Source organism: Streptomyces sp. NPDC001508, assembly GCF_040298665.1.
In the GTDB taxonomy this organism is placed as follows: Bacteria; Actinomycetota; Actinomycetes; order Streptomycetales; family Streptomycetaceae; genus Streptomyces.
The window spans coordinates 1-53380 of record NZ_JBEPAP010000023.1; the positions used below are offsets into that span (position 1 = coordinate 1).

Consider the following 53380-nt stretch of genomic DNA (forward strand, 5'->3'; position numbering starts at 1 on the left):
CCAGTAGCTTCCCGTCCCTACGAACAGCACCGCCCCGGCCGGAGACGTGGAACCCGGCGCCCACCCGACGCGACAGCCGGGCCATACACCTGCCCGTGATCAGCCCGGACGACCGAAACGGCCCGCCAGAGAAACCGACGGACCGTCACGAAAGATCGAGGCTAGCGACGATTGCCGCTCGGCAAGGAGAGTTAGCCGTTCCTCCGCCTGCTGCTCCGTGATCGCGCCCCGCCGTACTGCCCCCGTGGCGATAGCTGCTGCGTACTCCGGTGTCTGGAGCAGACCCGGAACGATCCCTAGTTCAAAGAGTCTGATCTCTGCGGCTCGTACCTCTTGCCGCACGTACTCCGGGAACCCCTCTAGCAACGCCGTGTTCTGTAGGGCGTGCACCATGCGTTGGAACATGTCGCCCGTTCCGAACGCTCTGTCAGCACTCGTCGCGAAGCGCTGAGTTGGAGGGCGACGACCAGTTTCGACGGCAGAAATGTGCGTCCCGGTGCATCCCATGCGCGTCCCTAGCTCGTCCTGCGTCCACCCGCGTTCGTCGCGAAGCTGCCGTAGACGCTGGCCGAAGCGTGCTGAGGGGGACTCCTCGGGGTCGAGTTCCTTTCGGTTCACCATGCAGAGTTCCTAACTCTCCGAGCAAATGCCGCAAGTTGATGACACCGCGCCAGTAGGTCACGCTAGGCCACCCGAGTAGCGGAAGCACTACGGAGAGGAGCGGCGGTGTCTGCGCAGAACGTTCCCACAAACGAGCCCGTCCGCGTTCCCAAACCCGGCGCGCTCATGGTGGACACCAGCCGGGGTGACCAGGTTGGAGAGTTCCGCGGGGTCGCCGGCCCGTACTGGTCACTGCGCCCCATCGGTGGCGGGACCGAGTGGGAAGCGGAGCCCGAGCAAGTGCGTCCCGTGGACCCCATAGAGCGTCTGAGTGCGGAGACCGCCCGAGCGAACGCACGAAGCCGGGGTGAGCTGCTGTGACCACTGCGACCCGTCGCACGTTCCGGTTCGTCGACTGGACGTTACGACCCGATCAGGACGACGACGCCCCGCCGCTGACGTACTCGTTCCGGTGCCTCACGCTCACCGAGGACGACACCGAATGCGCCGCGAAATCACCCCCAAGCGAGGACCCGACCGAGCCGCAGACGTGGGCGTTCGACCACATGCGCGGGCATCCCGAGCACACCAGCTATGCCGAAGTGATCGAATGCCCGTGGGTCATGTGGCGGGGGTGTCCGTCATGAACAGCAGACCGGAGCCGGCGGGCTACTGGGCAGAGGTACGCGCGGAAGGGCCGGTGTATGGCACGGGAGAGACCGTGCAGTACGTCTTAGGCACCTTCCAGAGCATTTCGCCTGTGCTGGTGCTCCGGTGGCTCCGTGGCGAGGCACGGCGCGTCGCTGACCGGCTCGACCCCGACCCCGCCGACTACCCGGCGTTCGACCGTTGGCCCTGGGCTATCGAATTGGACTCGGTACCCGTCCCCGACTGCCTCACGGAACTGCGGGTGTGGGCCGACGATCCCGACGAGGAACGCGCGGCACGCGAGCACATCAAGGGCGGGCATCCACTGTTCATCAAGGTTCCGGATGCGGACTGTACGTACACCCTGTCCGTCTGGCCGGTCCGGCTGCCCGCCCACGAGCCCGACCAGGTGTCGCCCGAGCCGATAGCCCACCGAATCGGCGGGCTGTCGCACCCGCTCTATGCCCTCGCTGCGGACCCGTGCACGTAGCGCGCTGATACTCCCGCCCTCGCCACATAGGACCCGGACCAGGACAGCACGGGGCCGTGACTCGCTCTGTGGCAGGGGGCGGGGCTCAACCCCGGTCGGCTGTCGTGCGTGACGGTCTGGCAGCCGACCGGCCGCACCAGTACACACCCATGGAGAACTGAGCAATGGGCAAGGCGAAGAACACTGTTGCCGCCGCTGCGGCAGCCATCAGGCGGGACACGGGCAAGACCCCGGAACCCCGCCCCGACCAGACACAGGGGGCGTTGGCGGACCGGCACGTTCGCCACCACACCCCGGACAGCCTGTATGGCGACAACAGTGAGCCCGAAGACCAGGCGTAACCCCACCGTCCGGCCCATCACCGGACAGCCCATCCGACACAACGGAAGGACGCCCCATCGTGACCACGCTCATTGAACCGCCCACCCGCAAGCCTGTTGCCGGGATCAACTCGCTTGAGCTGGAGATCACCGGTAAGTGTCAGCTCACGTGCACGCACTGTCTGTCCGAGTCCAGCCCGCAAGCGAGCCACGGCATGATGACGCCCGCGGACTGGCACGCGGTCATCACGGCTGCTGCCGCACTCGGCATCCGCACGATTCAGTTGATCGGCGGTGAGCCGACCGTTCACCCGCACTGGCGGGAGTTCACGGAACTCGGGCTCTCGCTCGGGCTGCACGTGGAGATTTACAGCAACCTGTTCCACGTCGCCCCCGACTGGTGGGACGTGTTCACCCGCGAGGGCGTGACGCTCGGGACGAGCTACTACAGCGACGACCCCGCCGAACACGACAAGATCACCGGGCGTGAAGGCAGCTACGTCCGCACCCGATGCCACATCCGCGAAGCCGTCAATCGCGGGGTCACGATCCGCGCCGGAATCGTGGACATTCTGCCGGGGCAGCGCGTTGCCGAAGCGCGCACCGAGCTGGAATCCATGGGCGTGCAGCACATCAACACGGACCGGGTGCGCGCCGTGGGCCGTGCCGCTCTGCCTGGTGCGAAACCGACGCTGGATGAGATGTGCGGGCGGTGCACCCGCGGACGTGCTGCCATCCTCCCGAACGGGGACCTAGCCGGCTGCGTGCTCTCGCGCGACTTCCCGGCGGGCAACGTCCGGGAAACCTCGCTCGCCGATCTGCTCGGCGGTACGGCGTGGGCGGAACTCTCGGCAAGCGTCCCCACGCCTCGCGCCGCGTGTACGCCGGATGACTCGGGCGACTGTGACCCCGCGAACACCGAAGCCTGTGACCCCGCGTACTGACCTGAAAGGCTCGGCAACATGGATTGGGAGAGCAAGGCAAGCACCCTCGCGGACCAGGTGACCGACCCGGATTCACGGTGGCTCACCCCCGTGGCACGCGTCGCCCGTCACGAGCTGGTCCCGCGCTGGTGGGACGTGGACGACTCGGGCCGGTGGGTGCTGCACGACGGACCGAGCGCCCCGGAAGCGTGGGCGGAAGCCGCGTACGCGGACCGGTCCCTGACTACCAGGGTCGGCACGCTGCACGCCGATGATGCCGAGCCCGGCGACCAGCCCGAGGGACTGCCCACGTCGTCCGCCACCATGCCGAGTCTGGTGGTGCGCATGCTGCGACACGGGCGACTCGGGGACGGGCTGTCCCTGCTGGACTTGGGCACCGGAGCCGGCGGGCTCACCGCGTACGCCTGTCACCGACTCGGGGACGAGCACGTGACGAGTCTGGACGTGGACCCGTACCTAGTCAGTGCAGCGCGGGACCGGCTCGCGGGCATGGGCTACCACCCGAAGATGGTCGCAGCGGACGCCACCGAGGAAGTGCCGGGCTCGTATGACCGCATCGTGTGCACGGTCGCCCTCGCCCCCGGTCCGGGACTCCGCGCGGTGCTCGCCGCACTGGAACCCGGCGGACGCATCGCAACAACGCTCGCGCGCACGTCCCTGATCATCACCGGATGGAAAGACCGGAACGGGGACGTGGTGGGGCAGGTGGAACGGGACATGGCGGGTTTCATGGTCACCCGGTCTGGCGACGACTACCCGCCCGCCCTCGCCGAACTGTTCGCCCTCGCCCGTGAGGCAGACGGGGACGAGACGAGCACGGGCCGCTATCCCGTGGTGGACGTGGCGAACGCATGGGAACTCAGATCCATGCTGGAAGTCACCACACCGGGCGTGGAACTCGGCTACGAAACCAGCGGGCGGACACGCACGGCCTACCTGGTGCACCCGGACGGATCATGGGCACGCGCGTCCGCCGAGTGGACCGACCCGCCGGAAGTACACCAGAGCGGCCCACAACAGCTCTGGACCGCCCTGGAGCGCATCCGAAACCGGCTCAACGCGGAAGGCTCGTTGCCGTTGCTCGGTGCGCGCGTCCGCATCACTCCTGATGGGGTGTGCCATCTGTCCCGCGGGCGATGGCGCGCATCCATGGGGGCGCGATAGCTCCGGCACTGCGGACGCTGCCCTGACAGTCCGCGTGCCGGTCCCTGGCACCCGATCCGACACCGCTACCCCCGAAGCGGTGAGGGTGCCACCCCGGCCCCGTCCGTGTGCTGCCCCCGTGGCGCATGGGCGGGGCTTCCCTGTCCCGATTCAAGGAAGCCCCATGCGTCAGTGCACCGCCACGGCCGAGGTTCCGCCCGTGGACCTACTCTTTGCGATCCTCGCCGGACAAGGGCGAGTCAGTGACCGCGAACTAGTCGGCACGTCCGGGCTCGTCCGCTGCGAACTTGCCCTCTGGCACGGAGGTGAGCACGCCGACCATGTATGGGACTGGCGAGACCAGCCGACACACGGACTGTGGGCACGCTGGACGCCAGACGGAACGATGCGCTTTGAGTCCCTGCGCTGGTGCGAAACCAACCGGCTGCCCGATGACGACGCGTGCACCCTCTACCAAGCCCACGCCCGCGAACACTCGTGGGACGTGCGCGACCCCGAAACGGAAGCACTGCGCCGATGCATCCTCGCGAACTACTCGGGGTGGCTCGCACGGCTCACCAGGAAGCCGGACTAGTCGTCCTGGTGCTCGTCCTCGCCCCGCTCGGTGGGACCGGCAACGAACGTTCCCTTACCCCACTCAGTGACGACGAGCCCGCGTTCCCGGAGCACGCGCACCGCTCGGCGGGCTGTCTCCCGAGCTACGCCGTGCCGCTCGCATAGCTCGGCTTCGGACGGAATGCGCGCACCGGGAGCGAACTTGCCCGCCCGGATATCCCCGGTCAACGCGTCCAGCACCCGCATATACGGGGCTCGGGGAGTGTGCGGGTCCGGGGAGCGCTCAGGCATGGGGAGAGCGTAGACAACGGGTCAATCATGGGCGACTTAGACGGGCAGATCTGTTAGACAGGTAGACGAGTTAGACGTGTTGGCTTAGCGTGATCCACCGAACACAACAAAACGCCCCGACAGACCGATTAGGCCCGGTCCATCGGGGCTTGCCGAGACAGCTTGCTAAGGAGCTGCACGACCATGCGCGATGTTATCGCCCGCGCCCTTATCTGGGTGCTCTCCGTCCTCGTCCCCCACCGGCCCGGACGTCACAGCGCGGAATTCCTCGCCGCGCAGACTCCCGAGCCCGAGCCCGCCCCCGTGTCGCCCTGGTCCCGTCCGTGGACCGGTCCGTCGTCGCGGGAAGTCCGGGCCATCTTCAAGGACGAGCGCACACGGGAACTGCCCGCCCTACAGCGTGAACGGTTGTGGGCTGCCGAGTTCGCCGCACTCGGCGTGGACTACGACTATCCGACCATGCCGCTCGGCAGTCTCGTGACGCGAGAGCGGGTGGCAGCGTGACCGCCGAGGAAGGGTTCCCGACCGTCCTCGCCGGACGCGTGGCGCTGTGCATCAAGTGCCACACCCTCACGAACGTGCCCGTAGCAGTCCGCTGGATTCAGAGCAACAGCGGCCCCGGTACGACCCTCTACGCGTGCCCGGACCACGCGGCAGAACTCGGAGCCGGACCGACTCCGGATGACGTGATCCGCACGAGGGGCACACGTGGCGCGGACGAGACGTGATAGTCAAGCGGTGGTCTTGTGAACAATCGGGGAGGGGAAGCAGTGAAGCGAAAGACATGGATCATCACGGGGGCGGCAGTGCTCGCGTTCGGCGGGGTGCTCTCGCTGTTCGAGGATGAGCCGGACAAGGCAACAGCCGAGAGTCCGAAGCCGAGCGCTACAGCGGCAGCCAAGCCCGCGGACAAGGCGAGCCCGGAACCGTCCAAGCCGTCCGGCATCCCGTCGCCCGATGCTGCACAGACCGAAGCCCTAATAAGCGCTCTGCGGGCTGTGGACCCTGGTCTAGTGGCCAAGGAAGACTGGGCCGTTGATCGGGCGCGGAACGTCTGCCTAGATATTCAGGGCGGCAAGGAAGCGGCGACCGTCCAGAGCAACGCCAAGAGCCGGTATGAGGGGGGCACCGTGCCAAGCCTCACGGACGACCAAGCCGCAGAGATCGTGACCGCCGTGAAGTCGTCGTTCTGCGACTGACCACAGACAGCAAAACGCCCCGTTCGGCCAACTGCCGGGCGGGGCTCTGTCGTTGGTGCTGACGTGCGCGTATGCTCAGAACCGGTAGTTAGACGTGTTGGGGCCGGTCATCACCACCCACTCCCCGCCGTTCTCCCGCACCCGCCGCCGTACCCGCGCGCCCAGTCGCTCCAGCCGGCCGACCTCGTCCTCGCGTCCGCCCGCGCCCGCGTGCACGTCGATGTGGAGCCGGTTCTTGCCGGACTTCGGTTCCGGGACCCGCTGGAACAGCAGCCGCCGCCCCAGCCCGGTACCGCTGTCCTTGTCGTACGGATCGTCGGGGTGCCGTACGGCGATCAGGTCCCGGAAGGCGGGGCGGCCGTGGTGCTCGACGGTGGCCGCGCCGGGCAGCGCGCCGAGCCCCAGCAGCCGTTCGATGAAGGCGCTGTTGTCCTCGACCTCGTAGTGCAGCGCGGCGGCCCAGAAGTCGGCCTGCGCATGCGGGTCGGCGGCGTCGATGACCAGCTTCCAGTGGAGCGGGACGGGGCCGGGTGCGGATGTCTGCGTCATACCGGCCACTTATAGCCGACGGCACTGACAGCCCCACCGGACGGCAGCGGGTCCCCGGCTCAACGGCGCCTTCTGCGCGGCTGGCCGCTCACTGCGGACGGCGCTCACGCTCGTCGTCATGGGCTGCGACGCGGTCCTCGCCCCGCCCCTCCCCCCGAAACTGGTCGCCCGCCACGGCAACGCCCGCGTGATCGTCGGCGGCTTCCTGCCTGCCGTGCTCACCTACGGGCTGTTCCTGCCCAGTTCGGGTCGGCGATCGGGATCGCGGTGGTGACCGCGGGCTACGGTCTGGCGGCCTCCGGGTCCGGCTCCGCTCCCGAGGTGAGGCTCTGTGCCTTCCGGGCGGTGCTCGCCGTGCCGGTCGTCATGGTCCTGCTGGAGACGGCGCTCTCGCCGGCGAGCGCGCGGGCGGTGCGGGCCGCGCGGCGGGCGGCGCGCAGGGCGTCCCAGGTCAGCAGCGACAGCGCCAGCCACACCAGCGCGAACCCGGCCCAGCGCTCGGGCGGCATGGCCTCGCCGAAGTAGAGGACGCCCAGCAGGAACTGGAAGACGGGCGCCAGGTACTGCAACAGCCCCAGCGTCGACAGGGGCACCCGTATCGCCGCGGCGCCGAAGCAGACGAGGGGGAGCGCGGTGACCACCCCGGTGGCGGCGAGCAGGGCCGCGTGCCCGGCGCCGCCACCGGTGAAGGTGGAGCCGCCGTGCGCGGTCAGCCACAGCAGATAGCCGAGCGCGGGCAGGAACTGGACCGCGGTCTCGGCGGCCAGTGACTCGATGCCGCCGAGGTTGACCTTCTTCTTCACCAGCCCGTACGTGGCGAAGGAGAAGGCGAGGCTCAGGGAGATCCACGGCGGGCGGCCGTAACCGACGGTCAGCACCACCACCGCGGCGAAGCCGATCCCGACCGCCACCCACTGCACGGGCCGCAGCCGCTCCTTCAGGATCAGCACGCCCATCGCGATGGTGACCAGGGGATTGATGAAGTATCCGAGGGATGCCTCGACCACGTGTCCGGCGTTCACGGCCCAGATGTAGACACCCCAGTTGACCGTGATCACCGTCGCCGCGACCGCGATCAGCCCCAGCCGGCGCGGCTGGCGCAGCAGTTCCCCGGCCCAGGCCCAGCGCCGTACGACGAGCAGCGGCACGGCGACGAGGGCCAGGGACCACACCATCCGGTGGGCGAGGATCTCCATCGCTCCGGCGGGCTTCAGCAGGGGCCAGAACAGCGGTACGAGCCCCCACATGCCGTACGCCGCGAAGCCGTTCAGCAGACCTGTCCGCTGCTCACCCCTCGACTCGCTGGCCACGGGCCCCTCCCTCTCACATCCGCGCGCGTGTTCGCCTCGACGAAGGTAGCGCCGAGCGCCCCCGCCTGTCATACCCGTGTTGGCATACGGTCATGACAGGGCAGGGGCGCGGACCGGGGCTCGCGCGGACGTCGAGTACGTGCTGCTCAACTCCCCCGAGTACCGCAGGGTGGTCGCTCGGGCCGGCTTCTTCGTGAACAACGTCAACTGGCCCGGCACGCAGGTCAAACGGCCCGGCAGCATGCACATCCACACCCACCAGGGCACCCCGCTCAAGTACATGGGCGGTGCTCGCGGTGCGGCCGGTCAGCCCTTGAGCGCGGCGGCGACGGCCTCCGCGAGCGGGGTGATCGGCCGCCCGGCCAGGCGGGACAGATCGCCGGTGGAGACGACCAGCTCGCCCTTGGCGATCGACGCGTCGACGCCGACCAGGATCGCGGCCATCGCCTCGGGCACTCCGGCGCCGGTCAGGATGCCCAGCAGGGTCTCGCCCGGCACGGAGTTGTAGGCGATCTCCTTGCCGGTCTGCCTGCTCAGCTCGGCCGCGTACTCCTCCAGGCTCCACGCCTCGTCGCCGCCCAGCTCGTACGTCTTGTTCTCGTGCCCCTCGCCGGTGAGCACGGCGACGGCGGCGGCCGCGTAGTCGGCGCGCGAGGCCGAGGAGATCCGGCCCTCGCCCGCCGCCGCGACGACGGCGTCGTGCGCCAGCACCGGGGCGAGGTTCTCCGTGTAGTTCTCGTGGTACCAGCCGTTGCGCAGCAGCGTGTAGGGCAGGCCGGAGGCGAGCAGTACCTGCTCGGTGGCCCGGTGGTCGTCGGCGAGGGCGGCCGTCAGGCTGCCGGGGGCGCTGGTGTAGGCGAGCAGGGCGACGCCGGCCGCCTTGGCGGCGTCGATGACGACGGTGTGCTGTCGGACCCGGCCCTTGTCGAACTCGTTGCCGGAGATCAGCAGCACCCTGTCGCCGGCGGCGAAGAGATGGCCGAAGGTCTCGGGCCTGTTGTAGTCGGCCACGGCGATCCGTACGCCGCGGGCCGCGAAGTCGGCGGCCTTCGCCTCGTCGCGCACGACGGCGGTGATCTGCTCGGCCGGGACCTCCTCCAGCAACTGGTTGACGACGTGGCGGCCGAGGTGTCCGGTGGCTCCGGTGACGACGATGCTCATGGTGGAGAACTCCTAGTGGGGGTGCGTCTGTCGCTAACCCTAGGAGTTGCGCTAACTCTGGGATAGTACCCACTTTGAAGTAAGGTACGGGCATGGGAGTTAGTGCTGTGGAGAAGGTGGCCCGGGACGCCGGCGAGGCGATGTGCCCCTACCGTCTCGTCCTCGAACACGTCACCAGCCGCTGGGGCGTCCTCGTCCTGATCGAGCTGCTGGACAGTCCCCACCGGTTCAGCGAGCTGCGCCGGGCGGTCGGGCGCTTCGGCCGGGACGTCAGCGAGAAGATGCTCGCCCAGACCCTCCAGGTCCTGGAACGCGACGGGTTTGTGCACCGGGACGCCAAGCCGGTGATCCCGCCCCGGGTCGACTACTCGCTCACCGCGCTCGGCCGTGAGGTGGCGCAGCAGGTCCGGGCGCTGGCGCTGTGGACCGAGACACGGATGGGCGAGGTGCGGGAGGCCCGGGAGCGGTACGACGAGACCAAGCGGGCCGCGCAGCAAGCCGCCACGACGGCCGACCGGCGGGCCTGACACCCCCGCCCGAAATCCACGACCGGGCCGCATCAGCTGTCTGAAAGGCACGGCCCGGCCGAGCCCGCCACTCGGACGCCGGACGTGCCACATGCTGGGCGGCCCGGCCGCGTCACTGGCTCGGACACCAGCCGCGTCAGCCGCTTGGCAGACCCGGACCCGGACATGCCAACTGCTCCGTTGGCCCCTGCCGAGCCCGCCACTCTTACGGGCCGGCCGCGTCGGCTGCTCGGCCACCGGCCGTCGGCCGCGTCAGATGCCTGGCAGGCATGGCCCGGACGGTGTCAGACGCTCGGGCGGGCCGGCCGCGCCGACCGCTCGGACGTCGGCCGCTGGCAGACGTCGCCCGGATGGGACAGCCGCTCGGGGCCGGACGCGTCAGCCGCTTGAGAGGCCGGACGTCGGTCGGGGTGGCGGTTCAGGGGTGTGATGTGGGCGAGGGCCCGGATGGTGTGTCCGGGCCCTCGCCCTGCCGTGTGGTCGGTCGTCGGCGCCGCCGGATCGGTCTGCCCGCGACGGCCCGCCGATGACGGTCAGCCGATGACGGTCCATGTGTCGTTGCCGGCCAGCAGGGCCGCAAGGTCCCCCTTGCCGCGCTGCTCGACGGCCGCGTCGAGCTGCTCGGCCATCCGCGTCTCGTACACCGGGCGCTCGACGCTGCGCAGGACGCCGATGGGCGTCTGGTGCAGGGTGTCCGGGTCGGCCAGCCGGGACAGGGCGAAAGCCGTGGCCGGCGAGGCCGCGTGGGCGTCGTGGACGAGGATGCGGTCCTCGTTGTCGGGCGTCACGGTGACGATCTCCAGATCGCCGGTAAGCGGGTCGCGCACCACGCCCCGGCCGCCGTCCGGGCCGAACCGGACCGGCTGCCCGTGCTCCAGGCGGATCACCGCCTCCTGGACGCCGTGCTGGTCCTTGAGGGCGTCGAAGGCACCGTCGTTGAAGATGTTGCAGTTCTGGTAGATCTCCACCAGCGCGGTGCCCGGGTGGGCCGCGGCCTCCCGCAGCACGCCGGTGAGGTGCTTGCGGTCGGAGTCGATGGTCCGGGCCACGAACGACGCCTCCGCGCCGAGCGCCAGCGAGACGGGGTTGAACGGCGCGTCCAGGGAGCCCATCGGCGTCGACTTGGTGATCTTGCCGACCTCCGATGTCGGCGAGTACTGGCCCTTGGTCAATCCGTAGATCCGGTTGTTGAAGAGGAGGATCTTCAGGTTGACGTTGCGGCGCAGTGCGTGGATGAGGTGGTTGCCGCCGATCGACAGCGCGTCCCCGTCGCCCGTGACGACCCAGACGGACAGATCACGCCGGGTGGCGGCCAGACCGGTCGCGATCGCGGGAGCCCGGCCGTGGATGGAGTGCATCCCGTAGGTGTTCATGTAGTACGGGAAACGGGAGGAGCATCCGATGCCCGACACGAACACCACGTTCTCCCGGGCCAGACCCAGCTCCGGCATGAAGCCCTGCACGGCCGCCAGGATCGCGTAGTCACCGCATCCCGGGCACCAGCGCACCTCCTGGTCCGACTTGAAGTCCTTCATCGACTGCCGGGCCCCGGCCTTCGGCACGAGCGAGAGCGCCTCGATCGTGTCCGTGCCGCTCGTGGACGTCTCAGCCATCGATGGCCTCCTTCAGCGCCGCGGCGAGCTGTTCCGCCTTGAACGGCATTCCGCTGACCTGGTTGTAGGAGCGGGCGTCGACCAGATACTTCGCCCGGATCAGCAGGGCGAGCTGACCCAGGTTCATCTCCGGGACCACCACCTTGTCGTAACGTCTCAGCACCTCGCCGAGATTCCCCGGGAACGGGTTGAGATGGCGCAGATGGGCCTGTGCCACCGGCACCCCCTTGACCCGCAGCCGGCGCACCGCCGCGGTGATGGGCCCGTAGGTGGAACCCCAGCCCAGGACGAGGAGGCGCGCGTCGTCCGGATCGTCGACCTCGATGTCGGGCACCTCGATGCCGTCGATCTTCGCCTGCCGGGTGCGGACCATGTAGTCGTGGTTGGCCGGGTCGTAGGAGATGTTCCCCGTGCCGTCCTGCTTCTCGATGCCTCCGATGCGGTGCTCCAGACCCGGTGTGCCGGGAATGGCCCACGGGCGGGCGAGCGTCTCGGGGTCGCGCTTGTAGGGCCAGAACACCTCGGTGCCGTCGTCCAGGGTGTGGTTGGGGCCCTGTGCGAACCGCACGCGCAGATCGGGCAGCTCCTCCAGCGAGGGGATCCGCCACGGCTCGGAGCCGTTGGCCAGATAGCCGTCGGACAGCAGCAGCACCGGCGTGCGGTACGTCAGCGCGATCCGGGCCGCCTCCAGGGCCGCGTCGAAGCAGTCGGCAGGCGTGCGCGGCGCGACGATCGGCACCGGGGCCTCGCCGTTGCGGCCGAACATCGCCTGCAACAGGTCGGCCTGCTCGGTCTTGGTCGGCAGACCGGTCGACGGCCCGCCCCGCTGGATGTCGATCACCAGCAGCGGCAGCTCCAGCGAGACGGCCAGCCCGATGGTCTCCGACTTCAGCGCCACACCGGGGCCGCTCGTCGTCGTCACCGCCAGGGAGCCGCCGAAGGCCGCCCCGAGCGCGGCGCCGATGCCGGCGATCTCGTCCTCGGCCTGGAAGGTCCGCACGCCGAAGTTCTTGTGCTTGGACAGCTCGTGCAGGATGTCCGAGGCCGGGGTGATCGGGTACGAGCCGAGGAACAGCGGCAGATCCGCCTGGCGGGAGGCGCTGACCAGGCCGTAGGCCAGGGCCAGGTTCCCCGAGATGTTGCGGTAGGTGCCCACCGGGAAGGCCTTCGCGGCCGGGGCGACCTCGTAGGAGACGGCGAAGTCCTCCGTGGTCTCGCCGAAGTTCCAGCCCGCGCGGAAGGCCGTCAGGTTGGCCTCGGCGATCTCCGGCTTGTTCGCGAACTTGGTCCGCAGGAACCTCTCCGTGCCCTCGGTCGGCCGGTGGTACATCCACGACAACAGGCCCAGCGCGAACATGTTCTTGCTGCGCTCGGCCTCCTTGCGGGTGAGGTCGAAGTCCTTCAGCGCCTCCACCGTCAAGGTGGTCAGCGGCACCGGGTGCAGCCCGTAGCCGTCCAGCGAGCCGTCCTCCAGCGGGCTGGTGGCGTAACCGACCTTCTGCATCGCCCGTTTGGTGAACTCGTCCGTGTTGACGATGATCTCCGCGCCGCGCGGCAGGTCGCCGATGTTCGCCTTCAGCGCGGCCGGGTTCATCGCCACGAGGACGTTCGGCGCGTCGCCGGGCGTGAGGATGTCGTGGTCGGCGAAGTGCAACTGGAACGACGAGACACCCGGCAGGGTGCCGGCGGGGGCCCGGATCTCCGCCGGGAAGTTCGGCAGCGTCGACAGGTCGTTGCCGAACGACGCCGTCTCCGAGGTGAACCGGTCACCCGTGAGCTGCATACCGTCACCCGAGTCGCCCGCGAACCGGATGACCACCCGTTCCAGACGCCGGACGTCCTTCGTACCGCCCGGTTTGCGCTGCTCTCCTACGACGGCACCGTCGGCCTGCTCCGCTGGGCTGCTGACCTGGCTGGTCACTGAACTGGACCTCCTTCGAGGCTGCTCTCCGGGCATGGTCGTCCCAGGGACCTTCCCAGGATCAACCCTACGTCGCTTAGGGTCGCCTTCCCGCGGCCATTCGCATGATGGACGGCATGACGAGACGGCCCGTCGCCCTGACATGTCACGATGTCCCGCCCCCAGGCTTCTTCGAAGACGCTCCCGGCTCGTTCCCCGGTTTTCACTTCCCGTTCTGGCACACGGCCATCCCGCATCCCGGGAAACGCGACCGGCCGGCCCGCCGCCGGCACCCTGTCAGGCCATCACGGCCGAGAGGGGCCAGCACGGTCCAGACGGGCCATCGCGGTCCAGACAGGCCAGCACGGCCCAGAGGCCATCGCGGTCCGGATGGCATCGCGGTCCGGATGGGCCATCACGAGTTCAGATAGGTGAGAACGGCCAGAACTCGCCGGTGGTCCCCCTCACTCTGCGACAGGCCCAGCTTCAGGAAGATATTGCTGACGTGCTTCTCCACGGCCCCGTCGCTGACCACCAGCTGCTTGGCGATCGCCGAGTTGGTCCGCCCCTCCGCCATCAGCCCCAGGACCTCCCGCTCCCGCGGCGTGAGCCCCGCGAGCACATCCTGCTTGCGGCTGCGGCCGAGCAGCTGCGCGACGACCTCCGGGTCCAGGGCCGTACCGCCCCGCGCCACCCGCACCACCGCGTCCACGAACTCCCGCACCTCGGCGACGCGGTCCTTGAGCAGATATCCGACGCCGCGGCTGGAACCGGCCAGCAGTTCGGTGGCGTAGCGCTCCTCCACGTACTGCGACAGCACCAGCACCCCGAGGTCCGGGTGCGCCTTGCGCAGCCGTACGGCGGCCCGCACCCCCTCGTCCGTGTGCGTCGGCGGCATCCGTACGTCCGCGACCACCACGTCCGGCAGCGCATTCTGCCCGGCCAGGTCCGCAATGGTCTTGATCAGCGCCTCGGCGTCTCCGACGCCGCCCACCACCTCGTGCCCGCGGTCGGTCAGCAACCGGGTCAGGCCCTCTCTGAGCAGCACCGAATCCTCGGCGATGACCACCCGCACCCTGTCCTCCACGTCCTCCACGATCCTCCGGCCCCCCACAGCCCGAACCTTCGACGGTGCCCGTCCGTACGGGGGTCCAGCATTCCAGCAATCCCACCGCGCCGCTCCCGCGGCATCGGAACAACCGCACGAAATACCGGCACCGGAGGACCCGGCACCGGAGGACCCGGCACCGGAGGACCCGGCACCGGAGGTCCGGCACCGGAGGTCCGGCGTCGGAAGTCCCGGCATCGGAGGTCCGGCGTCGGAAGAGCGGCACCGGAAGAAGGGACCGCTTCAGGCCGGATTCGGTTGCCTGCCCCCTCGTGCCGCACGCGCGTGTGCCGCCGGGCCGGTTCCGGGACAGCGCGCTCCGGGAACGGCCTCGTGCCGCACGCGCGTGTGCCGCGGACCCATGTGCTGCCGGCCTGTGTGCGGTGGACCCAGGTGCTGCGCGCCTGTGTGCTGCGGGTCCGTGTACTGCGCGCTGGTCGGCCCGCAGGCCTCTGTGTGCCGCGGGCCTATGTGCTGTTGACCCGTGTGCTGTCGACCCGTGTGCTGGGGATACGTGTGCGGCGCGTCCGTGTGCGCCCGGCATGCCTGCGCGGCCCGGTGGCCCCCCATGTCGGGTGGCCACCGGGCCGCGCGCGGCCGGCCGTGGTCAGCCTCGCCAGGGCAGTTCCGCCGTCACACGGGTCGGGCCGCCCGGCGGGGAGTCCACCACCAGGATCCCGTCCACCGCGTCCAGCCGCTCCGCCAGCCCGGCCAGACCCGAACCCCCGGACACATCGGCTCCGCCCACCCCGTCGTCCACGACCTGCAGCATCAGCCGGTCGTCCGACTGCCACACATCCACCGACGCCCACCTGGCCCGGGAGTGCTTGCTGATGTTCTGCAGCAGTTCCGAGACCGTGAAGTAGGCGATCCCCTCGATCGCCGGCGCGGGACGCCGCGTCAGGTCCACCTCGACCTGCACCGGCACGGTGCAGCGGGAGGCGACCGCGGAGAGGGCGGCGTCCAGACCGCGGTCCGTCAGCACGGCGGGATGGATACCGCGGGCCAGGTCCCGCAACTCCTGGAGCGCCGTCTTCACCTCGCCGTGCGCCTCCTCCACCATCCGCGCCGCCGACTGCGGGTCCTCGGTCAGCTTCTCCTTCGCCAGCCCCAGGTCCATGGCCAGCGCCACCAGCCGGGCCTGCGCCCCGTCGTGCAGATCCCGTTCGATCCGCCTGAGGTCCGCCGCCGCCGTGTCGACCACCACACCCCGGTCCGACTCCAGCTCCACCACCCGCGCCGACAGCCGTGACGGCCCGAGCAGTCCGTGCACCAGCAGCCGGTCCACCATCGTCAGCGCCCGCACGATCCACGGCGTGGCCAGCGTGAACAGCAGCCCGATCAGCGCCGTGACGGTGATCTCGAAGGGGTTGTCGAGGTAGATCCGGTGGTGTTCGTCGCCGTAGAGCTGGATGCCGCCCTGGCCGGCGTACACCGGGAAGACCCAGAACCACAGCGGATACGTCACCAGCGTCCAGCCGATCGCCCAGAAGTTCAGCGCGACGACGAAGGAGAACATCGCCCAGGGGAAGTGCAGCAGCGCGTACAGCAGATGCCGCCACGACGTGCCGCTCTTCAGAACCGCGCCCATCCAGGCCATGACGCCCGGCTTGCGCATCCGCAGCGGCTCCGGTTCGGCGACCTCCAGACCGAGCAGTCCCCGCGCCCGCGCCCGCTCCAGCGCGCCCAGACCGCGGCATCCCGCCAGCGCCCCCGCCAGGACCGGAATCCCGAGGAACGTCACCAGCAGCCCCGCCCCGAACGACACCATCGTCACCGCGTACGAGAACATCAGGATGCTGATCGGCAGGCTCAGCAGCACATAGCCGAACTCGCGCCAGCTGCGCGCCGCGAACGGCGCGCGCAGTGCGGCCGGCAGCCGGTGCCGGCCTGCACCGTCGTATCCGTACCGGTGCCCGTACCCCTGTCCGTACTCCGTGGCCATCGGCGTCGTCCCGTTCTCCTCGTCAGCGGCCTTCTGCCGTACCCCCACCCTCCTGCGCCGCGGGTCCGCGGACCATGGAGGCCGTCGGCGTCTTGGACGGGGGGTTTTCCCCACCCCGGGTCAGGAGGTCTCCGTCCGGTCCCGCCAGGGCAACTCGGCGGTGACCGTGGTCGGCCCGCCGACCGGGGAGTCGACCACGAACAGCCCGTCGACCGCGCCCAGCCGCTCAGCGAGCCCGCGCATCCCGCTGCCCGCGTCGAGCCGCGCCCCGCCCCGGCCGTCGTCCCACACCTGGATGAGCAGCCGGTCCGCGGACCGCCAGACTTCGACGGACGCGGTCCGCGCGCCACTGTGCTTGCTGATGTTCTGCAGCAGCTCCGAGACCGTGAAGTAGGCGATGCCCTCGATCGCGGCGGCCGGTCTCGACTCCAGGTCGGCCGTCACCTTCACCGGCACCGTGCAGCGGGAGGCCACCGACGACAGCGCGGCGTCCAGGCCGCGGTCGGTGAGCACGGCCGGATGGATGCCCCGGGCCAGGTCGCGCAGCTCCTGGAGGGCGAGCTTCACCTCGCCGTGCGCCTCCTCGACCATCGTCGCGGCCGTGTCGGGATCCTCCAGCAGCTTCTCCTTGGCCAGGCCGAGCCCCATCGCCAGATTGACCAGCCGGGCCTGCGCCCCGTCGTGCAGGTCCCGCTCGATCCGCCGCAGGTCAGCCGCCGCGGTGTCCACCACGATCCCGCGGTCCGACTCCAGTTCGGCGATACGGCGCTCCAGCTCGTCGGAGGGCGACAGCAGCCCGCGCACCATCACCCGGTCCACGTTCGCCAGGCCCCGCGCGAGGAACGGCAGCACCGGCCACAGCACGAACAGCGAGGTGAGCGTGATGACGAAGGTGAGGATCCCCCAGGGCAGCCGGATGAAGTCGTACAGCAGGGTCCGCCAGCCCACCGGGTCCTTCAACGCCATCCACATCCGCTGCAGCAGCCCGCCGCCCCTGCCGAGCGGCAGCGGGCTCGGCTCGTCCACCCGCACCCCGAGCAGCGCCCGGGCCCGCCCCCGTTCCAGCTTTCCCAGCCCCCGTGCGCCGAGCAGGGTGGCGGCGAGCATCGGGAAGCCGATCACGGTGAGGGTCAGCGCGCCACTGGTGACGAGCGCCGTGGTCGCGTAGGTGAAGCCGAGCAGCGCCACCGGCAGGTTCGCCAGGAGATGGGCGATCTCCTTCCAGGTGTGCACGTCGAAGGCGAAGCGGGCCGGCGGCAGACGGTCGTCACCGTCGGTCGGGGCCGCCCCGGCGGATGGGATGCGAGCGGTCATACGGGCTAGCGTGCCGTGCGCCGCGCTCCCGCGCCATGAGGTCCGCCGCCGCGGAGCCCGGGGGAAAACCCCACCTTTTCGTCCCGTCCCCGGGCCGGGGCGAGCGGAGTCCGTGACGGGCTGCTTACCGTCTCTTTATCAGGGCCTAGACTCCCGTGCGTACAGGTCGTCGAATCGTGTCGCGTCACAGGATTCACCAAGGCACTCAGGTCACCTGGTCAGGGAGCGAGGGACGGACGTTGCGGGAGACGTTGGGGGACTCGACCGCCGTCGTCGCGGCGGACTACTTCCGGTCCTATTCGGTCGTGGGACTGCTCGCGCTGATGGGCGTGCTCTTCGTCGGGGTCGCCTTCGGCGCCGGCCGGCTGCTGCGCCCCGTCGTTCCCACACCCGAGAAACTGCTCACGTACGAGTGCGGCGTCGACCCCGTCGGCGAGGGCTGGGCCCACACCCAGGTCCGCTACTACGTGTACGCCTTCCTCTACGTGATCTTCGCCGTGGACTCGGTCTTCCTGTTCCCCTGGGCGACCGTCTTCGCCGACCACGGATACGGCGGGACCACGCTCGTCGAGATGTTCGTCTTCCTCGGCTTCCTCGCCGTGGGCCTGCTGTACGCATACAAGAAGGGCGTCCTGACATGGACGTGACCCGCACCACTGCCGAGCCAGTGCTGCTCCCCGAGCCCGGGCGTCCCCCCGCCGAAGGCAGCGGGCGGCTCGGCGCACTCGCGCGCCTGGCCCCGGAGCCGATGAAGATCGTCCTGAACTGGGGCCGCCGCTACTCGCTCTGGGTCTTCAACTTCGGCCTCGCCTGCTGCGCGATCGAGTTCATCGCCGCGTCGATGGCCCGCCACGACTTCATCCGCCTCGGCGTCATCCCGTTCGCGCCGGGCCCCCGCCAGGCCGACCTGATGGTCGTCTCCGGCACGGTCACGGACAAGATGGCGCCCGCGGTGAAGCGACTGTACGAGCAGATGCCCGAGCCGAAGTACGTCATCTCCTTCGGCGCCTGCTCCAACTGCGGCGGCCCCTACTGGGACTCCTACTCCGTCACCAAGGGCGTCGACCAGATCATCCCGGTGGACGTCTACGTACCCGGCTGCCCGCCCCGCCCTGAGGCGCTGCTCCAGGGCATCCTCAAGCTCCAGGAGAAGATCGCCGGGGAGTCGCTGGGCGAGCGCTACGAGGCCGGCCGGCCGTCCACCGCCGCCCTGCAGAGCGGCCTGGTCCGCCCGCCGACCGCGGAGGGAGGCGCGCGATGACCGCCGTCGGCTGGCTCCCCGCCCCCGTCGAGGAACTCTTCGGCCCCGAGGCCACGGCGCAGGAGTCCTACGAAGTCCTCACCGTCGACGTGCCGCCGCAGTCCTGGATCCCCGCGCTCGAGACCGCGCGTACGACCCTGACCTGCACCTATTTCGACTGGCTGAGCGCGGTCGACGAACCCGGCACGGGCTTCAGGGTGTCCGCGCACGTCGTCGCGCTGGCCCCGGTGCGGCGCCTGCTGCTCCGCACGACCGTCCCCCACGAGGCGCCGGCGCTGGCCTCCGCCGTCGGTGTCTACGCCGGCGCCGCCTGGCACGAGCGCGAGACGCACGAGATGTTCGGCGTCCGCTTCGAAGGCCACCCCGCCCTGCACCACCTCCTGCTCCCCGAGACCTTCGAGGGCCATCCCCTGCGCAAGGACTTCGTCCTGGCCGCCCGCGTCGCCAAGGCATGGCCGGGCGCCAAGGAACCGGGCGAGTCCGACCACGGCGGCCCCAAGCGCCGCCAGATGCTTCCCCCCGGCGTCCCCGACCCCAACGAATGGGGCCCCCTGAAGGGCCAACTCCCCCCGGCCCCGACCCGTCCGACCCGCCGCACCCGTACCACGGCGGAAGCCTCCACCGCACCGACCGAGCCCGCCGCCACACCCACCCGACCACCCCGCCGGTCGCATACGGCAGCGGAGGGTTCCGCCGGTCAGACGGGCGCTCCCGGACCGCGCCGGTCCCGTTCGGCGGCGGAGGGTTCTGTGAGCCAGGCGGATACGGCCGGATCTGGTCGGTCGGGTTCGGCGGCGGAGGGTTCCGCCGGTCAGACGGGCGCTGCTGGACCGCGCCGGTCCCGTTCGGCGGCGGAGGGTTCCGTGAGCCAGGCGGATACGGCCGGATCTGGTCGGTCGGGTTCGGCGGCGGAGGGTTCCGCCGGTCAGACCGCGGGCGCGGTGGCAGCCGAGGGGGCGGCGCCCCCGGAGGCATCCGCACCCGGTGCGGCGAGCACCGCCTCGGAAGGAGCGGCCGCGCAGCGAGCCGAGCGCACCACCCCGACCACCCCGCGCCGCGCCCGCAGCGCGAGCCAGGGATCGGCTTCCCAGCGGGCTGAGCGGGCTGAGCGGGCTGAGCGGGCCGAGGCGGTAGAGCGGGCGGGACAGGCTGAGCGGGCCGAGGCAGGGGGGGAGACCGAGCAGGCGGGTCAGGTGTCGGGGACGTCGGGTGTGGCCGAACCGACCGACACCGCGGCAGCGGCGAAGCCGTCGGCGCCCGCGGGTCCCCGCCGCTCGCGCAGCGCGTCGGAGGGGTCCGCCTCACAGCGCGCCGGTGCGCACGCCGAGGCGGGGCAGGAACCCACGGCATCCGACACGGCCGCCCGGCGCTCCGCCCGACCCACGGCGCCCCGCAGCTCGGACGCGCCCTGGCACCACGCTCGCCCCGCTTTCGACGAACCGCGACAACCCCGGCCCCCGCAAGCAGAACTCAACCCCACCGAGGCCGCCCCGCAAACCCCGGAGAAGGGCGAGGTTTGGGGGCCCGAGGAGAAGGGCCAGGCCCCTCAGCCTGAGGAGAGCGGCCACGCACCCCGGGCTGACGAGAACGGCCAGGTCCCTCAGGAGAGCGGTCACGCACCCCGGCCTGAGGAGAGCGGCCAGATCCCCCGGGCTCAGGAGAACGGCGGGGCTCGCGAGGCTGAGGAGACGAGCCCGGGGACGGAGACGCGTCCGGTGCCGGAATCCGGCCGAGCGGCCGAGGCGCCGTCGGACACCAACGCCCACGCCCAGGCCGGCGGTGACGCCGGCGAACCCGTGATCGACAAGCCGACGGCCCGGGAGGCGGCGCCCGGAGACCCCCGGCCCGAGCAAGCGGTGTCAGAGGAGCCGGCCTCCAAGGAGCCCGCGTCCGAGGCACCCCGGCCCGACGGAACGGCGGCTGAGGAGGCCGGGGCCGACGGAAAGGCGTCTCAGGGGCTCGGGGGCACGGAGCCCGGGCGCGAGGGGCCGGCCCCCGGGGAATCGGACTCCTCGGACGAGCCGTCCACGGCCGGTCCCGCCACCGGCGCCCCTGCCCCCGACGTTCCCGATCCAGACGACCCCGCCCCCGAAACCCCCATAGGAGGCCCGCAGTGAACGGCGTGTTGGACGTCGCCCTGCGACTCCTCGTCGTGTTCGTCGTCTTCCTCACCTTCCCCCTGATCGTCGGCCAGACCGAGCACAAGGTCATGGCGCACATGCAGGGCCGCCTCGGTCCGATGTACGCCGGCGGCTTCCACGGCTGGGCCCAACTCATCGCGGACGGAGTCAAGTTCGCGCAGAAGGAGGACATCGTCCCGAACGGCGCCGACCGCCGCATCTTCCAGCTCGCCCCGGCCGTCGCCCTCCTCCCGTATCTGCTCGTCCTGCTCGCCATCCCGATCGGCCCCGGCGAGGGCGCGGTCGGCCAGGTCCTCGACGCGGGCGTCTTCTTCGTCCTCGCCGTGATGGGCGTCGGCGTCCTCGGCTCGCTCATGGCCGGCTGGGCCAGCGCCAACAAGTTCTCCCTCCTCGGCGGCCTGCGTACCGCCGCCCAACTCCTCGCCTACGAACTTCCGATGCTGCTCGCCGCCGCCTCCGTGGCGATGGCGGCCGGCACGGTCTCCCTCCCCGGCATCCTCGACGCCTTCGAGTGGTGGTGGCTGCCCTGGCAGATCGTCGGCGCGCTCGTCTTCTTCGTCGCCGGCCTCGCCGAACTGCAGCGCCCGCCCTTCGACATGCCCGTCGCCGACTCGGAGATCATCTTCGGCGCGTACACCGAGTACACCGGCCTGCGCTTCGCCCTGTTCCTGCTCGCCGAGTACGCCGGAATCATCGTCCTGTGCGGTCTGACCACCGTCCTGTTCCTGGGCGGCTGGCACGGCCCGTGGGGCGCCGACGGCCTCGGCTGGGTCTGGACCCTGCTGAAGACGGCGCTCCTCGCCTTCCTGGTCATCTGGCTCCGCGTCACCTACCCGCGGCTGCGCGAGGACCAGCTCCAGAAGCTCTCCTGGACCCTCCTCGTCCCCCTTTCCCTCGCCCAGATCGCCCTCACCGGCATCGTCAAGGTGGTGATCCAGTAGCCATGGCCCCCATCCCCGGCAGCGGCCTCGCCAAGGGCCTGGCCGTCACCCTGCGCACGATGACGAAGAAGACCGTCACCGAGCAGTACCCCGACGTCCAGCCCGATCTCCCGCCCCGCACCCGCGGTGTCATCGGCCTGTTCGAGGAGAACTGCACGGTCTGCATGCTGTGCGCCCGCGAGTGCCCCGACTGGTGCATCTACATCGACTCCCACAAGGAGACGATCCCGGCCGCCACCCCCGGCGGACGCGACCGCAGCCGCAATGTCCTCGACCGCTTCGCCATCGACTTCTCCCTCTGCATGTACTGCGGTATCTGCATCGAGGTCTGCCCCTTCGACGCGCTGTTCTGGTCCCCGGAGTTCGAGTACGCCGAGACCGACATCCGCGAACTCACCCACGAACGCGACAAGCTCCGCGAGTGGATGTGGACCGTCCCGGCCCCGCCCGCCCTCGACGCCGGCGCGGAGGAACCCAAGGAGATCGCCGCCGCCCGCAAGACCGCCGAGAAGCTGGCCGCCGCCCAGGCCGAGCCCCAGGAGGGAGACACGTGAGCCTCGCCGCCCCGACCCACGGCTTCCTGTCCCCGACGGGTGTCGAGATCGCCTTCCTCCTCGTCGGCCTGGTCACCTTCGGCGCCGCGCTCGTCACCGTCACCACCCGGCAACTGGTGCACGCCGCGCTGTGGCTCGTGGTCACCCTCGGCGGCCTCGCCGTCGAATACCTCCTGCTCACCGCCGAGTTCATCGCCTGGGTGCAGGTCCTCATCTACGTCGGTTCCGTCGTCGTCCTCCTCCTGTTCGGTCTGATGCTCACCAAGGCCCCCATCGGCCGCTCCCCGGACGCGGACTCAGGCAACCGCTGGGCCGCCCTCACCGTGGCCGTCGCCGCCGCAGCCGCCCTGGTCTGGGTGGTCGTCGACGCCTTCCGCACCACCTGGATCGACCTGGACGGTGCCGCCGCCGGAACGACGAAGGTCACCGGCGAAAGCCTCTTCCAGCACTGGGTCCTTCCCTTCGAGGCCCTGTCCGTCCTCCTCCTGGCCGCCCTGGTCGGCGCGATCGTCCTGTCCCGCAAGGCGAAGGCGGACGCGGCCGGCCCGCAGGTCCCCGGCGCCCGCGACGGCCGGGCCACCGCCGAGGAAGACGAAGGAGCCCGCTGATGCACCTCGCCTATCCCGTCGTGCTCTCCGCCCTCCTGTTCTGTACCGGCCTGTACGGCGTCCTCGCCCGCCGCAACGCGATCCTGGTCCTGATGTCGGTCGAGCTGATGCTCAACGCCGTCAACCTCAACCTGGTCGCCTTCGACGTCTGGCTCAGCAAGGCCGCCGCGGAGACCCTGCACTCCGGCCAGGCCCTGGCCCTGTTCACCATCGCCATCGCCGCCGCCGAGATCGGCATCGGCCTGGCGATCGTCCTCGCCGTCCACCGCAACCGCGGCACCTCCGACATCGACCGGCTCCGCGACACCGCCGAGGGCCACGCGAGCGACGGACCCGACAGCGGCGACCTTGCCGCCGAGAAGGCTGAGGCCACCGCGTGACCACGACCGCCCTCGCCGTCCTCGTCCCCCTCCTGCCGTTCCTGGGCGCCGCGGCCGGGCTGCTGCTCGGCCGTACGGCCCCCGGCTTCGTCCGCCCGCTCGCCGTCCTGCCGACCCTCGCCTCCCTGCTGCTGGCGGTACTGGTCGCCGTGCGGCAGGGCGGCGGCGACGCCATCGACTCCGCCACCGAGCTGACGCCCACCGGCTCGGTCCCGATCGAACTCGCCCTGCACATCGACGGCTTCGCCGCCCTCGTCGCCCTCCTGGTCGGCTTCGTCGCCACCTGTGTGCAGGTCTACTCGACCGGCTATCTGCGCGACGACCCGCGCTACCCCTCCTACGCCGCCCTCGTCTCCCTCTTCACCTCCGCGATGTTCCTGGTCGTCTACTCCGGCGACCTGATCGTGCTGCTGGTCGGCTGGGAAGTCATGGGCATCTGCTCCTACTTCCTGGTCGGCCACTACTGGGAGACCCCGGAGGCCCGCGCCGCCTCCCTCAAGGCCTTCCTCGTCACCAAGCTCGGTGATGTGCCCTTCCTGATCGGCCTGTTCGCCCTCGCCACCGACGCCGGGTCCTTCCGCATCACGCGGGTCCTCGGCACCGTCACCAGCGGCGGACTCCACCACCCGACCGTGATCGCCCTGCTGCTCCTCGCGGGCGTGGCGGGCAAGTCGGCGCAGTTCCCGCTGCACACCTGGCTCCCCGACGCGATGGCGGGCCCCACGCCCGTCTCCGCGCTGATCCACGCCGCGACGATGGTCGCCGCCGGTGTCTATTTCGTCGCACGTCTCCTCCCCGTCTTCCAGGCCTCTGCGGCCGCGATGGTCGTCCTCGCCGTCATGGCCGCCGTCACCATGGCCGGCTCGGCGCTCGCCGCGCTCGCCCAGGACGACATCAAACGCGTCCTCGCCTACTCCACGATCGGCCAACTCGGCTATATGACCGGCGCCCTGGCCGTCGGCGACCGCGGCGCCGCCGTCTTCCACCTCCTGTCCCACGGCGCCTTCAAGGCGCTGCTGTTTCTCGCCGCCGGCGTGATCATCCACGCCGCCGGCACCAACTCACTGGCCGCCATGTCCCGCATGAGCCGTCTGCGCGACCGCGTCCCCGACGCGTACTGGACGACGACCGTGGCGCTCCTCGCGCTCGCCGCGATCCCGCCCTTCAGCGGCTTCTTCTCCAAGGAGTCCGTCCTCGGCGCGGCCGAGCACGTCGCCACCGGCCACACCGAGCACGCCCCCGGCGGCGCGGGCTGGATCGTCCTGCTCGCCGGCCTGCTGACCGCCCTCCTCACCGCCGCCTACGCGACCCGCCTGTGGCTGCTCGCCTTCCGCGGCCGGGGAAACGAGGCCCCGGACCACGGCCGTCAGCCGCTCACCATGACCGTCGTGCTGTGGGTGCTCGCCATCCCGTCACTCGCCTTCGGCGGCTTCGTGTTCCGGCTGCTGCCCGACTGGTTCGGCGGTGGCAGCCTGGCCCCGACCCTCACCACCTCGGTGCTGGGCACGGGCCTCGCCCTGGCGGGCGGGCTGGTCACCTACGGTGCCTGGCAGCGCACCACCGCCTTGGCCGCGCGCACCCCGATGGGGGCGGTCGCCGCCCACCCCGAGGCCGACGCCGCACTGGTCGAGGCGGAGGCCATCGCCACCCACCGGCCCGCCTACGGCGACGTGGCCCACGCCCCCGATCCGGCCGATCCCGGACGGCTGCTGCTCGGTCCGCTCCACCGGTCCGCCGCCGCCGGCTTCCACCTGGATGCCGTGTACGCGGCGCTGTTCGTCCGACCGGTCCAGGCCGGAGCGAGTCTCGTCCGGTTCCTCGACCGCGAGGTCGTCGACACCTACGTGCGCGGCGCGGCGGCGCTGCCCCGGCTGCTCGGGGCCGCCGTACGACGCGCCCAGACCGGCAACGTACAGACCTATGTGAGCGCGCTGCTCGCCGGCACCGTCGTCCTGGCGGTCGCCGTCCTCCTCGTCGCCACGGGAGCGTGAGCAGGCGTGATCGATATCAACGAGTCCGTGATGCAGTTCCTTCTGGCGTTTGTCGTCGTCGGCCCGCTCCTCGGCGCCGCCGCCGCTCTGCTGCCCGCACCGCCCGGGCTGAAGGGGAAGTCGCCCGAGCAGGCCGTGCTGCGCCACGGCGTGACCGTGACCGGTGTCATCCTCGCCGCCGCGATCGTCCTCGCGCTCGGCTTCGACCACGGCCATCCGTCGAAGATGCAGGCCACCACCGACATCAGCTGGATCCCCGCACTCGACGTGCGGATCCACCTCGGCATCGACGGCATCTCCCTCCCCCTTCTGGTCCTGACCGCGCTGCTGACCTTCCTCTGCGCGATCTACTCCTACTTCAAGATGCCTGCGGGCCCGTCCCCGAAGGCATTCGTCGCCCTGCTGCTCCTGCTGGAGTCCGGCACCCTCGCCACCTTCGCCGTTCTCGACCTGCTGCTGTTCTTCCTCGCCTTCGAGATGGTGCTCGTCCCGATGTACTTCCTCATCGCCCGCTGGGGCGGCGAGGGGCGGACCCAGGCCGCCTGGAAGTTCATCCTGTTCACCCTGCTCGGGTCCGTCGTCATGCTGCTCGGCCTGCTCCTGATCGGAATCAAGGCGGGCACGTTCGACATGATGGCACTCGCCACTGACAACGGCCGGTCGCTGACCACATCCGTGCAGGTCATCGCCGTTTTGGCGGTCGGGATCGGGCTCGCGGTCAAGACGCCGATGTGGCCGTTGCACAGCTGGCTGCCGGACGCCCACACCGCCGCGCCGACCGTCGGCTCGGTCCTGCTGGCCGGCGTCCTGCTGAAGATGGGTACGTACGGGTTCGTCCGGATTCTGCTGCCGGCGGCGCCCGACGGCTTCCGCACCTTCGCCCCCTACCTCGCCGCCTTCGCCGTCGTCGGGATCATCTACGGATCCCTGGCCTGCCTGGCCCTCGCCAAGCAGGGCGCGAAGGGCGACCTGAAGCGGCTCATCGCCTACTCCTCCGTCGGCCACATGGGCTTCGTCCTGCTCGGCATCGCCACGATGACCCCGACCGGCGTCAACGGCGCACTGTTCGCCAACATCGCCCACGGCCTGATCACCGGTCTCCTCTTCTTCCTGGTCGGCGCGGTCAAGGAGCGCACGGGCAGCACCGACCTCGACACCCTTTCCCTTCCGTCGCCCGACCACCGCCCCTTGACGAGCGGCTCCACCGCGCCGGATCAACTTCCGGTCGGCGCCGCGCTGTACGGCAAGGCACCGCGCCTCGGCGGCCTGCTGGCCTTCGCCGCGGTCGCCTCCCTCGGCCTGCCCGGACTGGCCGGGTTCTGGGGCGAGATGCTGGCCCTGTTCGGCGCGTTCCGGCCCGCGGCCGGCCTCAGCCGCCCCGCCTTCTTGACGTTCATGGCCATCGCCGCGTTCGGCACGCTGCTGACGGCCGCGTACCTGCTCATCGTGGTCCGCCGTGTCTGCATGGGCCCCGTACCGCAACAGGCCCCGAAGCTCGCCGACGTGCACACATACGAGTTCGCGGCCTGGACACCGCTCGTCGCCCTCACCGTCGTGGCCGGACTGTGGCCGAGGGCACTCCTCGGCCTGACCGACCCGGCCGTGCAGCAACTCCTCGCAGGAGGCACCCGATGAGCAACCCGGCCCAGCCCCTGGCCGAGTCGCTGGTCCAGTCCGTCGACTGGCTCGCGATCGCCCCGCCCACCATCGCGGCGGTCGTCGGTCTCGGAGTCCTCGTCGCCGACCTGTTCCTGCCCGACGCGAAGAAGGCCGTACTCGGCTGGTGTGCGGTGGCCGGGCTCGCCGTCTCGGCCCTCCTGCTGCTGCCCCTCCTCGACGCCGACCGCAGCACCTTCTGCCAGAGCGGCGAACCACGGCTGTGCAGCTATACGGCCGACCGGTTCACCCTCGTCATCCAGTTCCTCGTCCTCGGCGGCGCCCTCCTGGCCGCCCTGCTGTCGGTCACCGCCCTCAAGGACGGACGCAGGAGACTCCCCGAAGGGGAGTTCTGGTTCCTGCTGCTCTCCTCCGCCGCGGGCGCCGCCCTGCTGCCCGCCTCCCGGGACCTCGCCACCCTCGTCGTCGCCCTGGAGGTCGCCTCGCTGCCCGCGTTCGCGCTCGTCGGCATCCGACACGGCGACCGCAGGTCTTCGGAGGCCGCCCTGAAGTTCTTCCTGTCCTCGGTCACCGCCACCGCGGTCAGCCTGCTGGGCATCAGCTTCGTGTACGCCTCCACGGGCACCCTCTACCTCACCGGGATCGCCGACCGCATCCAGCACGTCGACGGACAGCTCCACACGCTCGCCCAGACCGGCGTCGTCCTCACCCTGGTCGGCTTCGCCTTCAAGACCGCCGCCGTGCCCTTCCACTTCTGGGTGCCCGACACCTACGTGGGAGCGCCCCTGCCCGTCGCCGCCTACCTGTCGGTCGTCGGCAAGGCCGTCGGCTTCTCCGGCCTCATCCTCGTCACCGTCGTCGCCTTCCCGTCGTACGCCGACGCCTGGGGTCCCGCCCTCGCCGCGCTGGCCGCCCTCACCATGACCGTCGGCAACGTCGGTGCCCTGCGCCAGCAGGCCACGCGCGCGTACAGCGCGGTACGGCTGCTCGCCTGGTCCTCCGTCGGCCAGGCCGGCTACCTCCTGGTCCCGATCGCCGCCGCCGGATACTCCGCGGACGCCCGGAAATCGATCGGGTCCACGGTCGCCTACGCCCTCATGTACGCCGCCGTGAACCTCGGCGCCTTCGCCGTCGCCGCCCTGGTGGGCCGCACGAGGGCGCTCAACCGCGTCAGCGACTACCGCGGCCTGTACGCCTCGAACCCCCTGACCGCCCTGCTCCTGGCCTTCTTTCTGCTGTGCCTCGCGGGGCTGCCGCCGGGCATCATCGGCCTCTTCGCGAAGGTCACCGTCTTTTCGGCCGCCGTCGACGCGGGCCTTGGCTGGCTGGCCGTCGTCATGGCCGTCAACGTGGTCATCGCGCTCGTCTACTACCTCCAGTGGACGGCGCTGCTGTTCCGTGCCCCCGAGGGAGAGCCCGCGCGGCACCGTGTCCCCGCCCCCTTGACGGCCGCCATCGCCCTCACCGGAGCCCTCGGCATCGCCTTGTCCGGGGCGCCCCAACTCGTCCTCCGCTTCGCCGGCACCGGCCTGTTCTGAGCACCCCGTACGCGCGCGTGGAGCACCTGGGTTACGCGCGCGTGCCCGCCGCAGCGGGCGCCGTCACCCGGACGGCCGAGCCGCGGCGCCGCCCTCCCAAGGGAACTCGCGGCCCTCGCCTGGCGTTGACCAGTACGGGAGGGTCCACTGGACGTGACATCACGGCACCAGTGGCTTCGCTGATCAGCAAACACACCAGCAAGCAAAGGGTTCCCCTGCTGCACGATTTGGAGGGCGTACCGTGCACCGCCGGCACAACGGGCTCAGGACCGCAGTACTCCTCGGGGGACTGTCCGCACTCATCATCGTCATCGGCAGCTTCTTCGGCCGTACGGGCCTGATCGTCGCGGTGCTGATCGCCCTCGGCACGAACGCGTACGCGTACTGGAACAGCGACAAACTGGCGCTACGCGCGATGCGTGCCCGCCCGGTGAGCGAGTTCGAAGCCCCGGCCCTCTACCGCATGGTCCGTGACCTGTCCACGCAGGCCCGTCAGCCCATGCCCCGCCTCTACATCTCACCCACGGAGGCGCCGAACGCGTTCGCGACGGGCCGCAACCCGCGCAACGCCGCCGTGTGCTGCACCGAGGGCATCCTGCGCCTCCTGGACGAGCGTGAGTTGCGTGGTGTCATCGGCCATGAGCTGAGCCACGTCTACAACCGGGACATCCTCATCTCGTCGGTCGCCGGCGCACTCGCTTCGGTGATCATGTTCCTGGTCAACTTCGCCTGGCTGATCCCGATCGGCCGCTCCGACGACGACGAGGGACCCGGCCTGCTGGGCATGCTGCTGATCATGATCCTGGGCCCGCTCGCCGCGAGCCTCATCCAACTGGCCATCAGCAGATCCAGAGAGTACGAGGCGGACGCCTCCGGAGCCCAGCTCACCGGCGACCCGCTGGCCCTCGCCAACGCCCTGCGCAAGCTCGAAGCGGGAACCAAGCATCTGCCTCTGCCGCCCGAGCCGAGGATCGAGACCGCGAGCCACATGATGATCGCGAACCCTTTCCGTCCGGGCCAGGGACTGTCCAGGATGTTCTCGACGCACCCGCCCATGGCCGACCGCATCGCCCGACTCGAAAGGATGGCCGGCCGCAACCGGTGACAACCGTCCTGAGCACCGTCTGACCCGTCCTGAGCGACGTCCCTCGTCATCGTCCTGCCTGAGAGGAAACTGAGAGGCTGCCGTGCCAGGCTGGCGCGCCCCACCACGCTGAGGAGCGTCGCGATGAGTCTGATCAACGGCTTGCCCGCCCATGTCCTGCTGGTTCACATAGTCGTCGTGCTGGTACCGCTCACCGCACTGGCCTTGGTGGCGGCAGCGCTGTGGCCGCGCGCAGCTCAGCGGCTGGGCCCGCTGCTGCCGTTTCTCGCCCTGATCGCCCTGGTCAGCGTGCCGTTGACCACACAGGCCGGCGAGTGGCTGGAACGGCACGTGAACAACGACGCGCTGGTACGGCGGCACACCGAGATGGGTGACGGGCTGCTGCCCTGGGTCCTGGGTCTGTTCCTGTTCGCCGCCGTCGTGTGGTGGGCGGCAAGGAGCGTTCCGGCGGAGCCTGTGCGAGGCGGCCGTATGCGCTGGTCGGCCCCGCCCGTCCGGATCGTCGTGGGAGTCCTTTCGCTGGCCGTCGCGGTGGGAGCGGTGGTGGACGTCTACCGGATCGGCGACTCCGGAGCGAAGGCCGCCTGGCACGACACCGTCTCGAAGACGGCGACGGGGACAGACGACGGCTCCTGACCTGCCACGGGCCCACACAGTGCGGGCCCGGATCTCACTTCTGTCCGTGGCGGCGCAGCGGGGTCAGCGTCCACCGAAGGCCTGATCGGTCGGGACGACCTCCTGACCCAGGGGCATGAGGGAGATCGGAATCAGCTTGAGGTTCGCCCAGCCGAAGGGGATTCCGATGATCGACAGGAAGAGCGGGATGCTTGTGATCAGGTGACCGAGGGCGAGCCACCAGCCCGCGAAGACGATCCAGATCACGTTGCCGATGCACGAGGGTGCCCCGGCGTTCTCCTTCGGCACCGTAGTGCGGCCGAACGGCCAGAGCACGAAGCCGGCGATCCGGAGCGAGGCGATGCCGAAGGGGATGGTCACGATGAGGACGAAGCAGATCAGCGCGGCCACGGCGTAGGCGATGGCCATCCAGATCCCGCAGAAGATCAACCACAGGACGTTGAGGACGAGGTTGATCGGTTTCATGATCGCTGCCCCTTCAGGAGTGACGCTCGTACGCGGTCTCACCAGCCAGTATCCGGCGCTCAAGTATGAAGCCGGAACCGCAGCGGCCTTGAGGGAGAGCTGTGAACGCAGAGAAGCGATCCGGTTCGGCAGTGCCGACCCCAGGCAGATACCGGTGTCCCCGCTTCCGCCGGACCGTACGGACCTCCCATGAACGGGCTGTTCGTGGTGTCGCGGACCGCGCGGGGGCATACGGTCGCTGCGCGCTCGACGAAGCCGTGAACGGCCCGGCGGCCACTTCGGCTGGGGCCTCGACGCCACCGCCGACGCTCTGTGCGGCGGCTTCGGGGCGACCTGGCCCTTCACCCTCCTCCGGTGCGACGCCGACGTCGCACGCACCTGCCTCGGCCCGACTCCGCTCCTGCGGGCCCCGAGAGCTTCGAGGGCCTGGTGCAGTTCCTGACCGGGAAAGGCATCGAGGTCCGACTGGTCTGACCGTCCCTCAACCAACGCCCGAGGCAGGGTTTTCCACAGGTTCGAGGTTGTCCACAGGCCCGCCCGTTTGTCAGAGGCGGCCTGCATCATGAAGCCATGACCGAGATCGAGCAGTTGCTGACACGGGTGGCCGCGCAGGCACGCACCTCCCGTCCGTGGGGCTGGCCTTCGCTGCCCCACCCCGTCGAGCCGACCGCGCCGGCCCAGGCGGAGGCCGCCCTGGGCTTCGCCCTGCCGCCGCTGCTCGCCTCGCTCTACAGCCGCATAGCGGATGGCGGCTTCGGCCCGGAGTACGGCCTGCTGCCCCTGCTCGACAGCCCGCCCTCCGGCGAACCGGCCGCCGTCGCCCAGTACCTCACCAACCGAGAGGAGGGCCGTAAGGACCCGGACTGGCCCTGGCCCGAGGGCGTCCTGCCGATATCCCACTGGGGATGCGGGATGTACGCGTGCGTGGACTGCCGCACCCCCGAAGCCGCCGTCCTGCTCTACGAGCCGAACGCCGACGAGGCCGACCACGCCTGGTACGTGGACGCGCCCAGCCTCACCGACTGGCTGCACGCCTGGCTCGACGGCACCGGCTGGTACGAGGAGAGCAACGACGGCATGGACCTGGAACCCTGGGCCGACTTCCGGAGACGCACAACCCCCTCACCTACGCCCTGAAGCCAGACCTCGCCACCGGCGCCCCGCCCGCCGGCGGGCGGAACGCGGCCCTCACCCCCTTGCGTCAGCGCCCTTGAGTACGCCCCTATCCACCCCCATCGCCGTAAGCGGCTGCCCCCGCCGCCGAGCACCCGAGCCCACGGCCCGGCGGCCCCAGCCACGGCGAACGCCGACACCACATACCCCACCAGCACGAACGACCGGAAGGAGGCCAGCCTGGGTCAGGAGGTAGCAGTAAATGAGGAGGTAGCAGGAGATCGGAGCAGGAGCCAGGAGGCCAAGGCCAGGCGGTCAGGAGGCCAAGGTCAGGCGGTCAGGCCGAGCGTGGTCAGTCGGTCGGGGTCGGTGAGGACATCGAGTCCGGTGATGCGGCCGTCTCGGATAGTGAAGGACATGACGGACAGCGGTCGGCCTTCGGCGAACGAGACAACACCGGGTGTTCCGTTCACCGGTACCAGACGCGCGTCCGCCGCGTAGCGGGTGAAGGTGATGGCCTGGGATGCCACGTCGGCCGCGCCGCGCCGCAGGATGCTGGGGACGAGTGTGCCGCCGTCGGAACGCGCGACCACGTCGGGGTCGAGGACGGCCAGGAGCGCCTGGAAGTCGCCGTTGCGGGAGGCGGTCAGAAAGGCGTCGACGACGTCGCTCTTGCGGGCGTTGTCCGTGTCGGCGGCAGGGGCGGCGCCGTGGACACGGCGGCGGGCACGGCTGGCGAGCTGCCGGGTGGAGACGGCGGTGCGGCCCAGCACGGGGGCGATGTCGTCGAAGGGCACGTCGAACAAGTCGTGCAGGACAAAGGCGAGCCGCTCGGCCGGGGAGAGGGTTTCCAGCACCACCATGAGGGCGATGCCCACCGCGTCCGCGACCAGGACCTCCTGCTCGGGATGGGCACGGCCGAGCTGGGTGACCATCGGGTCCGGCAGCCGAACCTGCCCGTCCTGCTCGGGCAGCGGATCCTCGCGCCGGGAGGCACGCGAACGCAGCATGTCCAGGCACACCCGGCCGACGACCGTGGTGAGCCAGGCGCCCAGGTTCTTCACCTCGCTCACGTCGGTGCGGCTGAGCTTGAGCCAGCTCTCCTGGACGGCGTCCTCCGCCTCGGCGAGCGACCCCAGCATCCGGTAGGCCACAGCCCGCAGCCCGGGTCGCTCCGCCTCGAAACGGTCGGCCAGAGAATTGTTGCCGCTCATCCCGTCACACCCCCGCGCCGTGATCCGTCGGTTCGGTGAAAGACGCTAACGGATCACCAGGAGAGCATCAGATGAACACCGCAGCCGCGACCACCGCCCGGATGAAGAACCCCGCCCTGGTCCTGCCGGAGGCCAGGAAGGGCATCCAGAACATCTACAAGGCCATGTACCAGGGCGGTGTCGCCCCGCAGCTCCTGGAACTGGTCCACCTGCGGGCCAGCCAGATCAACGGTTGCAGCGCCTGCGTGTTCGCCGGTGTGGCGGGCGCGAAGAAGCACGGCGAGAGTGACGAACGCCTTCACTCCGTGGCCGCCTGGCGCGACGCTCCGTTCTTCACCGCGGAGGAGCGTGCCGCCCTGGCCCTGACCGAGGCCGCCACCCGGATCGCCGACCGCTCCGGCAAGGCCGTACCCGACGAGGTGTGGGACGAGACCGCGGACCACTTCAACGAGGAGCAGCTTTCCGCGATCATCCTGATGATCAGCCTCACCAACTTCTTCAACCGCATCAACACCACCATCGAAGAGCCCGCCGGCACCACCTGGTGACCGACGCTGCCGAACCGCCGTCACGCCCCGCTGCAACCGACCAGGGCAGTCGTGGCGTCTTCAGGAGCGATACGGCACGAACACGCGCAGGCCGTACGGCACGGACCACGGGCCCACGGCCTGCGCAGCACAGCCGGCGTTGACGGACATCACAGCGGCTGGACAGTGCGAGCACAGCGCGGGAGGGCAGGTTCACGGCATGAGCATCATCGGTTGGATCATCCTGGGACTGTTGGCCGGCGCCATCGCCAAGATTCTGCTGCCGGGGCGTGACCCCGGCGGCTTCATCGGCACGACCCTGATCGGCATCGCGGGCGCGTTCATCGGCGGCTGGATCTCGGCCCGCTGGCTGGACCATCCCATCACCAAGGACTTCTACGACGGGGCGACATGGGCGGCCGCGATCGGCGGCTCGCTGGTGCTCCTGGTCCTCTACCGCATCCTGTTCGGCAACTCGCGTAACTGATCGATGCCGGACGCGACACCGGCAGACGAGAAGGGTGGGCCGCCTCGGATGCCCACCCTTCCTCGGGATTGCGTCGTTCCCCTACCCGCGCGGGGCGCGGCCCGGCGGGACTACCGGTAGTTCACGAACTTCCCGCGTGATCGTTTGACCTGCACGGACTCCCGTGCACCCGATCTGACCTGCGAAAACCGCTTTCGGTGATTGCCAGTGATTTTCGCGATCTTCCAGGGTCATGTGCCCTCGCTGTGCCCTCGGGGCACGGCCGGTCAGAGCGGGGCGCCCTATCCGAACCGATCACGTTCGAGGGAGTCCCGACCGATGAAACACCCCGGCCCCTGTGCCCCGTACCGCGAGCTGCTCGCCGCGGTTCTGGAGGCGCTCGACATCCCGTTCTCCGCGACCGTGGGCGACTCCGACCGGTACCGCGAGGCGCTCGCCGACCGCGCGATGCACGCTGTTCTCGCCCTGCGGGCGTTGACCGAGGGCGAGCAGCCGCTCGGCGTCGAGTGGACCACGGCATACCTGCGCGAGCAGCTCACCAAGACGCCGGCCACCGGTTACCGCGTGCGGGGCGAACGATGAGCGCCCCGGAGCCCGGACGGCGCATGACGGTCCGCGTCGACGAGCAGATGCCCGCCGACTTGGCCGTGATCCTCAAGGCGGGTGGGACTACGTCCGACGCGGTGCGCCTCGCGGTCGCGTTCCTCGCGCACGGGTACCGCGACATCTGGGCAAGGGGCCGCTACCCGGACGGGGTCGCCCCGGCGTACATGCGGATGGTTACGCCGCCGTACAAGGGCCCTGAGCAGCGTGTATGACGCGTGTCGGACGACGTGGCAACGCTCAACTGATCAGGAGGTCTTCTTGGTACTTCCCTCGCGGAGGGAACGTACCCGCTGGCTCTTGGACGGCGGTGTGCCAGTGACCGCAGCGAAAACAACTTCACGGCTACCGGCGAGGCTAGCTTCGAGCTGCTTTTGAACTCCGCTACTCCCGTAGCCGCTGCTGCCAATCCATCCGCCCGCAACTAGCTCCGTAAACTCCGTGTTGTCGAAGTAGCGTTCGACGGTTTTCCGGCTAAAGGCTCTAACTTGACCCGGCAAGTTCGCTTTTGTGTAGATTTGATCAAAGTGTTCTCGCGTGAGATACATTCCAGGCGTAAGAGTTCTTGCGTCCGGCAAGATCGAGTCTGCGTGGCAAAGTTTCAGCCATGAGGGCTGTGCATTGAGTCGATAGTCATCACTGCCTTGGCTCAGCTTGGCGCACTCGGCGTCGATCGCCCGCATTCGCTCCAGTTGATCCTGGAGGTTGCCGTCTCCGTTCGGGTAGAATTTCCACTCGGAATTTCCTTGGCGTGACATTCTCTTGTACTGAACAAGCACGAAACTGTTTCGCGTCTCGTGAAAGTAGATGAGATCGACACCGAGTGTCTCTTCTGCTGCCTTGCGGTTTGCGTTGTAGATGACTAGGCGCTGCTCCCCTTCGCTGAAGCCTGTGAATGCCGAGCGACTCAGCCAGTCTTCTGGTCCGAGCCAATCGCGGAACCGCTGAGCGTCGTGCGTGATCATGTCGTCTTCGTGCGACGGACCGTCGCGCTGTTGAAGGCGCTCGATGAACGATCGGCTCGAATCCTCTGACAGTGACCAGCTGGTGATGTGATCTGGGTCGAATCCCGTCATCCTCACGGCCGACAGTGTTGCGTCGCGTGTCTGCTGCAATATCTCGTCTGATCGCGTCTCTACGGGAATGCCGCCGCTTTCCGTTCTTAGCCGATTCAGGTGGGAGGCTGCGTCGCTGGCGAGTCGAGTCAGGGCGTCAACTACATGCTTGCCCACCCCATCGGGTAGTGCACCGTTGCGAGCGAGGTATGGCTGTGATCTTCTCGGAACTGCATCAATGAGAGAATTCCACGGGATTGGCTTGGCTAGGCGGTAAGGTGCAACGACTTCAATGCGTCGCTTTAGGTCGTCGGCGTGTCCACGTGTTTTACTTGCTCGCGCGAGCCAAGTGACTTGTGGATTTCCTGACGTGTCGCCTGTGATGATAAGGGTGATATGGCGCCCTTGCCAGTGTTCGTGCGGTTGCGCGGTATTCCATCGCGGCTTATGCCCGTCAGGCGTTTCTCTCCAAAGTCCACCCAGGTACTTTTCTTCTGCCTTATCTGTGCGGATGATCGCTACCATGTAGGCATTGTCTGATCTTCAGATACGTATGTCCCCGGTTTGCTCGAACTTCTGCTTCCAACGTCCCTCGCAGCCGCTTCTTCACGCTGTGAGGGGGCCACGGTCGCGTTCCTCGCGCATGGGCGAAGGGGGCGTTACCCAGACGGAGCTGTTCCGGCGCACATGCGGATGGAGCCACCGCCATACAAGGGGCCTGAGCAGCAGGTATGACGCGTGTCGGACGCTGCACCCATCTACGGGGAGCAGCGTCCGACGTTGATGTCGGCCCGGTGCCGACTGCGCGCGATAGGCGTCACGGCGAGCCCGGTTGTCGTCTCCGTCGTGCTTCCGGAATCTGTAGCCCTCCACACGCACCGTGTGCGCTCTGTACCGTCAGGGACATAGGTCCGACGGATGGAGCACGCATGCCTCGCCGCACGCATACTGACCGCCGGCCCCTCGCCGCAAGGGGGGCGCGCTGATGCTGGAGGAAGCCGAAGAGATCGGCCGCCGCGCGCGGCGCGCACGTCTCCGTCTCGGAATGCCGCAAGCAGACCTCGCCGTCGCCCTGGGTAAGACACAGGGGTGGGTGTCGAAGATGGAACGCGGCCTGATCGAACTTGACCGCGTCGGCCTGCTCAACCAGGTAGCCGCAGAGCTGCACGTACACCCGAACGACCTGATCGGCCGCCCGTACAACAGCTCACCCGACGAGAACCAGTGGCAGATTGCCGCGTCATCCATCCTGCGTGAACTGCGGCGGTACGACCTCGCGCCGGTCTTCGAGGGAACGCCTCGCCCGTCGGGGCAGCTCTGGCAGGAGACAACCCGCTTGCACCGACTGCGCGACGCCGCCGCGAACGTAGCGATCATGCAGGTACTTCCCGACCTGTTCCGGGAAGCTCGTGCACTCGTTGAGGTCTCCACCGGCCACGAGCGCGAGGAAGCGTTCGCCGTCTACGCGGTGTGCTGCAAGTTCGCGCACACTGCCGCGCACGCCCTCGGGCACCCCGAGCTGGTGGCCATGGCCTGTGAGCGTGCCGCCTGGTCGGCCCGGTTGTCCGGCGACCCGGTCATGCCGGCCATGGCGGACTGGATGCGGGTGTGGGACATGTGGGCAACGGCGGACTGGTCGGACGCCGTCGCCCTGTCGGACCGGGCCATTGCCAGCGTCCAAGAGGGATACGACCAGGGCGAGCCGCTCGCCGTGCGCGCGTGGGGGACTCTCCAGCTCCGCGCGGCCGTATCCGCGGCTCGGGGCGGCCGTACCGCCGAGGCCGAGGACCGTATCGGATACGCGCGGACGGCGGCTGATCGGCTGGGCGAACAGGTCGGCCCGCCGGTCTACGACCGGCACTCGCTCACGTTCTCGGCCGGGAACGTCCAGATCCACGCGATCAGCATCGCGCTGGAGATGCACGAGCAGCGCAAGGCGCTGGCCATAAACCGGCGTATGCCTCGTGGCCTGGTCGCCGCGCTCCCCAACTCCCGGCAGGGGCACCATCACATGGACCTCGCGCGGGCGTGGCTGTGGGACGGCAGCCGAGACAAGGCGTTGGCCGAACTGGAGACGGCCGAGCGCGCGGCGCCGCAGCTCGTGCGTAACCACCCCATCGCCCGTTCCACCCTCCGCAGCATCGTCTATGCCGAACGAGCGGCCACCCGCGAGAAGCTGCGCCGCATGTCAGACCGGTTCCACCTCGACGGATAAGGGCGATATTCCTCCGGTTCATATTCGGCCTGCCGCTCGCTCCTAACTTCGGAGCATGGCCGAACAGATCTCGAAGCAACTCCCCACGCGAGGCGTCGAGTTAGGCGCAGGCTCCCCGTTCCATCCGCGACTCGGCGACCTCGCCCTCGACCTCGCCGAGGGCGGACAGATCGGGGTCGTGGTCGCCCTGCCCGGCGACAACGCGAGGTCGTACCACCTGCGTCTACCCGGAGGCGGGGGTGACTGGCGCGCGAGAGCGGACGGCAGCACCCTGCGCCCTGTCGCCGTGCCGGTCACGCATGTGACGCCCCAACGGCGAGACGTGATGTACGACGCCAGGGCGCAGCAGGGCGCGCTACCTGTCACCGTCCACCACGAGGACGGCGGCACCTCGGAATCGGTGCTCGTCCTCACTCCGGCGCAAGTCGAGCTGCTGCACCACCAGCTCGGACAGCTCATCGAGCGCAGGGAGCAGGCTCGGACGTACAGGCCGGGGACGGGTCGGCCATGACGTATCGCCCGTCGGTTCCCGCGCCCCCGGTCAAGCAAGCCGCCATCGCGCTCCGCTGCGAGGTGACGGCCTACGCCCTGAGCGGCTCCCGTGAGATCGTCCTCGCTCACTATCGGGCCACGTCCCCGCGTCTCGCCGCGCGATGGATGCGCGCCGAGGCGCAGCGCCTCGCCCGCCTGCTCGCCCCGGAGCCGACCACTCCGCGCCTCGGGTCGATGCTGCTCGTCGCGGCGGGCCCTGCCTGTCCGCGCCCCGATGCCGACCTGCTCGCGTGGGCGGCCAGCGATGCCCGGTACGAGCACGTCCTCGGCGTGCTCAGGGCCGGGAACACCTACACGCTCGACGTCACGGACTACGACGCCCGGTACTCCGTACGCGCCTACGCCCTGCCGACGCACAGGCCGTCACAGTCTCCCGCTCCCACCGGGTGCCGCACCTACGTCCCGGCGGGAGCGGGACACCACGGGAAGCCTCGCCGCTGGCGCTTCCTCCGCTGAACTCTGCCCCCGCGTCGACAAAGGCTCCCCGGACGCAGGGGCGGTGCACCACCTGTCCAGAACCACCGCCCCAACCAAGGGAAGTGAGTCCATGGAACAGTTCGAGCGCGCCCGCCTCGACTCCTATTTCGCGCGCATCGCCGACGACTTCACCACAACTGAACTCGTGTCGTCCTTCCTGATCACGCACCTGTTGCCCGAACGCCCCTCGTTCGTCGGGGCCGTGGGCAAGTGCAGCAACCTGCGGGCCGTCCTCCCCAAACCGAAGTCTGTCGATGCGACCGCCCGCCGCGCCGTCGAGAAGGCGGCCCCGTGCGACACCCTCACGCGCGAGATGTTCGAGGACGACGACACGGCCCTCGACTACATCGAGGCGCGCGCCCCTGGTGAATCCGTCGTACTGCTCGATGTCGGCGGCTACTTCGCCCCCTCGCTCGACGCATTGTGCGACCGCTTCTCGGGGCGCATCCTGGGTGTTGTCGAGGACACCGAGAACGGACACAAGCGTTACGCCGACCGCGACAAGCTGCCTTGCCCGGTCGTCTCCGTCGCGCGCTCGCCGCTCAAGGACCCCGAGGATTTTCTCGTGGGGCAGTCGGTCGTGTTCTCCGCCGAGGCGCTCATGCGCAACCGCGGCGACATCCTGCACGGCCGACCCGCGCTCGTGATCGGATTCGGCAAGCTCGGGTCCAGCATCGCCCGCCTGCTGCACGCCAAGGGCGTACAGGTCACCGTGCACGACGTCGACCCCGTACGGCAGGCACAGGCGCTCTCACAGGGATTTGCGGTAGCCCGAGACCGTGACGCCGCCCTGCACGGTGCCGGACTGGTCCTGTGCGCGACCGGCGCCGTCTCGCTCCGCGGCGAGGACTTCTCAAGTCTGCGCAACGGGGCCTACGTCGCCACCGTCACGAGCAGCGAGGACGAACTCGACCTCGACGCGCTGCCCGGTGTCTACCAGCGCACCCCGAACGGCGAGCACGTCACGCGGTACGCGACCACCGGTCACTACTTCTATCTGCTGAACGGGGGCAACGCCGTCAACTTCCTGCACGGTGCGTCCGTTGGACCGTTCATCTTCCTCGTACAGGCCGAGATCCTCGCCGGAATCCGGATGCTCACCCGTGGCGACCTCGGACACGGTATGCACGAGGTCGACGCCGCCGACAGGAAGTCCATCGCGGCAACGTGGCTCAACTACTTCAACCGCTAGGAGACGGGACACCATGCCGATCACGGCACAGCATGTGCGCGAGACCCTCGACGCCTACCTCGCCGAACACCCCGACGAGAAAGACGCCCTGTCGGTCCTCTCCGAGGTGCTCGACGAGGCCGGCGACTCCATCGCCTCACGCAAGGAGTACCGCGGACACGTCACGGCCGGGGCCGCGCTGCTCCGCCCGGACGGCCGGGTACTGACCATCGAGCATCGCGCGCTGCGGAAGTGGCTGCTGCCCGGCGGGCACGTCGAGGCGGACGACACGACCCTGCGCGACGCCGCTCTGCGGGAGCTGGAGGAGGAAACCGGCGTCGGGCGGGACCAGGTCGAGCCCGTCGGCAGCCTCCCGCTGCACATCGACGCCCACCCGATCCCGGCCAACCCCGACAAGGGCGAGGACGCACACCCGCACTTCGACTTCCGGTACCTCTTCCGGACCACGGCGGAAATCGTCGAGCTGCAAGAGGAGGAAGTGACGGCGTACTCCTGGCAGTTCGCCGACATGCTGACGGCCGAGCCCCTGCGCTCCCGCGTCATGGCAGCCGCCCGCGCGTAGGGTCGACCGACGGATGCGGCCCCGGTACCCCGTCAGCGGGGCGCCGGGGCCGCCGTGCGTCGACAGGGCGAGATTTCTTGCCGGAGGTGGCAAAAATGCTCCTGCGCTGAGAGTGAGCGGGACGCGATCATTTTCGGGACGTCCCGAAAATGGTCCTGAGCTGGGCAGTTGCGGGACCTGGGCACGCTCCGCCTCGCGCGCGAGAAGGGCCGCGACCGGTCGCGCGGGCAGGAAGTGAGCCTTCGCGCGCGTGGGGAAGACATCGACCGGTCGATGTGCGGTCTCGATTGATGCGGGCGCGAGGCAGCCCGAGTGCTGGCAGATGCGAAAACCGCACGTCACGCCGACGTGGGTTCCCGGCACCGGGAAGCTATCGAGGCGTTGTCAGTGGGGCGGTGTACTCGCGCGCACCCGAGACACGACCGGTCGCAGAGCGACATCCCAGAGCCCGAGCGGGGACGGCAGGGACGCGGGGGACGCTGTTTCCGGGCTGCTCTCCGGCACTCTCCCTCTCGTCTTCCTCTGAACAGAGAAGAGACAGGGGTACCGCGTCCCCCGCGTCCCCTTGGCGGGTTGTTCATCCGATTCGGTATGCAGGGACGGGGCGGTACCGGGGACGCTGCGCGAAGCGAGATGCGTACCCGAGCCGTCCCCCACACGTCCCCCGAACACGGCAACGCCCCGGAAGGCAAGGTGCCGATCCGGGGCGCGTCGAGGGGCGCATGCGGGGCTCATGACGGCGGCGCGTACGTAACGGCCCACACCTTCCCGTGCTTGTTGCTGCCCGACGCGCGGGCCACATAGATACCGCGAGCACGGAGCGCGGGGGCGACCTGGCGGATACGGGAGCTGAGTACGGCCGGCGTCTTGGGCCAGCCGTCGGCGAAGCCTCTCCCGTCACGGCCGAGCACCTGAAGCAGGTCTGTCATGGAGCCTTGCCAGCCACCGGACGGGAACGCGGGCGAGGCGGTCCACTCGCGCAGCGCGGCGGCGACCGGGTGCCCGTCGAGGACGGCATCGTTCAAGGCGTCCTGCGTCCCGTTGAACGCGTCGAGGCTGCGCCAGCCGGTGACGCGGTCGAGGGCGTGCAGCAGCTCGGCGAAGTCGGCGAGCCGGGGGCGCTCGGTCAACTCGGCAGCGGCGTATGGTAGGTCGGCCCAGACTTCAACGGCGAGGTCGAGCAGAGCGCCGAGGACACGCGGGTGGGCTGCCTCGTACGCGGCCCAGAGCGCACCCGCGGTGCGCCGCCTGTTCCGTGGAATTGGCTGGAGTTCGAGCGGCATCATGCGCTCGGCGAGGTCGTTGCGGAGCGCGCCGAGGTCAATTCCGGTGAGCAGTACGGGGCGTTGGTAGACGAGCACGTTCACGTCGTCGTCGGTGTAGAGCGCGCGGGTCACCTGGGCGTCGCCCGTGACAATGCGGCACAGGGCGTCGGAGAGCCAACCGGGCAGGCCCGAGAGATTGTCGAGGGCGAGCACCCACCCGGCGGCGGTGGTCGGCCCCAGGTCGCGCAGCGTCTCGGGCGCCTGCCGCAGCCGTGCGCGGGCCCCCTCGATGACGCCGGCGAGCATCTGCCCCGATGTGCTCTTGCCTGTGCCCTGTTCGCCCGTCAGGTACGCGACTGGCCGCGGCATGCCCGGACGCAGCGCGGCGAGCAGCCAGCCGACGGCGAGCGGCAGCGTCTCGGCGCCGAACGGCAGCAGCGCGGCGAACTCTTCGATACCCGCGCGCCAGCCGCCCACTACCCGATCAGGAAGCGGCAGAGGGCGAATCAGCTTGCTGCGCCGCCACACAGGACCGGTTTCCGGGTCGGGGTGGGTCACCACCCACCCGTCAGGGGCGATGCGTACCGACGCCCCGTCCGGGTGCCCGAGGTCGAGCCACGTCGCCGCAGGGTCGTCCGGACCGGCGGAGATACGTAGCGGAAGCTCGGTCTCGGGCGCGTCCATGGCGAGCGCGTCGAGTGCGGCGAGCGCGTCGGCGAGGGCGGTCTGTGACGGCGTGCGGTTCTCCGTGGCCAGGTACGCGCGGATGAGGTGCTGCCGCAGGCTCCCCGTGCCGGTGTGAGCGGCAGCACGCAGCGGAACGGCGACAGGCGGGCCGCCGTAGGGGACGGCGTACGGGGCGCCGTTGTGGTGTAGATAGCGGAAGCCGTTCTGTCCGATCACGCGCAGCGTCTCGGCCTGCGGCGGGGTCCGTTCCTGCCGCTGCGCGCGCGGAGGTTCCGCGCCCCCTTCCTGCCTCGGGAAGGGGACGACGGAACGCGCGGCGGCGGTCGGATTGAAGGTGGTCCCATGGTTCACGTGGCGACTCCGGCAAGGGGCCGTGGTTGCCGCTCGCCCGCACTCATCCCGGAGCGAATCGCAGCCTCGGCTTCACGCTCGGGCAGCCCAGCGTGCCGGGCCGCGTCGGTGAGCACGTCGACGATCTGCGCGCGGTCGAGACGAGCCGCGGCGTGCAGGGTGCCGAGGTTGAATGCCGCCCGGTTGAGAGTGTGATTGCGGGTGCCAGATGGCGCCTCGGCGACCGCGCGTAGCTCCCCCTCGACGGCAGCGGCCACGTACCCGTTCCCCACGTCCCGAGGACGCGGAAGCGCCACACGGGGCCGCTCGGGACGTACACGGTGCCCGGTGCGGTCGAGGTCACGCGCGAGCCACACGGGCAGCTCAGCGACCGTGCGGCAATCACCGAGCGCGGTGTACGCGCCGGACCGGGTGACCGTTCCGGGCGCAACGGCGTACGACGACCCGGCGCGCATATCGAGCTGCCAGCCGAGCGCGCTGGCCATGGGGCGCCACTGCGTACCGTCGGGGGCCCGAAACCAGTAGTGGACCCCGCCCGAAGGAGTGCGCACGGTGAGCGTCTCCGGGGGGCAGCCGGGCAGCGTGGCGCGCCGCGCCTCGACGAGCAGCGCGAGAACGTCCTGACCGTCACGGACGCTGCCCGGGGCGATGTCGGCGGGCAACTCGACGCCGGGCAAGAGCTGTTCAGGGTCGGTCGGGACATCCCCACCGTGACAGTCCACATCGAGGATCATGAGCCCGGATGGACCCGCGGCGACGCCGACCCCGGCGGCGGGCGTAGTCGCCCACCATCCGGAGATGTGGTCGGGATCGGTGGTCGCGGCGAGCACCCCGTGACAGGGGAGCCCGGCGGCGTGGCACGGGCAGGCATGCCCGTCGTGCTCGACGTACGCGGGGTTGGGGCGTTCGGCGGTGCCAGGGGAGCAGCGGTCGCAGCCCCGTACGGGCACCTTCAGCCCCGGTGTGAGCGGATGCACCGCGAAGCCCTGGGCGGCAAGCCACAGGGCGACGCGGAGCGGCTGAGGGGCCGGGGAACTCAAACGGCCCTCCCCGGAGCGACGTCGCTGATCAGAAACGCGAGTGCGCCGCAGACGGCGTCCAGCCCTTCGCGGTCGGCACCGCGCACGCTGTAGAACGCGCAGCCGACCAGGGCGGCGGCGAGCTGCCGGGCGGTGTGCTCGTCGATGTCGCGGGCATCTCCGATCCAGATGTTCGCGCGGTAGCCGTACGGGACGGGCGTCAGGCCGCCGAACTCCCTTGTCGGATCGGGCAGCGAGACCCACCCGTGCCGCGTGGAAAGGTGGTAAGCCGTCGTGGGCGGGGCGGTCCGGGGGTACGGGTGCGTACTCTGCATGGTGAAACGTCCTTCTTTCAGGCGGTCCGGGTGGTGAGAGACCCGGTGCCGCTGGTGGTCTCGTATGACGTGAGCGAGGGCGTTCGGGCCGTCGGCGTGGTTGCGCCGGCGGCCCTTTTCCTGGGTGCGGTGACGTGGGCCGGGCATCAGGCGGCGGTGTCTATCGCCTGCTCGTCGAGCCACTTCTCGACGTCTTCCCAACGCGCGCGCAGGTGGCGGCCGACCTTGATCATGCGCGGGCCGCCGCCGCGATGACTCCATTGGTAGACAGTGCCGATCGGTACCCCGCAGTAGTCGGCGAGTTCCTGCGCGGTGGCGAGCTTTCGCCGCTGGGTGGCGGGGACGTCGGAAATCTGAGGACGGGGCACGGTGACCTCCAGGGCAGGGCTGCTGCGGGCAGCGGACGACTCGTTCGTGTCGTGAAGTAACGAACGAATAACGAGAGTCACCGTACACCACTCGTTCGTGTCGTCAACCAACGAACGATGTGGCAAAGTGGCATCCATGCCCAGCAACGAAAAGCAACGAGAAGTGACCGGCCCCCCGGCCGTCGGTGAAGTCGTCGGCGAGAATCTGCGCCGACTGCGCCAAGAGCGGCGTTGGACCCAGGACGCCGCCGCGCGTGAGTTCGCTGCGGTCGGGCTGCGCTGGAAGCGGACCCATATCGCCGCTCTGGAGAGCGGACGCCGCGAAACGGTCGACGTCGGCACGTTGGTGCTGCTCGCCGCCGCATTCGAGGTCCCCGTGCCGGAGCTGTACCAGGGGAGCGGCGACGTACTCCTGACGCCGCGTGCGGGCGCGGAGGACCACGGCGTGACCGCGACTCGGGAGCAACTCCGCGCATGGATGAGCGGGGAACACTCCAACCTCATGATTCGCGGCCCGCAGACGGCGTTCGCCGTCCTCGAACTCAGCGACCACAAGACGCGCCCGATCCCGGTCGAGGCTGACCGCGCGCTGGCGAAGCGCCTCGGGCGGAACCTCCGGGACGTCGTGAACGCTGCCGAGGGCCTGTGGGGGCGCAGCCTCACGGAGGAACGCGACCGTCGCGTAGCGGCCGAACTCGCAGACCTCCCCATCGGGGAACGGCAGGCCCGGCAGGGCCACATCACACGCGAACTGTCCGCGGCACTGCGGAAGTGGATCGAGGGGGGAGAGGCGGAGGCGGATGGCTGACGTTTACGACAGGTGGCACAAGTCCCGTCCGGGCAAGGCCGACGAGCCGTGCGCGGAGCACTCCAGCAAGACCCGGAAGCTGGTCCCGAGCGGTGATCATGGCAAGGGCAAGCGGTGGCAGGTCCGTTGGCGAGACGCGAGCGGCAACCAGCGCAAGGAGAACTTCGACAAGAAGGCCGATGCGGAGACCCGCGCGGCCACCGTGAAGGCTGACCTCGACCGCGGCCTGTACGTCGACCCGTCGGCCGGCAAAGAGAGCTTCCGGGCGGTCGCTGAACGGTGGCGCACCTCGGCGGTGCACCGCCCCACTACAGCGTCACGCGTCGACCGGGGACTACGCAATCACGTCTACCCGATACTCGGTGACCGGCCCGTCGCCAGCATCCGGGCATCGGACATACAGGCATGGGTCAAGGACCGGTCGCAGGTGCTCGCGCCGTCGACGCTCGAAGTCACGTACGCGTACGTGGTCACGCCGTTCAAGACTGCGGTACGGGACCGGATCATCGCGAGCAACCCTTGCGATGGCGTCCGCCTGCCACGCCAGCGGAAAGCCGAGGTCGTTCCTCTCCACGTCGACGCCGTCCGGGCGCTCATCGACTCAGCAGCACCGCGCTTCCGCGCCCTGTACTTGCTCGCCGCCTCCGCCGGCCTGCGCCAAGGGAAACTGTTCGGCCTCGAAGTCGACTGCATCGACTTCCTGCGCCGCGAAGTGAAGGTGCGTCAGCAGCTCATCGACCCGGACGACGGCGAACCGTACCTCGGCGAACCGAAGACCCATCAGAGCTACCGAACGGTGCCGCTCACAAAGGCGACGGTCGACGCGCTCGCCGCGCACATCGAGCAGCATCCCGTGCACGGCGTGAAGATCGAGGACCGTACGGACCCGAGGAAGCCCCGGCCCCGTACCGCGCGGCTGCTCTTCCTGAACCGGCATCGCGAAGTCGTACGGCGCGGCGCCTGGTCGCAAGTCTGGGGAAGGACGCGCAAGCTCGCGGGCGAGTCACTCGCCGAGGCGTACGACACCGCGCACGCCGCATGGGTCCGCAGCGGCAAGCCCGAGGGTCGCGAACCGGCCCGCGTCACCATCCCGGACGGCGCCAGCCTGCACGACCTACGCCACTTCTACGCCTCGCTCCTGATCAAGCACGGCGAGAACGTGAAGACCGTGCAGAAGCGCCTCGGGCACACGAAGCCGTCGATCACGCTCGACACGTATACGCACTTGTGGCCGGATGAGGAGGACACAACGCGGGCCGCCGTCGAGGCTGTTCTCGGCGATGTGCCCCCGTTGTGCCCTGTGAAGTCTGCTTAGCAACGTCCGTGCAGGTCAGGCCAGTTGGTCACCGGTAGTTCACGAACTGCAGTGCGAAGTCGAAGTCCTGGCCCTTCAGCAGGGCGATCACGGCCTGGAGGTCGTCCCGGCTCTTCGAGCTGACGCGCAGCTCGTCGCCCTGCACCTGGGCCTTCACGCCCTTCGGGCCCTCGTCGCGGATGATCTTCGCGACCTTCTTCGCGTTCTCCTGGGAGATGCCCTCCTGGACCGACGTGAAGATCTTGTACTCCTTGCCGGAGAGCTGGGGCTCGCCCGTCTCCAGCGCCTTCAGCGAGATGCCGCGCTTGATCAGCTTGGACTGGAAGACGTCGAGGACAGCCTTGACCCGCTCCTCGGAGTTCGCCTGCATCAGGATCTTCTCGCCGGACCAGGCGATCGAGGCGTCCACGCCCTTGAAGTCGTAGCGCTGCGAGACTTCCTTGGCGGCCTGGTTGAGGGCGTTGTCGACCTCCTGCCGCTCGACCTTCGAGACGATGTCGAAACTGGAGTCGGCCATGTCCTGTGGCTCCTTGTATCGGGGTGTGTATCGGGTGCGTGCCGGCGTGCGTAAAGGCAGCCGCCGAGCCCGGTGCGAGACCGGGCCGCATCCGCACCAGCCTAGCCATCCGACGTGGGCCGGGTGCCGTTCAAACGGGTGGCGAAGCACCCCTCGGCATCGGGTATTGTTTACGTCGTTGCCAGGGGGCACCGCCGAAAAGCGGACCCCGTCCGGCAGCAAAACCCGGCGGTGTGCCCGAGCGGCCAAAGGGAGCAGACTGTAAATCTGCCGGCTCAGCCTTCCCAGGTTCGAATCCTGGCGCCGCCACACGGGAACGAAGGGCCCGTGACCTGTCAGACGACAGGTCGCGGGCCCTTCGTCGTGTGATCACGGCACGCATCCCGGCCCGGCCGGGCGGAGGGCCCGGCGTTCGTGCGCGTTTCCGTCGTCGCAGGCGCGGGTCCGGAGCCGCTTCGGGCGGGCCAGGCGTCGTGACGAAGATCATAAAGGGCCCAGCCGTGCCAACGGGGCGTGAGCGGTCACCCGTTGCCGGCGTTGTTGCTGTCGTTGCGGATCGGTCGCCGGGTTCGGACGTCGCCCGAGCGGATCAGGTGCGGTGGCGGTGGTGGGGGACCTCCGTAGCCTTGATCACGTAGGGAGACGGGCCACCCGTTCCGGGGCGTTGTTGTGCACTGCTGCCAAAGGAGACATGCCATGACCGCTTCCTCTGTGGGCTCCCGGCGTTCGGAGGCCGCTGTCAGCGGCTTCACGGCCTCACCGCAGATGGCCGGGGCGTTGCAACAGATCCTGGCGGATCTCGTGGAACTGCACATCCAGGGGAAGCAGGCCCACTGGAACGTGGTCGGCCACAACTTCCGTGACCTGCATCTACAACTCGATCAAATCGTCGACGACGCCCGGGAGTCGGCCGACGTCATCGCCGAACGCCTGCGCGCTCTGGACCACTGGCCGGACGGCCGCTCCGACACCGTGGCGGCGAACACCACACTCCCCGCGTTCCCGGAGGGGCAGGTGAGCGTGACCGCCGTCGTCGATCTTGTCACCGCGCGCCTGCGTGCCGCCGTCGACACGGTGCGCACCTATCACGACCAGGTCGACAACGAGGATCCCTCCACGGCCGACCTGCTGCACCAGATCATCGACTCCCTGGAGAAGCACGCCTGGATGGTCAGCGCGGAGAACCGAACCGGCTGACACCGATCCCCGCGTTGCCCGGGTGAGCCACGGCGGTTCCCGCGCCCGGCCGGGATCGCATGGGCATGGAGGACACTGGCTCCATGGCCTCCCGTCGTAGAACCTGCCCGGTGTGCCGTCGTGACATCGCCGTCGTCGCGGGACGCTTCGCGCGGCACGACCCGCCCGGCGCGCGCGAGAGCGGCGAACTCGTCTCGTGCGCCGGCTCACGGCGACAGGCACAACCGGACGCGGCCCAGCCGGCGTTGGACGGGTACGCCGTACCGGACTTCCCCGGGCAGTTGCCCCTCTTCTGATGGATTGCGCTGGACGACACCGACCGGTCCTGCGAGGTCCGCGGGTCCTGCCGGTCAACAGGTCCAACGGGCCGCGGGCGGCCTCAGTTCCCCGCCACCGACTTCACCGCGACCGACACCGGCGTCGACCCGCCGATCAGCTCCAGCGTCAGACCGGCCGTCGCCGGACTCTCCACCAGTTCCGCGAGTACGACGGCCACGTCCGCGCGCGGGACAGCACCGCGCCCGGTGTGCGCCTCCAGACGTACCAGGCCGGTGCCCCGCTCGTCAGTCAGCCTGCCGGGGCGCAGAATCGTCCAGTCCAGTGCGTCCAGGCCGGTCACGTACGCGTCGGCCGCGCCCTTGGCGCGCAGGTACGCGTCGAAGACCTCGTCGCCCTCGTGTGCCGGGTCCGCGCCCATCGAGGAGACGACCAGGAAGCGACGCACGCCCGCCTGGACGGCCGCGCTCGCGAACAGCACCGCCGCGCCCTTGTCCACCGTCTCCTTGCGAGCCGCGCCGCTGCCCGGCCCTGCGCCCGCCGCGAACACGGCGGCGTCCGCGCCCCGCAACCGCTCCGCGACCTCCTCGACCGAGGCCGACTCCAGGTCGAGGACGATCGGTTCGGCACCGGCTTCCCGTAGATCGCCTTCCTGTTCGGCCTTGCGGATGATTCCCGCGACCTCGTCCCCACGGGCCGAGAGGAGCCGTTCCAGCCGCAGCGCGATCTGACCATGACCCCCTGCAATGACAATGCGCATGTTTCCGACCGTACGCCCGAAGAGCCGCATCCGCCGCATGAGTTCGGCTCAGTTCCCGCACCGGGTACACAGGCCGCTCCCGGCCCGGCGCGCACCCCTTGTCGACCGCCGGCTTCTTCGCCGTGAGCGCCCCGCGGACGAGCCCGTATCGCGCGCCCCCCCTTCACCTCACTCCACCCGATTCCCCTACCAGCACTCCGCCCGATTCTGCTGCCGGCCGGCGCCGTCCCGGTCCGCCGTCTCCCGGACCCACAACCCCCGGCCCAATCCCTCCACCCCCACCCCCACCCCGGGGCCCCGGTCTCCGGCCCCGCGCCCGCTCACGACACCTCGCCCCGGCCCTGGCGCGGCAGCCCCAGCTCCGCGGCGGCCGCCGAGTTGCAGTACTCGCGAACCGCGCTGGTGCGCGCCACGACACGCCCCTGGTGCACCACGATCCTGCTGTACGCGAGGGAGAGCGCGCCGGCCAGATGTTCACCGCGTACGGCGAGCAGTTCGGCGGGGAAGCCGGCCTCCACACGGACCTCGGGAAGGCCGAGGACGGCGCGGGCCGAGACGCTCACGGCGCCGTACGCCTCCTCAGGGCGCAGCCCGTGACCCGAGGCCAGCAGATAAGCGGCCTCCAGGGGATCGCCGCGCCCGACCGGGTTGGACACGTCCCGCAGGGCACCGCTCCCGGCCGCCACCCGCACCCCGGCGGCACGCAGCAGCCGTACCGGAGCCGTACCCCGCCGCTCGACGCCGCCGCAGCCGCCCTGCGGCAGGCACACCACGGCCACCCCGGCCGCCGCCAGCCGGTCCGCGACGCGGGCGGCCGACTCGGCCGGCAGCCGGGACAGGCCACCGCACGGACCGAGGGTCACACCGGGCCGCAGCCCGCCCGCCATCGCCGCGAGCCGGGCGAGGCGGGCCGGGTCGGCGGCGTCCGTGTGCAGGTCGACGGGGCAGCCGTGCTCGGAGGCCACCTCCAGGACCGTCTCCACATAGCCCGTGGGATCGGGGTCCAGATCGGGGCAGCCGCCCACCACGGAGGCGCCCATCTTCAGCGCGTCGCGCAGTATCGCCAGCCCGTCGGCGCCGGCCGCCCCGGTCAGCAGCCGTGGCACAGCCACCGTGGTCAGTTCCGCGAGCCCGCGCAGCGAACGCCGCGCCTGAAGGACGGCGTCGAGAGGGCCCAGCCCCGGGACGTCGCCCACGCGCACGTGCGCGCGCAATGCCGTCGCCCCGTGCGCGAGGTGCAGCAGGGCGGCCTCCGTCGCCCGGCGCTGGACGTCCTGCGCGTCGTACGGGACGGGTCCGCCGCGGTCGGCGGAGAGCGCGGTGTCGGCGTGGGTGTGCGGTTCCACCGGGGCCGGAAGGAGCAGGTAGCCGCTGAGGTCGACGCGGGAACCGGAGCGGGCCGGCCCCGGTGCCAGGCTGCCTGCCGTGCCGACCGCTTCGATGCGCCCGCCGCCCAGCCGCACGTCCACGGTGCGGCCGTCGGTGAGCCGCGCCCCGCACAGCACGAGAGCCCCGTCGGACCGGCCCGAGGAGCCGTGGGGGTTCGACGACGGTGGGGGTGGCTGCGGCCGGCTGTCGGGCATCGGGGTCCAAGGGCTTGGGGCTTGGGGCTCTTCGGGGCTCGGGGCTTCCGGGCTGTGTGAGGGGACCGAGGGGAACTCATGATCACGCAGAGTGAGTCGAGCCTAGGGTGGCGGGCCGCACGGGGCGGGGAGGAGCGCAATAGTCGTACCGGCGTGGCCCGTCCGGAGCGCCACGCGCGCGTGGAGAGCCCACGACCAGGTGCGGCGCGCCGGTTTCCCCGGCGCCGGAGCGCCACGCGCGCGTGGAGGGCCCAGGAGCACGGCCGCCAGGACGAGCTGATCCGGACCGGTAGCGCCACGCGCGCGTGGCCAGCCCTTCAAAGGGGGTCGCGAGACTGCCGGGGCACGGGCGGTCGACGCCTGGGCATGCGGTACGAAACGGATTTGGGTGAACGGCTGCCGAGCGTGTAATGTCTTCATCGCTCGCCCCAATAGCTCAGTCGGCAGAGCGTCTCCATGGTAAGGAGAAGGTCAACGGTTCGATTCCGTTTTGGGGCTCTGGTGTGAGAGGTTCCCGTCGTCAGGCGGGTCCCGATCTCATCAAAGCGGTGTAGCTCAGTCGGTAGAGCAAGCGGCTCATAATCGCTGTGTCACCGGTTCAAGTCCGGTCACCGCTACTGACAGTAGCCGATTGCGGGGTCGGTCCTTCGATCGGCTACTCTTTCTTGCGTTGAACCAGTCCATCCGTTCGTCTTAGGAGCACTCACGTGGCTGCCACCGACGTCCGCCCGAAGATCACGCTGGCCTGCGTGGAGTGCAAGGAGCGGAACTACATCACCAAGAAGAACCGGCGTAACAACCCGGACCGACTTGAGATGAAGAAGCACTGCCCGCGTTGCAACGCGCACACCGCGCACCGCGAGACGCGCTGATCATCAAGGCTCGTACACGAGGCCGTCCCCGCAGTCAGGGGGCGGCCTCGCGTCGTTTCCACCGGCTGGAATCCAGCTACCTTGTGGACCATCACAGCTGACATCAGGAGGTGCCGGGCCATGCCGCTCGACCAGTCCTTCGTGGGGCGGAGCTACCCGCCCACCGAGCCCTACGAGGTGGGACGGGAGAAGATCCGCGAGTTCGCCGAGGCGGTCGGGGACACCCATCCGGCGTACCGGGACCAGGAGGCCGCGAAGGCGCTCGGTCACCCCGATGTGATCGCGCCGCCGACCTTCGTCTTCTCGATCACCTTCCGGGCGGCAGGGCAGGTCATCGAGGACCCGCAGCTCGGCCTCGACTACAGCAGAGTGGTGCACGGCGACCAGAAGTTCGCGTACACGCGCCCGGTGCGCGCCGGCGACCGGCTCCAGGTCACCTCGACCATCGAAGCCATCAAGTCCCTGGCCGGAAACGACATCCTGGACATCCGGGGTGAGGTCCATGACGAGGCGGGCGAGCACGTCGTGACGGCCTGGACCAAGCTGGTGGCGCGCGCGGCCGGGGAGGCCTGAGAGATGACGGCGAAGATCGCTTACGACGACGTGGAGGTCGGCACGGAGCTGCCGGCGCAGTCCTTTCCGGTGACCCGCGCCACGCTCGTGCGCTACGCGGGCGCCTCCGGGGACTTCAACCCGATCCACTGGAACGAGAAGTTCGCCAAGGAAGTGGGGCTGCCGGACGTCATCGCGCACGGCATGTTCACCATGGCCGAGGCGATCCGCGTGGTCACCGACTGGACCGGGGACCCGGGCGCGGTCGTCGAGTACGGCGTCCGCTTCACCAAGCCCGTCGTCGTCCCGAACGACGACGAGGGCGCCCTGATCGAGGTCGGCGGCAAGATCGCGGCCAAGCTCGACGACAACACGGTGCGGGTGGACCTGACGGCCACGAGCGGCGGCCAGAAGGTGCTGGGCATGTCCCGGGCGCTCGTACGGCTGGCCTGAGCCCGCACGGCCGGCCTCGACGCCGCGGCGACGTAAGGGGTGTCCTGCAAGGATCCTGCCAGCTCTTGCAGGGTGAGCGCCCCTTACGCCTTGCATCGGCACGCGCCCGGCCCATGGCATGCACGCACCGCTTGACGTAGTTAGTGATTG

At 69.9% G+C, this 53380-nt stretch carries 60 protein-coding genes, 3 tRNA genes and 2 pseudogenes; 45 read left to right on the top strand and 20 right to left on the bottom strand.

Annotated elements, in window-relative coordinates:
• Positions 1 to 162: 162 nt before the first annotated feature.
• Positions 163 to 621 (bottom strand): annotated as a pseudogene (locus tag ABT245_RS21195) (helix-turn-helix domain-containing protein); the annotation flags it as partial.
• A 165-nt stretch (positions 622 to 786) separates the two neighbouring features.
• Here ABT245_RS21195 and ABT245_RS21200 point away from each other — a divergent pair.
• The 7 genes from ABT245_RS21200 to ABT245_RS21230 all read left to right on the top strand — a co-directional run bounded on the left by ABT245_RS21200 (position 787) and on the right by ABT245_RS21230 (position 4740).
• A complete protein-coding gene (locus ABT245_RS21200; protein WP_351735996.1) occupies positions 787 to 981 on the top strand; it encodes a hypothetical protein in 195 nt (64 codons plus the stop codon).
• Positions 978 to 1247, top strand: a complete 270-nt coding sequence (locus ABT245_RS21205; protein WP_351735766.1) for a DUF7848 domain-containing protein — start codon at positions 978 to 980, stop codon at positions 1245 to 1247. The genes ABT245_RS21200 and ABT245_RS21205 overlap by 4 nt, the downstream gene beginning before the upstream one ends.
• Positions 1244 to 1738 carry a hypothetical protein gene (locus tag ABT245_RS21210; protein ID WP_351735768.1) on the top strand — a complete coding sequence of 165 codons (495 nt, stop codon included), beginning with the start codon at positions 1244 to 1246 and terminating at the stop codon, positions 1736 to 1738. The genes ABT245_RS21205 and ABT245_RS21210 overlap by 4 nt, the downstream gene beginning before the upstream one ends.
• A 164-nt stretch (positions 1739 to 1902) precedes the next feature.
• The gene (locus ABT245_RS21215) at positions 1903 to 2079 is read left to right on the top strand and encodes a hypothetical protein (protein WP_351735770.1); all 177 of its coding nucleotides are present in this window, start codon (positions 1903 to 1905) and stop codon (positions 2077 to 2079) included.
• 59 nt (positions 2080 to 2138) lie between these two features.
• Complete coding sequence (locus tag ABT245_RS21220; protein WP_351735772.1) at positions 2139 to 3002, top strand: radical SAM/SPASM domain-containing protein; 864 nt, start codon at positions 2139 to 2141, stop codon at positions 3000 to 3002.
• Between the two features lie 18 nt (positions 3003 to 3020).
• The gene (locus ABT245_RS21225) at positions 3021 to 4166 is read left to right on the top strand and encodes a methyltransferase domain-containing protein (RefSeq protein ID WP_351735774.1); all 1146 of its coding nucleotides are present in this window, start codon (positions 3021 to 3023) and stop codon (positions 4164 to 4166) included.
• Between the two features lie 385 nt (positions 4167 to 4551).
• Positions 4552 to 4740 carry a hypothetical protein gene (locus tag ABT245_RS21230; RefSeq protein ID WP_351735776.1) on the top strand — a complete coding sequence of 63 codons (189 nt, stop codon included), beginning with the start codon at positions 4552 to 4554 and terminating at the stop codon, positions 4738 to 4740.
• Here the strand turns inward: ABT245_RS21230 and ABT245_RS21235 are convergent.
• Complete coding sequence (locus ABT245_RS21235; protein WP_351735778.1) at positions 4737 to 5012, bottom strand: GntR family transcriptional regulator; 276 nt, start codon at positions 5010 to 5012, stop codon at positions 4737 to 4739. The genes ABT245_RS21230 and ABT245_RS21235 overlap by 4 nt on opposite strands.
• A 183-nt stretch (positions 5013 to 5195) precedes the next feature.
• Here ABT245_RS21235 and ABT245_RS21240 point away from each other — a divergent pair, with 183 nt between their 5' ends.
• The 3 genes from ABT245_RS21240 to ABT245_RS21250 are packed head-to-tail and all read left to right on the top strand — an operon-like array spanning position 5196 to position 6211.
• Positions 5196 to 5516 (top strand): hypothetical protein, encoded by a 321-nt coding sequence (locus ABT245_RS21240; protein ID WP_351735780.1) that lies wholly within the window; start codon positions 5196 to 5198, stop codon positions 5514 to 5516.
• Complete coding sequence (locus tag ABT245_RS21245; RefSeq protein ID WP_351735782.1) at positions 5513 to 5740, top strand: hypothetical protein; 228 nt, start codon at positions 5513 to 5515, stop codon at positions 5738 to 5740. The genes ABT245_RS21240 and ABT245_RS21245 overlap by 4 nt, the downstream gene beginning before the upstream one ends.
• A gap of 42 nt (positions 5741 to 5782) precedes the next feature.
• On the top strand, positions 5783 to 6211 hold the full coding sequence (locus tag ABT245_RS21250) for a hypothetical protein (protein WP_351735784.1): 429 nt from the start codon (positions 5783 to 5785) through the stop codon (positions 6209 to 6211).
• Positions 6212 to 6286: 75 nt separating this feature from the next.
• Here the strand turns inward: ABT245_RS21250 and ABT245_RS21255 are convergent, their stop codons facing one another.
• Positions 6287 to 6760, bottom strand: a complete 474-nt coding sequence (locus tag ABT245_RS21255) for a VOC family protein (RefSeq protein ID WP_351735786.1) — start codon at positions 6758 to 6760, stop codon at positions 6287 to 6289.
• Between the two features lie 118 nt (positions 6761 to 6878).
• On the opposite strand from ABT245_RS21255, the gene ABT245_RS21260 reads away from it, so the two are divergent.
• Complete coding sequence (locus ABT245_RS21260; RefSeq protein ID WP_502982158.1) at positions 6879 to 7034, top strand: hypothetical protein; 156 nt, start codon at positions 6879 to 6881, stop codon at positions 7032 to 7034.
• Between the two features lie 7 nt (positions 7035 to 7041).
• Here the strand turns inward: ABT245_RS21260 and rarD are convergent, their stop codons facing one another.
• Positions 7042 to 8070 carry an EamA family transporter RarD gene (gene rarD / locus ABT245_RS21265; protein WP_351735788.1) on the bottom strand — a complete coding sequence of 343 codons (1029 nt, stop codon included), beginning with the start codon at positions 8068 to 8070 and terminating at the stop codon, positions 7042 to 7044.
• A gap of 169 nt (positions 8071 to 8239) precedes the next feature.
• On the opposite strand from rarD, the pseudogene ABT245_RS46140 reads away from it, so the two are divergent.
• A pseudogene (locus tag ABT245_RS46140) lies at positions 8240 to 8305 on the top strand (hypothetical protein); the annotation flags it as partial.
• A gap of 71 nt (positions 8306 to 8376) precedes the next feature.
• On the opposite strand, the gene ABT245_RS21275 reads toward ABT245_RS46140, so the two are convergent.
• Positions 8377 to 9231 (bottom strand): SDR family oxidoreductase, encoded by an 855-nt coding sequence (locus tag ABT245_RS21275; RefSeq protein ID WP_351735790.1) that lies wholly within the window; start codon positions 9229 to 9231, stop codon positions 8377 to 8379.
• Positions 9232 to 9323: 92 nt separating this feature from the next.
• On the opposite strand from ABT245_RS21275, the gene ABT245_RS21280 reads away from it, so the two are divergent.
• Entirely contained in the window at positions 9324 to 9758 is a 435-nt protein-coding gene (locus ABT245_RS21280) for a winged helix-turn-helix transcriptional regulator (RefSeq protein ID WP_351735792.1), read from the top strand.
• A gap of 533 nt (positions 9759 to 10291) precedes the next feature.
• Here ABT245_RS21280 and ABT245_RS21285 read toward each other — a convergent pair.
• The 5 genes from ABT245_RS21285 to ABT245_RS21305 form a co-directional block, all read right to left on the bottom strand.
• On the bottom strand, positions 10292 to 11371 hold the full coding sequence (locus ABT245_RS21285; protein ID WP_351735794.1) for a 2-oxoacid:ferredoxin oxidoreductase subunit beta: 1080 nt from the start codon (positions 11369 to 11371) through the stop codon (positions 10292 to 10294).
• Positions 11364 to 13292 carry a 2-oxoacid:acceptor oxidoreductase subunit alpha gene (locus ABT245_RS21290; RefSeq protein WP_351735796.1) on the bottom strand — a complete coding sequence of 643 codons (1929 nt, stop codon included), beginning with the start codon at positions 13290 to 13292 and terminating at the stop codon, positions 11364 to 11366. The genes ABT245_RS21285 and ABT245_RS21290 overlap by 8 nt, the downstream gene beginning before the upstream one ends.
• A gap of 394 nt (positions 13293 to 13686) precedes the next feature.
• The gene (locus ABT245_RS21295; protein WP_351735998.1) at positions 13687 to 14346 is read right to left on the bottom strand and encodes a LuxR C-terminal-related transcriptional regulator; all 660 of its coding nucleotides are present in this window, start codon (positions 14344 to 14346) and stop codon (positions 13687 to 13689) included.
• 640 nt (positions 14347 to 14986) lie between these two features.
• Complete coding sequence (locus ABT245_RS21300; RefSeq protein ID WP_351736000.1) at positions 14987 to 16324, bottom strand: sensor histidine kinase; 1338 nt, start codon at positions 16322 to 16324, stop codon at positions 14987 to 14989.
• A gap of 120 nt (positions 16325 to 16444) precedes the next feature.
• On the bottom strand, positions 16445 to 17638 hold the full coding sequence (locus ABT245_RS21305) for a sensor histidine kinase (RefSeq protein WP_351735798.1): 1194 nt from the start codon (positions 17636 to 17638) through the stop codon (positions 16445 to 16447).
• A gap of 239 nt (positions 17639 to 17877) precedes the next feature.
• Here ABT245_RS21305 and ABT245_RS21310 point away from each other — a divergent pair, with 239 nt between their 5' ends.
• From ABT245_RS21310 to ABT245_RS21365, 12 genes are all read left to right on the top strand, one after another.
• Positions 17878 to 18285: an NADH-quinone oxidoreductase subunit A gene (locus ABT245_RS21310; RefSeq protein ID WP_351735800.1), complete on the top strand. Its 408-nt coding sequence runs from the start codon at positions 17878 to 17880 to the stop codon at positions 18283 to 18285.
• Positions 18276 to 18899, top strand: a complete 624-nt coding sequence (locus tag ABT245_RS21315; protein ID WP_351735802.1) for an NADH-quinone oxidoreductase subunit B — start codon at positions 18276 to 18278, stop codon at positions 18897 to 18899. The genes ABT245_RS21310 and ABT245_RS21315 overlap by 10 nt, the downstream gene beginning before the upstream one ends.
• Complete coding sequence (locus ABT245_RS21320; RefSeq protein ID WP_351735805.1) at positions 18896 to 21016, top strand: NADH-quinone oxidoreductase subunit C; 2121 nt, start codon at positions 18896 to 18898, stop codon at positions 21014 to 21016. The genes ABT245_RS21315 and ABT245_RS21320 overlap by 4 nt, the downstream gene beginning before the upstream one ends.
• Entirely contained in the window at positions 21013 to 21981 is a 969-nt protein-coding gene (locus ABT245_RS21325) for a complex I subunit 1/NuoH family protein (RefSeq protein ID WP_351735807.1), read from the top strand. Before ABT245_RS21320 ends, ABT245_RS21325 begins: the two co-directional genes overlap by 4 nt.
• Positions 21982 to 21983: 2 nt before the next feature.
• On the top strand, positions 21984 to 22535 hold the full coding sequence (locus ABT245_RS21330; RefSeq protein ID WP_351735809.1) for a NuoI/complex I 23 kDa subunit family protein: 552 nt from the start codon (positions 21984 to 21986) through the stop codon (positions 22533 to 22535).
• A complete protein-coding gene (locus ABT245_RS21335) occupies positions 22532 to 23143 on the top strand; it encodes an NADH-quinone oxidoreductase subunit J family protein (protein WP_351735811.1) in 612 nt (203 codons plus the stop codon). Before ABT245_RS21330 ends, ABT245_RS21335 begins: the two co-directional genes overlap by 4 nt.
• Positions 23143 to 23523 (top strand): NADH-quinone oxidoreductase subunit NuoK, encoded by a 381-nt coding sequence (nuoK, locus tag ABT245_RS21340; RefSeq protein ID WP_351735813.1) that lies wholly within the window; start codon positions 23143 to 23145, stop codon positions 23521 to 23523. Before ABT245_RS21335 ends, nuoK begins: the two co-directional genes overlap by 1 nt.
• Positions 23520 to 25514, top strand: a complete 1995-nt coding sequence (locus ABT245_RS21345; protein WP_351735815.1) for an NADH-quinone oxidoreductase subunit 5 family protein — start codon at positions 23520 to 23522, stop codon at positions 25512 to 25514. The genes nuoK and ABT245_RS21345 overlap by 4 nt, the downstream gene beginning before the upstream one ends.
• A gap of 6 nt (positions 25515 to 25520) precedes the next feature.
• Positions 25521 to 27149 carry an NADH-quinone oxidoreductase subunit M gene (locus ABT245_RS21350; RefSeq protein WP_351735817.1) on the top strand — a complete coding sequence of 543 codons (1629 nt, stop codon included), beginning with the start codon at positions 25521 to 25523 and terminating at the stop codon, positions 27147 to 27149.
• Positions 27146 to 28669: an NADH-quinone oxidoreductase subunit N gene (locus ABT245_RS21355; RefSeq protein WP_351735819.1), complete on the top strand. Its 1524-nt coding sequence runs from the start codon at positions 27146 to 27148 to the stop codon at positions 28667 to 28669. The genes ABT245_RS21350 and ABT245_RS21355 overlap by 4 nt, the downstream gene beginning before the upstream one ends.
• Positions 28670 to 28910: 241 nt before the next feature.
• Entirely contained in the window at positions 28911 to 29774 is an 864-nt protein-coding gene (htpX, locus tag ABT245_RS21360) for a zinc metalloprotease HtpX (protein WP_351735821.1), read from the top strand.
• Positions 29775 to 29897: 123 nt separating this feature from the next.
• A complete protein-coding gene (locus ABT245_RS21365; protein WP_351735823.1) occupies positions 29898 to 30410 on the top strand; it encodes a DUF2231 domain-containing protein in 513 nt (170 codons plus the stop codon).
• Positions 30411 to 30473: 63 nt separating this feature from the next.
• Here the strand turns inward: ABT245_RS21365 and ABT245_RS21370 are convergent, their stop codons facing one another.
• The gene (locus ABT245_RS21370) at positions 30474 to 30875 is read right to left on the bottom strand and encodes a YccF domain-containing protein (protein ID WP_351735825.1); all 402 of its coding nucleotides are present in this window, start codon (positions 30873 to 30875) and stop codon (positions 30474 to 30476) included.
• Between the two features lie 570 nt (positions 30876 to 31445).
• Here ABT245_RS21370 and ABT245_RS21375 point away from each other — a divergent pair.
• Positions 31446 to 32012, top strand: a complete 567-nt coding sequence (locus tag ABT245_RS21375; RefSeq protein WP_351735827.1) for an SMI1/KNR4 family protein — start codon at positions 31446 to 31448, stop codon at positions 32010 to 32012.
• A gap of 305 nt (positions 32013 to 32317) precedes the next feature.
• Here the strand turns inward: ABT245_RS21375 and ABT245_RS21380 are convergent, their stop codons facing one another.
• Positions 32318 to 33202 (bottom strand): sigma-70 family RNA polymerase sigma factor, encoded by an 885-nt coding sequence (locus tag ABT245_RS21380; protein WP_351735829.1) that lies wholly within the window; start codon positions 33200 to 33202, stop codon positions 32318 to 32320.
• 71 nt (positions 33203 to 33273) lie between these two features.
• On the opposite strand from ABT245_RS21380, the gene ABT245_RS21385 reads away from it, so the two are divergent.
• From ABT245_RS21385 to ABT245_RS21400, 4 genes are all read left to right on the top strand, one after another.
• A complete protein-coding gene (locus tag ABT245_RS21385; protein ID WP_351735831.1) occupies positions 33274 to 33750 on the top strand; it encodes a carboxymuconolactone decarboxylase family protein in 477 nt (158 codons plus the stop codon).
• A 199-nt stretch (positions 33751 to 33949) separates the two neighbouring features.
• Positions 33950 to 34216, top strand: coding sequence for a GlsB/YeaQ/YmgE family stress response membrane protein (locus ABT245_RS21390; protein ID WP_351735833.1), 267 nt, complete (start codon positions 33950 to 33952; stop codon positions 34214 to 34216).
• A 318-nt stretch (positions 34217 to 34534) separates the two neighbouring features.
• Entirely contained in the window at positions 34535 to 34798 is a 264-nt protein-coding gene (locus tag ABT245_RS21395; protein WP_351735835.1) for a hypothetical protein, read from the top strand.
• The gene (locus tag ABT245_RS21400; protein WP_351735837.1) at positions 34795 to 35034 is read left to right on the top strand and encodes a hypothetical protein; all 240 of its coding nucleotides are present in this window, start codon (positions 34795 to 34797) and stop codon (positions 35032 to 35034) included. The genes ABT245_RS21395 and ABT245_RS21400 overlap by 4 nt, the downstream gene beginning before the upstream one ends.
• A gap of 33 nt (positions 35035 to 35067) precedes the next feature.
• On the opposite strand, the gene ABT245_RS21405 is transcribed toward ABT245_RS21400, so the two are convergent.
• A complete protein-coding gene (locus ABT245_RS21405) occupies positions 35068 to 36399 on the bottom strand; it encodes a hypothetical protein (RefSeq protein ID WP_351735839.1) in 1332 nt (443 codons plus the stop codon).
• A gap of 460 nt (positions 36400 to 36859) precedes the next feature.
• Here ABT245_RS21405 and ABT245_RS21410 point away from each other — a divergent pair, with 460 nt between their 5' ends.
• The 5 genes from ABT245_RS21410 to ABT245_RS21430 all read left to right on the top strand — a co-directional run bounded on the left by ABT245_RS21410 (position 36860) and on the right by ABT245_RS21430 (position 40872).
• Positions 36860 to 38089, top strand: a complete 1230-nt coding sequence (locus ABT245_RS21410; RefSeq protein ID WP_351735841.1) for a helix-turn-helix domain-containing protein — start codon at positions 36860 to 36862, stop codon at positions 38087 to 38089.
• Positions 38090 to 38144: 55 nt separating this feature from the next.
• The gene (locus ABT245_RS21415; RefSeq protein WP_351735843.1) at positions 38145 to 38600 is read left to right on the top strand and encodes a hypothetical protein; all 456 of its coding nucleotides are present in this window, start codon (positions 38145 to 38147) and stop codon (positions 38598 to 38600) included.
• Complete coding sequence (locus ABT245_RS21420; RefSeq protein WP_351735845.1) at positions 38597 to 39097, top strand: hypothetical protein; 501 nt, start codon at positions 38597 to 38599, stop codon at positions 39095 to 39097. Before ABT245_RS21415 ends, ABT245_RS21420 begins: the two co-directional genes overlap by 4 nt.
• A gap of 91 nt (positions 39098 to 39188) precedes the next feature.
• Positions 39189 to 40310 carry an adenosylhomocysteinase gene (locus ABT245_RS21425; RefSeq protein WP_351735847.1) on the top strand — a complete coding sequence of 374 codons (1122 nt, stop codon included), beginning with the start codon at positions 39189 to 39191 and terminating at the stop codon, positions 40308 to 40310.
• A 13-nt stretch (positions 40311 to 40323) separates the two neighbouring features.
• Complete coding sequence (locus ABT245_RS21430) at positions 40324 to 40872, top strand: NUDIX hydrolase (RefSeq protein WP_351735849.1); 549 nt, start codon at positions 40324 to 40326, stop codon at positions 40870 to 40872.
• A gap of 731 nt (positions 40873 to 41603) precedes the next feature.
• Here the strand turns inward: ABT245_RS21430 and ABT245_RS21435 are convergent.
• From ABT245_RS21435 to ABT245_RS21450, 4 genes are all read right to left on the bottom strand, one after another.
• Positions 41604 to 43175: an AICE element replication initiation protein gene (locus ABT245_RS21435; RefSeq protein ID WP_351735851.1), complete on the bottom strand. Its 1572-nt coding sequence runs from the start codon at positions 43173 to 43175 to the stop codon at positions 41604 to 41606.
• Positions 43172 to 44215, bottom strand: coding sequence for a bifunctional DNA primase/polymerase (locus ABT245_RS21440; RefSeq protein WP_351735853.1), 1044 nt, complete (start codon positions 44213 to 44215; stop codon positions 43172 to 43174). The genes ABT245_RS21435 and ABT245_RS21440 overlap by 4 nt, the downstream gene beginning before the upstream one ends.
• Positions 44212 to 44529: a hypothetical protein gene (locus ABT245_RS21445; RefSeq protein ID WP_351735855.1), complete on the bottom strand. Its 318-nt coding sequence runs from the start codon at positions 44527 to 44529 to the stop codon at positions 44212 to 44214. Before ABT245_RS21445 ends, ABT245_RS21440 begins: the two co-directional genes overlap by 4 nt.
• Positions 44530 to 44675: 146 nt before the next feature.
• The gene (locus ABT245_RS21450) at positions 44676 to 45035 is read right to left on the bottom strand and encodes a helix-turn-helix transcriptional regulator (RefSeq protein ID WP_351735857.1); all 360 of its coding nucleotides are present in this window, start codon (positions 45033 to 45035) and stop codon (positions 44676 to 44678) included.
• On the opposite strand from ABT245_RS21450, the gene ABT245_RS21455 reads away from it, so the two are divergent.
• Together ABT245_RS21455 and ABT245_RS21460 are read left to right on the top strand one after the other, a co-directional pair.
• Positions 45034 to 45705, top strand: coding sequence for a helix-turn-helix domain-containing protein (locus ABT245_RS21455; RefSeq protein ID WP_351735859.1), 672 nt, complete (start codon positions 45034 to 45036; stop codon positions 45703 to 45705). The genes ABT245_RS21450 and ABT245_RS21455 overlap by 2 nt on opposite strands.
• Positions 45698 to 47020, top strand: a complete 1323-nt coding sequence (locus tag ABT245_RS21460) for a tyrosine-type recombinase/integrase (RefSeq protein WP_351735861.1) — start codon at positions 45698 to 45700, stop codon at positions 47018 to 47020. The genes ABT245_RS21455 and ABT245_RS21460 overlap by 8 nt, the downstream gene beginning before the upstream one ends.
• A 28-nt stretch (positions 47021 to 47048) precedes the next feature.
• Here ABT245_RS21460 and ABT245_RS21465 read toward each other — a convergent pair whose 3' ends face one another.
• A complete protein-coding gene (locus tag ABT245_RS21465; RefSeq protein ID WP_351735863.1) occupies positions 47049 to 47537 on the bottom strand; it encodes a YajQ family cyclic di-GMP-binding protein in 489 nt (162 codons plus the stop codon).
• 227 nt (positions 47538 to 47764) lie between these two features.
• Between ABT245_RS21465 and ABT245_RS21470 the strand changes: the two genes are divergently transcribed.
• The 3 genes from ABT245_RS21470 (at position 47765) to ABT245_RS21480 (ending at position 49030) form a co-directional block, all read left to right on the top strand.
• Positions 47765 to 47846 (top strand) — tRNA-Tyr (locus ABT245_RS21470).
• A 387-nt stretch (positions 47847 to 48233) separates the two neighbouring features.
• Positions 48234 to 48734, top strand: a complete 501-nt coding sequence (locus tag ABT245_RS21475) for a Dps family protein (RefSeq protein WP_351735865.1) — start codon at positions 48234 to 48236, stop codon at positions 48732 to 48734.
• Between the two features lie 83 nt (positions 48735 to 48817).
• Complete coding sequence (locus ABT245_RS21480) at positions 48818 to 49030, top strand: hypothetical protein (RefSeq protein ID WP_351735867.1); 213 nt, start codon at positions 48818 to 48820, stop codon at positions 49028 to 49030.
• An 83-nt stretch (positions 49031 to 49113) separates the two neighbouring features.
• Here the strand turns inward: ABT245_RS21480 and ABT245_RS21485 are convergent, their stop codons facing one another.
• Both ABT245_RS21485 and ABT245_RS21490 read right to left on the bottom strand, forming a co-directional pair.
• Positions 49114 to 49770: an NAD(P)H-binding protein gene (locus ABT245_RS21485; protein WP_351735869.1), complete on the bottom strand. Its 657-nt coding sequence runs from the start codon at positions 49768 to 49770 to the stop codon at positions 49114 to 49116.
• Between the two features lie 320 nt (positions 49771 to 50090).
• Entirely contained in the window at positions 50091 to 51353 is a 1263-nt protein-coding gene (locus ABT245_RS21490) for an amidohydrolase family protein (RefSeq protein ID WP_351735871.1), read from the bottom strand.
• Positions 51354 to 51778: 425 nt separating this feature from the next.
• Here ABT245_RS21490 and ABT245_RS21495 point away from each other — a divergent pair.
• The 5 genes from ABT245_RS21495 to ABT245_RS21515 all read left to right on the top strand — a co-directional run bounded on the left by ABT245_RS21495 (position 51779) and on the right by ABT245_RS21515 (position 53230).
• A tRNA-Thr gene (locus ABT245_RS21495) sits at positions 51779 to 51851 on the top strand.
• A 46-nt stretch (positions 51852 to 51897) separates the two neighbouring features.
• Positions 51898 to 51970 (top strand) — tRNA-Met (locus tag ABT245_RS21500).
• 90 nt (positions 51971 to 52060) lie between these two features.
• On the top strand, positions 52061 to 52225 hold the full coding sequence (rpmG, locus tag ABT245_RS21505) for a 50S ribosomal protein L33 (RefSeq protein WP_003948671.1): 165 nt from the start codon (positions 52061 to 52063) through the stop codon (positions 52223 to 52225).
• Positions 52226 to 52345: 120 nt separating this feature from the next.
• A complete protein-coding gene (locus ABT245_RS21510; RefSeq protein WP_351735873.1) occupies positions 52346 to 52798 on the top strand; it encodes an FAS1-like dehydratase domain-containing protein in 453 nt (150 codons plus the stop codon).
• A 3-nt stretch (positions 52799 to 52801) separates the two neighbouring features.
• Entirely contained in the window at positions 52802 to 53230 is a 429-nt protein-coding gene (locus ABT245_RS21515; protein WP_351735875.1) for a MaoC family dehydratase, read from the top strand.
• Positions 53231 to 53380 lie beyond the last annotated feature (150 nt).

Excerpts from the sequence above, each read along its gene's own strand:
- ABT245_RS21300 (WP_351736000.1), bottom strand. The coding sequence starts at position 16,324 with ATGGCCACGGAGTACGGACAGGGGTACGGGCACCGGTACGGATACGAC.
- ABT245_RS21260 (WP_502982158.1), top strand. The coding sequence starts at position 6,879 with ATGGGCTGCGACGCGGTCCTCGCCCCGCCCCTCCCCCCGAAACTGGTC.
- ABT245_RS21355 (WP_351735819.1), top strand. The coding sequence starts at position 27,146 with ATGAGCAACCCGGCCCAGCCCCTGGCCGAGTCGCTGGTCCAGTCCGTC.
- ABT245_RS21315 (WP_351735802.1), top strand. The coding sequence starts at position 18,276 with ATGGACGTGACCCGCACCACTGCCGAGCCAGTGCTGCTCCCCGAGCCC.
- ABT245_RS21390 (WP_351735833.1), top strand. The coding sequence starts at position 33,950 with ATGAGCATCATCGGTTGGATCATCCTGGGACTGTTGGCCGGCGCCATC.
- ABT245_RS21370 (WP_351735825.1), bottom strand. The coding sequence starts at position 30,875 with ATGAAACCGATCAACCTCGTCCTCAACGTCCTGTGGTTGATCTTCTGC.
- ABT245_RS21430 (WP_351735849.1), top strand. The coding sequence starts at position 40,324 with ATGCCGATCACGGCACAGCATGTGCGCGAGACCCTCGACGCCTACCTC.
- nuoK (WP_351735813.1), top strand. The coding sequence starts at position 23,143 with ATGCACCTCGCCTATCCCGTCGTGCTCTCCGCCCTCCTGTTCTGTACC.
- ABT245_RS21450 (WP_351735857.1), bottom strand. The coding sequence starts at position 45,035 with ATGGATGCCACTTTGCCACATCGTTCGTTGGTTGACGACACGAACGAG.
- ABT245_RS21405 (WP_351735839.1), bottom strand. The coding sequence starts at position 36,399 with ATGGTAGCGATCATCCGCACAGATAAGGCAGAAGAAAAGTACCTGGGT.
- ABT245_RS21415 (WP_351735843.1), top strand. The coding sequence starts at position 38,145 with ATGGCCGAACAGATCTCGAAGCAACTCCCCACGCGAGGCGTCGAGTTA.
- ABT245_RS21475 (WP_351735865.1), top strand. The coding sequence starts at position 48,234 with ATGACCGCTTCCTCTGTGGGCTCCCGGCGTTCGGAGGCCGCTGTCAGC.
- ABT245_RS21200 (WP_351735996.1), top strand. The coding sequence starts at position 787 with ATGGTGGACACCAGCCGGGGTGACCAGGTTGGAGAGTTCCGCGGGGTC.
- ABT245_RS21285 (WP_351735794.1), bottom strand. The coding sequence starts at position 11,371 with ATGGCTGAGACGTCCACGAGCGGCACGGACACGATCGAGGCGCTCTCG.
- ABT245_RS21400 (WP_351735837.1), top strand. The coding sequence starts at position 34,795 with ATGAGCGCCCCGGAGCCCGGACGGCGCATGACGGTCCGCGTCGACGAG.
- ABT245_RS21210 (WP_351735768.1), top strand. The coding sequence starts at position 1,244 with ATGAACAGCAGACCGGAGCCGGCGGGCTACTGGGCAGAGGTACGCGCG.
- ABT245_RS21275 (WP_351735790.1), bottom strand. The coding sequence starts at position 9,231 with ATGAGCATCGTCGTCACCGGAGCCACCGGACACCTCGGCCGCCACGTC.
- ABT245_RS21410 (WP_351735841.1), top strand. The coding sequence starts at position 36,860 with ATGCTGGAGGAAGCCGAAGAGATCGGCCGCCGCGCGCGGCGCGCACGT.
- ABT245_RS21235 (WP_351735778.1), bottom strand. The coding sequence starts at position 5,012 with ATGCCTGAGCGCTCCCCGGACCCGCACACTCCCCGAGCCCCGTATATG.
- ABT245_RS21365 (WP_351735823.1), top strand. The coding sequence starts at position 29,898 with ATGAGTCTGATCAACGGCTTGCCCGCCCATGTCCTGCTGGTTCACATA.
- ABT245_RS21455 (WP_351735859.1), top strand. The coding sequence starts at position 45,034 with ATGCCCAGCAACGAAAAGCAACGAGAAGTGACCGGCCCCCCGGCCGTC.
- ABT245_RS21465 (WP_351735863.1), bottom strand. The coding sequence starts at position 47,537 with ATGGCCGACTCCAGTTTCGACATCGTCTCGAAGGTCGAGCGGCAGGAG.
- ABT245_RS21230 (WP_351735776.1), top strand. The coding sequence starts at position 4,552 with ATGCGCTTTGAGTCCCTGCGCTGGTGCGAAACCAACCGGCTGCCCGAT.
- ABT245_RS21480 (WP_351735867.1), top strand. The coding sequence starts at position 48,818 with ATGGCCTCCCGTCGTAGAACCTGCCCGGTGTGCCGTCGTGACATCGCC.
- ABT245_RS21460 (WP_351735861.1), top strand. The coding sequence starts at position 45,698 with ATGGCTGACGTTTACGACAGGTGGCACAAGTCCCGTCCGGGCAAGGCC.
- ABT245_RS21305 (WP_351735798.1), bottom strand. The coding sequence starts at position 17,638 with ATGACCGCTCGCATCCCATCCGCCGGGGCGGCCCCGACCGACGGTGAC.
- ABT245_RS21425 (WP_351735847.1), top strand. The coding sequence starts at position 39,189 with ATGGAACAGTTCGAGCGCGCCCGCCTCGACTCCTATTTCGCGCGCATC.
- ABT245_RS21255 (WP_351735786.1), bottom strand. The coding sequence starts at position 6,760 with ATGACGCAGACATCCGCACCCGGCCCCGTCCCGCTCCACTGGAAGCTG.
- ABT245_RS21225 (WP_351735774.1), top strand. The coding sequence starts at position 3,021 with ATGGATTGGGAGAGCAAGGCAAGCACCCTCGCGGACCAGGTGACCGAC.
- ABT245_RS21385 (WP_351735831.1), top strand. The coding sequence starts at position 33,274 with ATGAACACCGCAGCCGCGACCACCGCCCGGATGAAGAACCCCGCCCTG.
- ABT245_RS21420 (WP_351735845.1), top strand. The coding sequence starts at position 38,597 with ATGACGTATCGCCCGTCGGTTCCCGCGCCCCCGGTCAAGCAAGCCGCC.
- ABT245_RS21510 (WP_351735873.1), top strand. The coding sequence starts at position 52,346 with ATGCCGCTCGACCAGTCCTTCGTGGGGCGGAGCTACCCGCCCACCGAG.
- ABT245_RS21395 (WP_351735835.1), top strand. The coding sequence starts at position 34,535 with ATGAAACACCCCGGCCCCTGTGCCCCGTACCGCGAGCTGCTCGCCGCG.
- ABT245_RS21280 (WP_351735792.1), top strand. The coding sequence starts at position 9,324 with ATGGGAGTTAGTGCTGTGGAGAAGGTGGCCCGGGACGCCGGCGAGGCG.
- ABT245_RS21515 (WP_351735875.1), top strand. The coding sequence starts at position 52,802 with ATGACGGCGAAGATCGCTTACGACGACGTGGAGGTCGGCACGGAGCTG.
- ABT245_RS21240 (WP_351735780.1), top strand. The coding sequence starts at position 5,196 with ATGCGCGATGTTATCGCCCGCGCCCTTATCTGGGTGCTCTCCGTCCTC.
- ABT245_RS21320 (WP_351735805.1), top strand. The coding sequence starts at position 18,896 with ATGACCGCCGTCGGCTGGCTCCCCGCCCCCGTCGAGGAACTCTTCGGC.
- ABT245_RS21485 (WP_351735869.1), bottom strand. The coding sequence starts at position 49,770 with ATGCGCATTGTCATTGCAGGGGGTCATGGTCAGATCGCGCTGCGGCTG.
- ABT245_RS21215 (WP_351735770.1), top strand. The coding sequence starts at position 1,903 with ATGGGCAAGGCGAAGAACACTGTTGCCGCCGCTGCGGCAGCCATCAGG.
- ABT245_RS21380 (WP_351735829.1), bottom strand. The coding sequence starts at position 33,202 with ATGAGCGGCAACAATTCTCTGGCCGACCGTTTCGAGGCGGAGCGACCC.
- ABT245_RS21490 (WP_351735871.1), bottom strand. The coding sequence starts at position 51,353 with ATGCCCGACAGCCGGCCGCAGCCACCCCCACCGTCGTCGAACCCCCAC.
- ABT245_RS21445 (WP_351735855.1), bottom strand. The coding sequence starts at position 44,529 with ATGCAGAGTACGCACCCGTACCCCCGGACCGCCCCGCCCACGACGGCT.
- ABT245_RS21330 (WP_351735809.1), top strand. The coding sequence starts at position 21,984 with ATGGCCCCCATCCCCGGCAGCGGCCTCGCCAAGGGCCTGGCCGTCACC.
- ABT245_RS21375 (WP_351735827.1), top strand. The coding sequence starts at position 31,446 with ATGACCGAGATCGAGCAGTTGCTGACACGGGTGGCCGCGCAGGCACGC.